The sequence below is a fragment of the Anaerotruncus sp. G3(2012) genome, from assembly GCF_000403395.2.
Classification (GTDB): domain Bacteria; phylum Bacillota; class Clostridia; order Oscillospirales; family Ruminococcaceae; genus Anaerotruncus.
Window position 1 is genome coordinate 55,714 of sequence record NZ_KE159675.1, and the last position, 46,627, is coordinate 102,340.

The 46,627-nt window shown below is 54.2% G+C and carries 38 protein-coding genes and 1 pseudogene; 27 read left to right on the forward strand and 12 right to left on the reverse strand.

Annotated elements, in window-relative coordinates:
• Nucleotides 1-152: transposase (locus tag C814_RS24960; RefSeq protein ID WP_016316345.1), on the reverse strand; the 152-nt coding region annotated here is incomplete at its 3' end.
• Between the two features lie 64 nt (nt 153-216).
• Between C814_RS24960 and C814_RS15660 the strand changes: the two genes are divergently transcribed.
• The 11 genes from C814_RS15660 (at nt 217) to C814_RS15710 (ending at nt 13,536) form a co-directional block, all read left to right on the forward strand.
• Nucleotides 217-1,503, forward strand: coding sequence for a DUF6311 domain-containing protein (locus C814_RS15660; RefSeq protein ID WP_016316346.1), 1,287 nt, complete (start codon nt 217-219; stop codon nt 1,501-1,503).
• Nucleotides 1,504-2,451 (forward strand): glycosyltransferase family 2 protein, encoded by a 948-nt coding sequence (locus C814_RS15665; RefSeq protein ID WP_016316347.1) that lies wholly within the window; start codon nt 1,504-1,506, stop codon nt 2,449-2,451. It abuts the gene before it with no gap.
• Nucleotides 2,448-2,861, forward strand: a complete 414-nt coding sequence (locus tag C814_RS15670; protein ID WP_016316348.1) for a GtrA family protein — start codon at nt 2,448-2,450, stop codon at nt 2,859-2,861. Before C814_RS15665 ends, C814_RS15670 begins: the two co-directional genes overlap by 4 nt.
• 285 nt (nt 2,862-3,146) lie before the next feature.
• Nucleotides 3,147-4,703, forward strand: coding sequence for an MBOAT family O-acyltransferase (locus C814_RS15675; RefSeq protein ID WP_016316349.1), 1,557 nt, complete (start codon nt 3,147-3,149; stop codon nt 4,701-4,703).
• 420 nt (nt 4,704-5,123) lie between these two features.
• Nucleotides 5,124-6,530: an interleukin-like EMT inducer domain-containing protein gene (locus tag C814_RS15680; RefSeq protein ID WP_196809930.1), complete on the forward strand. Its 1,407-nt coding sequence runs from the start codon at nt 5,124-5,126 to the stop codon at nt 6,528-6,530.
• A 23-nt stretch (nt 6,531-6,553) separates the two neighbouring features.
• The gene (locus C814_RS15685) at nt 6,554-8,425 is read left to right on the forward strand and encodes an HAD-IIIC family phosphatase (RefSeq protein ID WP_016316351.1); all 1,872 of its coding nucleotides are present in this window, start codon (nt 6,554-6,556) and stop codon (nt 8,423-8,425) included.
• On the forward strand, nt 8,403-8,648 hold the full coding sequence (locus tag C814_RS15690) for an acyl carrier protein (RefSeq protein ID WP_016316352.1): 246 nt from the start codon (nt 8,403-8,405) through the stop codon (nt 8,646-8,648). The genes C814_RS15685 and C814_RS15690 overlap by 23 nt, the downstream gene beginning before the upstream one ends.
• Entirely contained in the window at nt 8,645-9,067 is a 423-nt protein-coding gene (locus tag C814_RS15695; RefSeq protein ID WP_016316353.1) for a MaoC/PaaZ C-terminal domain-containing protein, read from the forward strand. Before C814_RS15690 ends, C814_RS15695 begins: the two co-directional genes overlap by 4 nt.
• Nucleotides 9,064-9,789, forward strand: a complete 726-nt coding sequence (locus C814_RS15700) for an SDR family NAD(P)-dependent oxidoreductase (protein WP_016316354.1) — start codon at nt 9,064-9,066, stop codon at nt 9,787-9,789. Before C814_RS15695 ends, C814_RS15700 begins: the two co-directional genes overlap by 4 nt.
• A gap of 540 nt (nt 9,790-10,329) precedes the next feature.
• The gene (locus C814_RS15705) at nt 10,330-12,480 is read left to right on the forward strand and encodes a methyl-accepting chemotaxis protein (RefSeq protein WP_016316355.1); all 2,151 of its coding nucleotides are present in this window, start codon (nt 10,330-10,332) and stop codon (nt 12,478-12,480) included.
• A 624-nt stretch (nt 12,481-13,104) separates the two neighbouring features.
• The gene (locus C814_RS15710) at nt 13,105-13,536 is read left to right on the forward strand and encodes a hypothetical protein (RefSeq protein ID WP_016316356.1); all 432 of its coding nucleotides are present in this window, start codon (nt 13,105-13,107) and stop codon (nt 13,534-13,536) included.
• A gap of 67 nt (nt 13,537-13,603) precedes the next feature.
• Here C814_RS15710 and C814_RS15715 read toward each other — a convergent pair whose 3' ends face one another.
• The 5 genes and pseudogenes from C814_RS15715 to ppdK all read right to left on the reverse strand — a co-directional run bounded on the left by C814_RS15715 (nt 13,604) and on the right by ppdK (nt 19,785).
• A complete protein-coding gene (locus tag C814_RS15715; RefSeq protein ID WP_016316357.1) occupies nt 13,604-14,767 on the reverse strand; it encodes a hypothetical protein in 1,164 nt (387 codons plus the stop codon).
• Between the two features lie 283 nt (nt 14,768-15,050).
• Nucleotides 15,051-15,810, reverse strand: a pseudogene (locus C814_RS23040) (IS5 family transposase).
• Between the two features lie 56 nt (nt 15,811-15,866).
• Nucleotides 15,867-16,388 (reverse strand): hypothetical protein, encoded by a 522-nt coding sequence (locus C814_RS15725; RefSeq protein ID WP_155846401.1) that lies wholly within the window; start codon nt 16,386-16,388, stop codon nt 15,867-15,869.
• Nucleotides 16,370-16,705 (reverse strand): hypothetical protein, encoded by a 336-nt coding sequence (locus tag C814_RS15730; protein WP_016316360.1) that lies wholly within the window; start codon nt 16,703-16,705, stop codon nt 16,370-16,372. Before C814_RS15730 ends, C814_RS15725 begins: the two co-directional genes overlap by 19 nt.
• 449 nt (nt 16,706-17,154) lie before the next feature.
• A complete protein-coding gene (gene ppdK / locus C814_RS15735; RefSeq protein ID WP_016316361.1) occupies nt 17,155-19,785 on the reverse strand; it encodes a pyruvate, phosphate dikinase in 2,631 nt (876 codons plus the stop codon).
• Between the two features lie 575 nt (nt 19,786-20,360).
• On the opposite strand from ppdK, the gene C814_RS15740 reads away from it, so the two are divergent.
• From C814_RS15740 to C814_RS0105080, 3 genes are all read left to right on the forward strand, one after another.
• Nucleotides 20,361-21,206 carry a hypothetical protein gene (locus tag C814_RS15740; RefSeq protein WP_016316362.1) on the forward strand — a complete coding sequence of 282 codons (846 nt, stop codon included), beginning with the start codon at nt 20,361-20,363 and terminating at the stop codon, nt 21,204-21,206.
• Nucleotides 21,173-21,355 (forward strand): hypothetical protein, encoded by a 183-nt coding sequence (locus tag C814_RS23755; RefSeq protein ID WP_147407938.1) that lies wholly within the window; start codon nt 21,173-21,175, stop codon nt 21,353-21,355. Before C814_RS15740 ends, C814_RS23755 begins: the two co-directional genes overlap by 34 nt.
• Nucleotides 21,356-21,460: 105 nt before the next feature.
• Complete coding sequence (locus tag C814_RS0105080) at nt 21,461-22,567, forward strand: L-serine ammonia-lyase, iron-sulfur-dependent, subunit alpha (RefSeq protein ID WP_016316364.1); 1,107 nt, start codon at nt 21,461-21,463, stop codon at nt 22,565-22,567.
• Between the two features lie 386 nt (nt 22,568-22,953).
• Here C814_RS0105080 and C814_RS15745 read toward each other — a convergent pair whose 3' ends face one another.
• The 3 genes from C814_RS15745 to C814_RS15755 form a co-directional block, all read right to left on the reverse strand.
• Nucleotides 22,954-24,381 carry an MATE family efflux transporter gene (locus tag C814_RS15745; RefSeq protein WP_016316365.1) on the reverse strand — a complete coding sequence of 476 codons (1,428 nt, stop codon included), beginning with the start codon at nt 24,379-24,381 and terminating at the stop codon, nt 22,954-22,956.
• 164 nt (nt 24,382-24,545) lie between these two features.
• A complete protein-coding gene (locus tag C814_RS15750) occupies nt 24,546-25,400 on the reverse strand; it encodes a sugar phosphate isomerase/epimerase family protein (RefSeq protein WP_016316366.1) in 855 nt (284 codons plus the stop codon).
• Between the two features lie 266 nt (nt 25,401-25,666).
• Nucleotides 25,667-27,220, reverse strand: coding sequence for an amidohydrolase (locus C814_RS15755; protein ID WP_016316367.1), 1,554 nt, complete (start codon nt 27,218-27,220; stop codon nt 25,667-25,669).
• Nucleotides 27,221-27,852: 632 nt separating this feature from the next.
• Between C814_RS15755 and frlD (C814_RS15760) the strand changes: the two genes are divergently transcribed.
• The 13 genes from frlD (C814_RS15760) to C814_RS15820 all read left to right on the forward strand — a co-directional run bounded on the left by frlD (C814_RS15760) (nt 27,853) and on the right by C814_RS15820 (nt 40,908).
• Nucleotides 27,853-28,677, forward strand: coding sequence for a fructoselysine 6-kinase (frlD, locus tag C814_RS15760; RefSeq protein WP_016316368.1), 825 nt, complete (start codon nt 27,853-27,855; stop codon nt 28,675-28,677).
• A 57-nt stretch (nt 28,678-28,734) separates the two neighbouring features.
• Nucleotides 28,735-29,568, forward strand: a complete 834-nt coding sequence (frlC, locus tag C814_RS15765; protein WP_016316369.1) for a fructoselysine 3-epimerase — start codon at nt 28,735-28,737, stop codon at nt 29,566-29,568.
• Nucleotides 29,569-29,720: 152 nt separating this feature from the next.
• A complete protein-coding gene (locus C814_RS15770) occupies nt 29,721-30,572 on the forward strand; it encodes an amidohydrolase family protein (protein WP_016316371.1) in 852 nt (283 codons plus the stop codon).
• Between the two features lie 16 nt (nt 30,573-30,588).
• Nucleotides 30,589-31,017, forward strand: coding sequence for a secondary thiamine-phosphate synthase enzyme YjbQ (locus C814_RS15775; protein WP_016316372.1), 429 nt, complete (start codon nt 30,589-30,591; stop codon nt 31,015-31,017).
• 282 nt (nt 31,018-31,299) lie between these two features.
• A complete protein-coding gene (locus tag C814_RS15780) occupies nt 31,300-32,652 on the forward strand; it encodes an amino acid permease (RefSeq protein WP_016316373.1) in 1,353 nt (450 codons plus the stop codon).
• 285 nt (nt 32,653-32,937) lie between these two features.
• On the forward strand, nt 32,938-33,666 hold the full coding sequence (locus tag C814_RS15785; protein WP_022788462.1) for a GntR family transcriptional regulator: 729 nt from the start codon (nt 32,938-32,940) through the stop codon (nt 33,664-33,666).
• Nucleotides 33,667-33,743: 77 nt separating this feature from the next.
• Nucleotides 33,744-34,538 (forward strand): fructoselysine 6-kinase, encoded by a 795-nt coding sequence (gene frlD, locus C814_RS15790; protein ID WP_016316375.1) that lies wholly within the window; start codon nt 33,744-33,746, stop codon nt 34,536-34,538.
• Between the two features lie 96 nt (nt 34,539-34,634).
• Nucleotides 34,635-35,357, forward strand: coding sequence for a GntR family transcriptional regulator (locus C814_RS15795; RefSeq protein WP_016316376.1), 723 nt, complete (start codon nt 34,635-34,637; stop codon nt 35,355-35,357).
• Between the two features lie 28 nt (nt 35,358-35,385).
• A complete protein-coding gene (locus C814_RS15800) occupies nt 35,386-36,183 on the forward strand; it encodes an alpha/beta hydrolase (RefSeq protein WP_016316377.1) in 798 nt (265 codons plus the stop codon).
• A gap of 33 nt (nt 36,184-36,216) precedes the next feature.
• Nucleotides 36,217-37,368: an SIS domain-containing protein gene (locus C814_RS15805; protein WP_016316378.1), complete on the forward strand. Its 1,152-nt coding sequence runs from the start codon at nt 36,217-36,219 to the stop codon at nt 37,366-37,368.
• 278 nt (nt 37,369-37,646) lie between these two features.
• Entirely contained in the window at nt 37,647-38,477 is an 831-nt protein-coding gene (locus C814_RS15810) for a BtpA family protein (RefSeq protein WP_016316379.1), read from the forward strand.
• A 19-nt stretch (nt 38,478-38,496) separates the two neighbouring features.
• Nucleotides 38,497-39,282 (forward strand): Cof-type HAD-IIB family hydrolase, encoded by a 786-nt coding sequence (locus C814_RS22420; protein WP_016316380.1) that lies wholly within the window; start codon nt 38,497-38,499, stop codon nt 39,280-39,282.
• Nucleotides 39,283-39,357: 75 nt separating this feature from the next.
• Entirely contained in the window at nt 39,358-40,908 is a 1,551-nt protein-coding gene (locus C814_RS15820; protein WP_016316381.1) for an FGGY-family carbohydrate kinase, read from the forward strand.
• A 78-nt stretch (nt 40,909-40,986) separates the two neighbouring features.
• On the opposite strand, the gene C814_RS15825 is transcribed toward C814_RS15820, so the two are convergent.
• The 3 genes from C814_RS15825 to C814_RS15835 form a co-directional block, all read right to left on the reverse strand.
• The gene (locus C814_RS15825; RefSeq protein WP_016316382.1) at nt 40,987-41,664 is read right to left on the reverse strand and encodes a HEAT repeat domain-containing protein; all 678 of its coding nucleotides are present in this window, start codon (nt 41,662-41,664) and stop codon (nt 40,987-40,989) included.
• 1 nt (nt 41,665) lies between these two features.
• Complete coding sequence (locus C814_RS15830; RefSeq protein ID WP_016316383.1) at nt 41,666-42,784, reverse strand: DUF362 domain-containing protein; 1,119 nt, start codon at nt 42,782-42,784, stop codon at nt 41,666-41,668.
• Between the two features lie 773 nt (nt 42,785-43,557).
• Nucleotides 43,558-45,681: a hypothetical protein gene (locus C814_RS15835; RefSeq protein WP_016316384.1), complete on the reverse strand. Its 2,124-nt coding sequence runs from the start codon at nt 45,679-45,681 to the stop codon at nt 43,558-43,560.
• Nucleotides 45,682-46,627 lie beyond the last annotated feature (946 nt).

Consider the following 46,627-nt stretch of genomic DNA (forward strand, 5'->3'; position numbering starts at 1 on the left):
TTGCACCCCGAATCTACCAAATACAGCACAGCATCCGTCAATTCCCTCTTGCTCCACGTGCAGTTGCGCATCTCGGCATATAGTGGGGCGATCTCCTCCCACTGCTCATCTGTCAAGTCGCTAGGGTACGACTCCCGTCCTTTTTCTTCCATATCTCTATTTTACCACGTTCTTTTCTCCTTGTGAATACAGGTTCTTAATAGCTTCTTTAATCCAATGGGATGGTCAATCTTTTTAAAAGATTTAAAAACTTATACAACGGGACAATATGAAGGATTTGCGTATTTAGGCTTAGGAGTTCTGTTTCTGCTTTTTGTAACGCTGCTCCATGCAGTCAGTGAGATTCATTTCTCATCTGTCAAGCTCAATAAAGAGATGGCAGCTGGGCAGATTGAAAAGATCGCGTACACTTTAATTGTACTACTGTCTTTGATGGCGGCGGTTTCCCCGACGATTTCTTTTGGAGAGCATCTGTTGGCCAAGGTTCCGATTCCCGCTGCAATAGAAAAAATTTGGAGTATTTTCAGAGCTTCGGGCAGATTGGTCTGGCCTGCGGTATATTTTCTTGTCCTGTTTGCAATCTGTGGGGATCGGGTTTTTGTGGACCGATGCAGTACGCTGCCTGCCAACCAGCCTGAGAAACTGGGGAGACGGATTGATTTGAAACTATTGATACTGGCGTTCTGCATTTTATTACAGGTGATAGATCTGAGCGACAGGTTCAAAAGTATCCATAACCGTTTTGCAACAGAGGTCCAATATCAAAGCATGCTGAGCGACCCCTTTTGGGAAGAGGCGATGAAAGAAGAGAAGATAGAACATTTTATTTTTACCAAGCCCGGGGATCAAGCGCTTCTCTACTCGATCACGGAACTGGCGTCGAATCATCAGATAGACATTGGAGATTTTTATTTTGCCAGGGGCATAAAAAATGGAACGATCCAAGAGACTTTAAACGAAGCATGGAGCAATCCAAGGGATGATAATCTGTATCTGTTCACACAGAAAGAGGAACGATTGCGGGCCGCGCGTTTTAAAGGGAATCTGTATCATGCGGATGATATTTTTATAGGGTATACTGGTGAATTAAACGCTCAAAAAATGACAGAACAGGAGGTCCGTGATCTTCTGTTTATAGATGTTACCTTTCAGGATAAGAAGTATATGAAAGGTGATGGCGAGGACAAGGACGGAATCCGATATCTGGAACCAGGAGGGCTTTCTTATGGCCCTTATGTAGCTGCACCAAAAGGCATCTACAAGGTAACTGTCCTTGGAAAAGGGCTGCAAAGCGCAAATGTCTTTTGCCATTACAATAATGGCTCCACACCAATAGATATCTATAATCTGAAGCAAAGTAATGAGAGAATAGAGTTTGAATTGAATGCAGTGGAAGATATCCCAAACCTGGAGGTATTGATTCAAAACAGGTCAGATTCGCAGATACAGATTGAGAATATCTGGATTACAGTCTGGGATGACGATAGGCGGGAGGTGGAATAATTGAACACAGTATCTCTTGTAGTGCCCTGCTATAATGAAGAAAAAGCGCTCCCGTTTTTTTACAAAGAGATTTGTAAAATAGCAGATCAAATGCAGGATTCTCAATTTGAGCTGATCTTTGTTGATGACGGCTCAAGAGATCGGACATTGGAAATCTGCAAAGAGTTAAAGCTTTTGGATGGGCGGGTGCATTATCTTTCTTTTTCAAGAAATTTTGGAAAGGAAGCAGCACTTTATGCAGGATTAAAAGCTGCGGCAGGGGACTATATCGCGGTAATGGATGCTGACCTGCAGGATCCGCCGGAGCTGCTGAAGGACATGCTCTTTATCCTGCAAAATGACAATCAGATAGATTGTGTAGCAACCCGCCGCACCACCCGAAAAGGGGAACCGCCCATTCGCTCCTTTTTTGCGAAAAGTTTCTATAAACTCATCAATAAAATCTCAAAGGCAGAGATTATGGATGGGGCGCGTGATTTCCGGATGATGACCCGCCAGGTAGTGGATGCGGTTTTGTCTATGGGGGAGTATAACCGGTTTTCCAAAGGAATTTTTGGTTGGATCGGGTTCCGCACAAAATGGTTGGATTATGTGAATGTGGAACGGGTGGCAGGTGAAACCAAATGGTCCTTTTGGAAACTGTTTCTGTATGCGATTGATGGTATCATAGCCTTTTCGACAATGCCTTTGGTAATAGCGTCTCTATCTGGTATCTTATTTTGTATAACGGCTATCCTGATGGCAGTTTATTTTGCGGTAAAGACAGTTTTATATGGGGACCCTGTGGCAGGTTTTCCAACCTTAATTTGCCTAATTTTGCTGATTGGGGGAATCCAGCTTTTCTGTATCGGTATTTTGGGCCAATACTTATCGAAAACTTACTTGGAAGCAAAGAAAAGACCGATCTATATTGTAAAAGAAACCGATAGAATGGAAGGTCAGAATTGAAAAGATTACGCTCTCTGTTTGACATAAGATTTTGGAAATTTCTTCTGGTAGGAATCGTTAATACAATCGTGGGCATGGCGATTATGTTTGGACTATATAACTTAGCAGGTATGGGCTATTGGTTCTCCTCAGCGGCCAATTACGTGGTAGGAAGCATAGTGAGTTTCTTTCTCAACAAATATTTCACCTTCCAGAATAAAGGGTGGTCCTGGAATCAGGTATGGAAATTTGCTGTAAGCGTAGGAGCCTGCTATATCATTGCCTATGGAATAGCCAAGCCGTTGACGATCTGTCTCTTAGTTGGACAAAGCATCAAAATGCAGGAAAATACAGCCATGCTGGTAGGAATGTGCCTATATACGGGACTCAATTATTTAGGGCAGAGGTTCTTTGCTTTCCGCCAAGGGTAGGCAGAGCTCGCATCCAAAAATGCAAGAGACATCCTTGGATGAGCATTGACAGGAAGAATCGAATCAATAATGACAAAAAAGTTCGAACTTTTTTGTCTCTCCTTAACTAGGAGAGACAAAAAAGTTCGAACTTTTTTGTCTCTCCTTAACTAGGAGAGACAAAGGAACTTGATTGCGAACGATTCCTCTCCACACCAGAAATTTTTGTAGATTATACCCGGTCAGATATATCCCTAACAAGGGGCAACCTTTTGTTTAATAGCTTGTGAGAGGGGATCGTTCTTTATGAGTATTGTATCTTTACATTTCTTTATATTTACGGGAGTTATCCTTACACTTTATTGGATTTGTGTTCCAAAGTGGCGTTGGATTGTTCTTTTTATAGCGACAAGCTATTTCCTGTTTCTGAATACATACCGTAACATTGCAGCTTGCGCCATCTTTGTAATGGATGTGCTTACCGTCTGGCTGGCAGCACTGTGTTTAAAGAAAAATCTGCAAGAACAGACAAAAAAGAGGATACTATTTTTCACATTGTTTTTTGTTGTGGCAGTGTTAATCCTATATAAAGAGCTCTCCTTTTTTATTAACAATATCAATAGCATAGGGAGGATTGCAGGTATTGACTATGGTTTAAGACTTCCGAAATGGGTAGCCCCCTTTGGAATCAGTTATTTTACCCTCATTCTGATCGGTTATCTATTGGATGTTTATTGGGGGACAATCGAGACGCCGCAGAAAAATCCGTTGAAAATGATCCTGTTTGCAGGATATTTTCCCCAGCTCACTTCTGGCCCATTTTCACGTTACAACGATATTGCAGGAAGCCTGTTCGGGAATGCCAGCTGGAATCTGAAGCGGGTCCAATTTGGTATCCAGCGCTTTTTGTGGGGGTTGTTCAAAAAGTTGGTGATAGCGGAACGTCTAGCGGTAGCTGTTTCAACAATTTATGATTCGAAACCGCTGCCGCTGCAGGAGGATACCTATGTCGGACTCATGGTGGTAATCGGTGCATTTGTTTATGTCGCACAGCTCTACACTGATTTTAGTGGTTGCATGGATATTGTGATTGGGATTTCAGAAATGTTTGGGATACCGCTTGCAGAAAACTTTTGTCGTCCCTTCAGTTCGACAAGTCTCTCTGAAATCTGGCGGCGTTGGCATATGACACTAGGCTTTTGGCTGAAAGATTATGTCCTTTATCCGGTTTTGAAATCAGGCTGGATGAACCGTGTGCGCAAGTTCTGCAAAAAGAAGTGGGGAAAATCCGCTTCAAGGGACATCCCCACTTATATCGGCATGTTTATTACATGGTTCTGCGTCGGATTTTGGCATGGCGGGTCTTGGAAGTATATTTTCAGCAGCGGCCTGTTCTTTTTCGTTATGATCGTTGGAGGGTTACTGCTTCAACCGGTTTTCCATAAACTAATTACTCTGTTGAAGATCAATACAGACACATGGTCCTGGGTATTTTTTCAGCGGATGCGCTCATTTTGCCTGTTCTCCATTTCGGTTTCGTTTGGCAGACGGGCAGACCTCCTCGATGGGTTGCGGGCATGGAAGACAGTGTTCACCAACTGGAATCCATGGGTATTGTTTGACGATACCATCTTTCGCTTGGGTCTGGATCGGAAAGATTTTGACGTTTGTGTAGTGGGCCTGATTGTAGTATTGATCGTTTCTATGCTGCAAAATAGATATGGAAGCGTCCGGGAGCTGGTTGCCAGACAAAATCTACTATTCCGATGGGCAGCCTATTTGGTGCTGTTCTTTTCAGTGCTGATTCTGGGCTGTTACGGACCGGGCTATAATCCGGCAGATTTCATTTATGGAGGCTTTTAAAGGATGTGGGTGAAACGCAACACGTTTTTACAGGGAATCAAAGTGGTGGCATTTTTGGTGGTGTTGGTTATTTTGTGGGATATTGTGAATGCAATATTTGTAAACGGACCCGATAGTCACAAATATTTGTTCAAAAATTTTTATGAAGCACCTGCCGACGAGGTCGATGTTGTTTACATGGGAGCAAGTTCAACATGCTGGAATTGGAATCCGGTGGTAGCATACCACGAAAATGGAGTGGCATCACAGATGATGGGGTCTGAGCGGCTTGCTCCTGATGCGTTGCCCTATTTGATTAAAGAGGCCAGACAGAAAGATCCAAAACTATATATCGTAGATGCACAGCGGCTGGTAGGTACCTCAAATGACTTTATAGGGGCACAAGGAGCGATTACAAATCTGAGGATTTCCAAAAACAAAATGGATGCTATGAAGGATATTCTTGAGGAATATACAGATGAGGAGAAACTTTGGGGGTACTTCCCGATTGCTTATTTCCATAACAGATGGAAAAGTTTGGGGTATAAAGATTTCAAACCTGCGGATTATGATTTTCTGGGCTATTCGATGCGTGCAGTCGCGGGGACTGCCCTGCCGCAAGGGAAAGAACAGCTGGATGCTGAACCGAGAACATTGAATGGCTGGCAGCTGGAAAATCTTAACAAGGTATTGCGCGTTTGCAGTCAGCTGGACGGTCAAGTACTTTTTGTGATAGCGCCTAACAATGATGGAAATGCAGGGTATTACAGATACATACAGGATGTGGTTACGAAAGCAGGATTTGATTATATCAATGCAACGGGCTATTTAGAAGAAATGGGAATCGAGATTGGAGATATGAGAGATATTTCTCATCTCACTATGTACGGCGCAGAAAAATACACGACCTGGCTCAGTGGGGTGGTAGCAGAGAAGTACAACCTGCCCGACCGTCGGGAACAGGCGAACTACAAATCCGCAGCACTCTACGAGTCGGAATACGAGGATTATCTTGAAAACAAGGTCAATCATGGCGTCATGCTGGGGAAGTATCTGGAGAGCATCACCGAGACCCGGTATTCGGTCCTGATTGCGGCGCGGGATGAGGCATCAGCGGGTCTGAACAATGAAATTGTAGAACGGCTGCGCAAGCTGGGGTTACGGACAACCCCCGCGGGAGGCTATCGCAGTGCCTATCTCGGGGTGGTGGATCATGGAAACCTGCTGTTGGAGCAGGTGGGCGAACCGGAGGGCACAGAACCCTTGCAGGCGTCCGGGGCACTCGCAGACGGGACACCTTTTATCCTGCAAAGCGGTGGAAATCAGTCTAGCAACCATGCTTCCATCATCGTAGATGGCGTTGAATATGCGGTCAACTCGCGCGGCCTGAACATCGTGGTATACGATAATTTTGCGCACAAGGTAATTGACAGCGTTGCATTCGATACCTTTGACCAATCACTCGCGGCAACGCGCGGGATTCCCAACCTGCCTGAGCTGAAGATTTCCGCTGAGGAGGTTTCTGCGCCCAAGGTGACCGGGACAAGCCGCGTAGAGGGGATTGAGATCCCGAATGGGCAGAAGGCGAGGGTTCGGTTCGATGACGTACAGCACGGGAAAACCCTATACCTCTCCCTGGACGCAAACGACATCTATAACATCCTGCTTTGCAGGGGCGAGCGCGTATATGCGCTCTATACGGTTTGGCAGGAGCCGGAGCAAAACAATCTCCGTTCGACCCAGATTGAACTTTCGGATGGAGATGCGGCGGCTGGTTTTGACAGCCTGATGATCGTCCCCGTCAAGGGCGACGGAAAATACAGCGTTGGACATATTATCGTTTTATAAATTGAAAGGCAGGGAAAATTTCTATGCAGGAAAAATTCACCCCTCCATTTTCGGGAGAGCTGCTTTCCAAGCGGAAGAAGCTTCGAAGGGAGCTGCTTGAAAGCGGCGCAGATTTTATTGACAAACGCATCGCAATCCTTGGAGGATCGACGACCCACGACATCAAGGACGCACTGGAGCTGTTTCTGCTTCATCACGGCATCCGCTGCACCTTTTACGAGAGCGAGTATGCGCAGTACTGGCAGGACGCCATGTTCCCCAACCCGGAGCTGGAAGCGTTCCGTCCGGACATCATCTATATACATACCTCCAACCGGAATATCTCCCGGTATCCGCTCCTTTCGGAGTGTGCGGAGGAGGTGGACGCACTTCTGGAAGCAGAATTTGCTAAATTTTCCGGCATGTGGGACCGTCTGCGCCAGGTTTACGCCTGCCCGGTGATCCAGAACAATTTTGAATATCCGTTTTGGAGGCTGCTCGGGAACCGGGACGCGGCCGATTTTCACGGGCGGGTCCACTTCCTGACCCGTCTGAACCTCCGCTTTGCACAGTATTCGCAGGAGAACGACAGCTTTTTCATCAACGACGTCAACTACCTTTCCGCCAGCTACGGCCTGGAACAGTGGAGCGATCCGTTCTACTGGCACATGTATAAATATGCGCTTGCCCTGCCCGCGATCCCTTATCTGGCGCACAGCGTAGCCAATATCATCAAGTCCCTTTACGGGAAAAACAAGAAGGCATTCGCCCTCGATCTGGACAATACCCTCTGGGGCGGGATCGTCGGGGACGACGGTGCGGAAAATTTGCAGGTTGGGCAGGAAACCTCGATGGGCCAGGTCTACAGCGAATTTCAGGAGTATATCAAGGCGCATAAACAGCTGGGCGTCATCCTGAATGTGGTGAGCAAGAACGAGACTGAAAATGCGATGGCCGGTCTGAACCGCCCGGACATGACCCTCAAGCCGGATGACTTCATCATGATTAAGGCGAACTGGGAGCCAAAATCACAGAATATCATCGACATTGCACATACCCTTTCACTGTTGCCCGAGAGCTTTGTATTCGTAGACGACAACCCTGCTGAACGGGAGATCGTCCGGCAGCAGATTCCGAACGCGGCTGTCCCTGAGATCGGGGAACAGCCGGAACGCTACATCCGGGCGATCGATCGGATGGGATATTTCGAGGTGACGCAGCTTTCCGGTGACGACGCTGCCCGCAACGAGATGTATCAGCAGAACGCCGCCCGGTCACGGGCAGAGGTGTCGTTCGCCGATTACGGGGAATATCTCCAGTCGCTCGGGATGCAGGCCGAAATACAGGCATTTGCTCCCATGTATCTTTCCCGGATCGCCCAGCTTACCAATAAGTCCAACCAGTTCAACCTGACTACCCGGCGGTTCACACAGGCCGAGATCGAAGCGGTCGCGCAGGATGACCGGTACATCACCTTGTACGGAAAACTGGTGGACCGGTTCGGTGACAATGGGGTGGTATCGGTTGCGATCGGGGAAATCCTCCAGAAGCCGGAGGGCAGTCTCTGCGATATCACCCTCTGGCTGATGAGCTGCCGGGTACTCAAACGGGATATGGAATTCGCCATGATGGACGAGCTGGTCCGGCAGTGCCAGACACGCGGAATCTCTCGGATCGTGGGGCACTACTATCCAACGGCAAAGAATGCAATGGTAAAGGATTTTTATACAGCGGAGGGATTTACACTGGACTGTGAGGATGAACAGGGGAACCGGTCCTATCATCTGGACATCCCCTCAGACTATCCGCCAAAAAACCGGTATATTGCGGTCAATCATGCGGGAGAAGCATGTGGATCGGTCACATCAATACTTTCTAAGGAGGAAACAATAAATGACAAGAGAGATCGTGTATGAGAGAATCAACAAGGTATTCCGGGACGTCTTTGACGATGAAAGCATCCTGGTGGAGGATCAGACCACCGCTGACGACATCGAGGACTGGGACAGTCTGGAACACATCAATCTTATTGTTGCATTTGAAGAGGAGTTTGGTATGAAGTTCGCGATGAACGAAGTGACGGGTATGGCGAATGTGGGAGAAGCGGTAGATATCATCCTTGCGAGGGCGACCAAGTGAATACGTTTACCTATGATGAAATTACGGTTGGACAGAAAATTACCTTTCAGGCGGGGATCACACCGGAACATATGGAGATGTTCCGCGCGATTACCGGGGACCAGAATCCCCTGCATACCGATCCCGCATTTGCTCGCGGCAAAGGCCAGCCCGGCCGGGTAGTCTACGGAATGCTCACCGCGGCCTTCCTTTCCACGGTCGCGGGAGTCTACCTTCCGGGGGAACGCAGCCTGATCCACGAGGTAAACGTAAAATTTGTAAAGCCGTTGCTGTTATATAACAGCGGTGACCTCAGCATTACTGCTGAGGTCACCGAAAAACATGATCTGTTCCGCCAGCTCACACTGAAAGTCTCGGTTGTGGATGCGAAGGGCATAAAAGTACTACGTGCAGTGATGAAGGTAGGTGTTTCAGAATGAGCAGGATTTTATGCGTTTCAGGCGCGTCCAGTGATGTGGGATGTTGCCTAATCCGGGCAGTGGCGGAAAATTACGACAGGATCGTGTGCCACTACAACAGAAGCATGGAACCGATGAGGGAATTACAGGAGCAGTTCGGGGAGAAGATCGTCCCTATCCAAGCGGATTTCTCAGACGAGACTTCTACCGTACGGTTTGCGCGGACAGTCGTAGAAAGCGGCCTTGCACCGCAGCATTTTGTGCATTTGGCAGCATCTTCTTTTGTTAATGTAAAATTCGGAAAAACTGACTGGAAATCGTTTGAACGGGAGATTGGGATTGATTTCCGTTCGGCAGTGATTTTATCACAGACATTTGCGCCGCTGATGGTAAAACAGAAATACGGAAAGATCATCTATATGCTTTCCTCCATGATCGTACAAAAACCAGAAAAGCCGTTTTCTACCGCCTATACCTGCACCAAGCATGCCCTGTTTGGATTGATGAAAAGCTTGGCTGCCGAGTACGCCGGCAAGCACGTGACGGTAAATGCCGTATCCCCTTCGGTGATTGACACCAAGTTCCTCCGGATTCCCGGTCTGGTCAAGCAGATGAACATTGAGTCCAGCCCGATCAAGCGCCTGCTGACACCTGAGGACGTAGTCCCAACCTTTGCGTTCCTGCTCTCCCCCGGTGCTGATACGATTACCGGACAGAATATCCCTGTCACAGCAGGAAATTGACAAGCCATATGCCATATTCCGTCTGGGCTTGGTTTGCTGCCAGGAGGTATTGGGGAAGAGCCTCTAAACCTTTCCAATACGAACAGGATTTGTTGGCTTGGATTCGGACATATATCAGATCAGCTTGTAATAAGGCCAGCGCCCAATTTATGGGTACTGGCTTTTATTATCTTATTTCTCAGTGGATTCTCAACTCAAACATTCGGTTTTTCGGCAAATTGGGCATAAATATTTCCTTTTCATAAAATTGAAAAAGGAAAAGTTGATAGAGTCCGGTATATTAGATGTTACATAATCAGTAGTATTGATGTGGCTGGAAAAGCGGAGGTAAAATCAACTTAATAGGTGAAGTAACAACTATAAGATTTTTTGAAAATGAATTGACAATCGGAGAAGGAATTTTTATACTAGATAAGATTGGGCGCTGGATTGGATAAAATCATAAAAAATAGAATTGCAGGAACCATGATATTGGGCGCTGTAAGATTGTGTATTTTATTTCAACTCCCAGTCCGACTATTAGATAAAGGAGTAAGTTTGATGGCCAGTAAACCAAACACAAAAGAAAGAAGACATAAGCAGCAAAGCATTACCAGAAAAATTATCATAAAAATGGCGATTCTGATCGTTGTTTTGTTCGGACTCAGCGTCATCATAGCAGCCCTTTTATCCAGCCGATCTTTGAAGAAGGTCACAAACGAAAAATTAGTCCTGACAGCGTACGAGAATGCCTATACGCTTTCCAACAATATCGAGAGCTCTTATTCACAAACCCTTGGTTTTGCCGGGTCTCTGCGGAATATTTCGGCGTTGCCGCCAGCGTTCCAACGGCAGGCAATCGATAACGCGTTAGTGGGTATTTTGCAGCAAAACGACAAATTTACAACAGCATTTGCCTATTTCGAGCAAAATACAATCGCTGACGCCCAAGGAAAAACCTATCAGGAAACCGGCAGGGATATCGCCTATGAAGCTGTGGTCTACCCTGACGAAGCAAAAACAGGCTTTGTGTTTGAAAAGCATGAGGATGCCTTTGATAACTTTGACAAGGAATATTACCGCGAAATAAAATCCTCTGGCAAGCCTTATGTCATGGAGCCTTATGTTTATGAATTGCAAGGCAAGCCGATTATGATGATTAGCGTAATTGCGCCCGTCTATGATGTTTCAGGGAATTTTTTAGGGGTGGCCGGTTGTGATGTCGCTCTGGATGACCTGCAATCTCAAAACTTTACCAATGCCGGCTATTCTTCGACCCACATGGTTTGCATGTCAGAGGATAATACCATATTAGTGGATACTTTACAAACAAGTACTGTTGGCCAATTGGCAAAGGATTGCGGTTATGAACAAATCGCTCCTATTGCAGACGAGATTAGAAGCATGAAAGCGGGCATGTCGGGGAAAGGCGATAAGAGCGTTTATTTGTTAAACGCAGAGCTTGACAATTTTGTTACAGGAAACCAGGGCTATTCTGTTATTGTTCCTGTTGATCTGGAAAGCGGCAATTTGTGGAGTCTGTATTTTTCTATTGATCAGAACGAATTTTATGCGCAGATTATAAAAGACACAGCGCTTTTAACAGTGGCTGTGTGCATTTTAGGAATTTTGTTGCTGTCCATTATGTATTACAGCATTAAAAAACCATTGAAACCGATTGCCAATATAATGGCTGGAGCAGAAAAGCTCGAATCAGGTAATCTGCAAATCCATGTTCAGGTAGATTCTGATGATGAATTGGGCCGCTTGGCTGAAAGTTTTAATGCCACAAGCATTACTTTGAATAACTATATCAACGATATTTCCAAGCAGCTTTCAGAAATGGCTGACAATAATATGGCTATCAGTATCACGGAAGAATACATAGGGGATTTTAGCCCTATTAAAACGTCGATCGAAAGGATTGCCCATTCGTTAAATCACACCCTTTATAGCATCATCGAAGCGGCAAACCAAGTGACTTCCAATTCTGACACAGTTTCCTCCGGGGCGCAAACTTTATCCCAAGGTTCGTCAGAACAAGCGGAAGCGATTGAGGAACTGGCAGCCTCTATTGAACGCCTTTCTAATGATGTGATTAGCAATGCCCAGGAGGCGGAAGAGGCCAACACAACCGTTGCCCGGGTCAGCCAATGGATTGAAACCAGTAATCAGGAAATGCAAAAGATGGTTTCGGCTATGAACGATATTCGGAACACTTCAACAGAGATCGTAAAGATTATTAAAGCCATTGAGGATATCGCTTTCCAGACCAATATTTTGGCTCTGAATGCTTCAGTAGAAGCCGCGAGGGCTGGGGCGGCAGGTAAAGGTTTTGCCGTTGTAGCTGAGGAAGTGCGCAATTTAGCTGCCAAAAGTTCAGAGGCTGCCAAAGATACCGCTGCATTGATTGAATCCTCCATTGAAGCAGTGAAAAAAGGAAGAAGCATTGCGGATGAAACAGCACAATCTCTGGTGAATGTTGTTGAAGGGGCAAAAGATGTTGCTGTTTTTGTGGAACGTATCAGTACGGCCTCGAAGAACCAAAAAGATACATTGGAACAGTTGACGATAGGCGTTAATCAGATTTCCGGCATCATTCAGGAAAATTCCGCAATGGCTGAAGAGAGTGCGGCTGCTAGCGTTAAACTATTCCAACAAGCAAATACATTGCGTCAATTGGTGGATGTTTTTGAATTAAAAAAAGTATAAGGATTCTTTATTTGCACAGAAAGCCACAGGCTTTCTGTGCTTTTTTACTTCCCCAAACGGTTCTTTTGAGGAAAATGAAAATGTTTAACCCCCTATTTACAAAGGTTTCAAGCCCATTATAATTTCCCCCAAAACCCAATCTGGGAATATCACCATGTCGTAGGGCAAAGTAATTTATTTTGCTTGGGGCAAACTGGTTTATCCCGTAATACTGTCACCCCGAAGTCCCTACTACATGGTGATACTGCGCAAAATGTTCCTAAATCCTCGTATTAAGCAGGGAAAGGATAGGCCGAAGGACAAAAAAGTGACCCCGCATCGTGAGATGCAAGGTCACTTTTTTCTATGTCGGAGGATGGTGTTTAGTACCCTGATTAGGATAAATTACAATGCCCTTGTATTGCTATTTGGCCCCTTATTTATTGACGACATTATCTAAAGGGGATTTATTTTATTCTGTTTTTGATGCGACTCTGGAATATACATTTTTATTTTCTCCCCAAAAAGTTTACAAACGGCTGCTTCTTTTCTTTATACCCTATGTAAGGCGAAACAAATAGAAATCCGCCGCGGAGGAAATCTCTATGGTTCCTTTACAAATTATAAAACGAAAGAAGGAGCATAATGGCTTATGTAACATGGGTTACCCCTGCAACATGGGATGGAAAATATCCGCTTCCCGATCTTCCTGCCGGGAAGATATGGACGGGCCCTTATCAAAATTCCGAAGGAACAGGATATAGCTGTATTGGTTTTGCTCGCATGGTGTTGGATGCGACTTATGGGAGGGGATCCTCCCTCTCAAAAGTCTCTTTCTCAGAGGTATCTCCTCAGGATGCATTCAAAAATATAAAAAAAGGCGCTCGTGTCACATTTTCTCGTGGCGGCGATCAGCAGCATGGCTTAATCGTTGCTTCAAAGTCGTCTAGTGGTATTAAAGCTTACGACTGCAATGTGAAGGATGATAACACGATCAGCTATTACGACTTGAGTTGGGCGCGTATGAAAGAAAAATACACAGGCATTATTGGCGGCTATAATCCTTCTGCCAGATAAACTATAAAAAACGGGATCTCGATATGGTCATACAACTGTATCGAGATCCTGTTTTTGAAAAAGGTGTCTATCCAACAATGTGCTCCCTCAGAGAATAAGAGTGGAATCGATACAGAGAGTCTCCTAACATCTCGATTTGTAAACTGCCAAACGGAACCAGAACGCCGTCCTTGGTGACAATGTGGTCGTTCGAAAGGGGCGTTATCTGGTTCATTTCATAAAGAACTCCTACCTCAATCAAAAGAAGCTGTTCTTCCTGTTTTGCAGAAAGTGCGACTCCGCTGCACAAGCTACCAAACCCACCTATTAATTGGTAAGTGTTCGTTTTTGGATCGTACTGTTGCGAATTGCGCAGAAATGCCTCGTCAATATCAAAATATTTTTGAAGCGCTGCTTCTACCTGCTCTGCTTGCGGATGGTCGAATCCAGGAAGATAGCATTGTTCAAAATCTTGTGGGAGATTCAGTAGGTTATTTGCCGCACAGAAATTCACCAGATCGTCTGGGGAAAGCTCACGTGCAGAGCTCCAACTTTTAGAATAGAGATTTGCGCCACGAAAGAGAGGTTGAACCAACCGAGACATAGCCTCAAGGTCATTAGGATCAAATGAGGGTGGTTGCTGTTCGGAAGCTGGCAGGAGATAACTGCTGGTCAGCAGCCACTTTCCCTGTTCCCGGATTAAAACAAGGGTTTGGAGTCCGTTATCCATTCCCAAAAAGCAAGTCTGCAATCTGGCCGTAATCTGTTCGGGAGTGACTTCGATCAGCTCAATGGTTTCGGCCAGCCATTTGATTGGAGGAAAAGCTGCTCCTGCTCCATTGGGATTGATATAGATTTTTCCATTAATTTCCTTGCAAAGCATTTCTCGCTGTTTCATTCCTTGGTACAAGCAATCGGCTGTCGAATGTTCAAATGTGTCGAGAAAATAGCGATGGATGTCCTCCATTGATTGAAATTGTCTGGGGTCGACATCTCCGTATAGAGACGAAGCTTCATAATCAATCGGAAGCATGCCATCAATCTTCATATTGGAGCGGTCTGGCTCAAAATTCATTTGATAGAGTTGATCGCATAAAATAGCCTTTTCCAATGCCTGCCTGACAATTTCAACCGCCTCTTCTTCGGTTGCCATGCTGATGGGATTCTGTACTGGCGGTACAATATCTGGTATATAGTTACAAGAGGCCAGCAACAATACAATACCAATTAACACCATCCATTTCTTACACATTGTTTTTCCTCCTTCCCCTGTAAAACAGGATTGTAGGTCATTACGGGGCGAACGAAACAGGAATTCTTCCCTGGATTAGTAGCTTTCTGAAAAGGAACTGGCTGCTCATTTCACGGGCGTCCATTAAGGCCAATATAGTGCTCATTAAAATGAAAGGAATAATTCCTTTCATTTGCTGATTTATATCTGGTTGTAAATCCTACTCATTATAACGCTTAAAGGTTTATAATGAAACTTTTTTAGAGAGTGTCTAGGGCTTGTTTGAAAAATAGTGAAGGCTGAGCTAAATCAACAAAATAGCGATAGCGGCAATGTAAACGAAAGCGAGAAAAGACGCATCCAATTTGTCATATCTGGTGGCGATCCTGCGGAACCATTTGAGCTTTTGGAAGAAACACTCAACCAAATGGCGCTCTTTATACAGCCACCAGTCTACCGGCCATGGCTCAGAAACATTGCTCTGCGGCGGAATCACATAGCTGGCTCCTTGTTCCGAGATGTAAGCTCGGATCGTCTTTGCCTCATAAGCGCGGTCTGCTAATACATTGCTGCCGCTGATTTTTACCTTTTCCAGCAGTTCAACAGCGTGGACTGAATCATGGTCATTCCCTGCAGACAGCATGAATTCAACCGGATTCCCCAGTCCATCCACAATAGCGTGCAGCTTTGTGTTCAACCCACCTCTGGTCCGCCCAACTGCCTTATCCGCCGTTTTTTCCCCCTCCGTTGGCACTCTCGTGAACCTTGATGCAGGTAGAGTCCAGGCTCAGGTTTTCCATATCCGCATCTGCGGTCAATGCGCGAAATATGGTTTCCAATGTACCATCGTCCCGCCATTTGGCAAATCGGGCATACACAGACTGCCAGGGGCCATACGCCTCCGGCAATTCGCGCCACTGTGCTCCGCTGCGGACGATCCAAAGCATCCCATTGAGCATATTTCGATCATCTTTCCGAGGTCGGCCTCGTTTCCCCGTCCTCCCTGCTGGAAGCAACTTCTTCACGCGTTCCCATTGTGCTTTTGTCAATTCATATCGCTTCATGGCTCTATTTTCGCACTTTTATTTGGTTTGTGCAATATTTATTTTTCAAACAAGCCCTAGACTGTCCTGAGAGATTGTTTCTTCGTAGTATAGAAGAACTTGTTCAACGCCCACCGCATATTCTTCTCGTCCTGGGTTAGATCCCGTTTATCCTCTCTACGCCTGGAAGCAAGGACAGTCACATCCATGTATGCCAGATACAGACAGAGGTAGCTTCTAACGGTTGCCTTTGATACTCCATATTCCTCAGCCGCAGAGCAGATTAACTGGGAACGCATACGGTCATCAGCCACGAAAGATAGGACAGGAGCAATCGTCGTGTACCTCTCGTACATGGTTTTCCTCTGGTCTGCATCAAGATCATCCACACCGACAGGTACAACCCCAGTGACCTCCGACATCTCACTAGTGGTACACTCGGAATAGGACTGCAATTCTGCGGTATTCACCCAAACAGGCATCGTCCTCTTGATGCAGTCGATCACCAGAACCCTATCCACCTGTACTTCCAGTACCCGGATGATACGCTCACCAGACCGGAGCAGATCATACTTCTTCATCAATGACCAACCCCCCAATCAGTAACCCCATGCCTGAGCCAGTAGTCCCTTGAAGCATCCAACAGCTTCACCGTCAGGGGCTTCATCAGGAATTTTCGATAGACACACTCCCGCACCATCAAATCACCGTCTGCCTTGGTGCATACGAAATCAGAGGTGTACTCTCCCACTTCCGGTCCATCCAGCAGGACATTACACTTGATCTCCTTGATCTCGTCTGATGCTTGCAGCAGGTCAGCATAGGCATACTGGATCGCATCATACGTCCGGCACACCTCAGCGCATTTGCCCAGCACCCGCTTTTTACAGCGTCCCTTGAAGTTTTTCTTCCTCATGCTTGCAGCCCTCCCTTGTGGGAACATCCTGCCAATTCCCCAAAAACGTCCCCCAAAAACGAAGTTAGCCTGTTTTTGGGGAATTAACGCTGATGAATTTGGGAAATGTCATCGCTCGAAAGCCCTGATACACAGGCGTTTCAAGCCTGATGCCAAATCCCCAAAAACATCATCCAGGAACATCACCATGTCGTAGGGCATTGTGATTTATTCTGTAAGGGGCAAAGTCGTTTATCCACCCCGGCCCTTGGGCCGGATGCCCCTACTCCATGGTGATATAGTGCAAAATATTCCGAAAATCCTTGTGTTAGGCAGGGAAAGGATAGTCCGGAGGACAAAAATAAGACCCCGCGTCGTCAGACGCAAGGTCTTATTTTTCTATGGCGTAGGCTAAGTGTTATTGCCCTGCACAGGATAAATCACATTGCCCTACGACAGAAATCGAGCCCTTACTTGCTCTCCTTGATGGCAGCCTGCGCAGCAGCCAGCCGGGCAATGGGCACGCGGAAGGGGGAACAGGAGACGTAGTCCAGACCCACCTTGTGGCAGAACTCCACGCTGGAGGGATCGCCGCCGTGCTCACCGCAGATGCCGAGGTGGATATCCTGATTGGCCTCCCGGCCCAGCTGAGCGGCCATAGCCACCAGCTTGCCCACGCCGGTCTGATCCAGCTTGGCGAAGGGATCACTCTCATAGATCTTCCGGTCATAGTAGGCACCCAAGAACTTGCCTGCGTCATCGCGGCTAAAGCCGAAGGTCATCTGAGTCAGATCGTTGGTGCCGAAGGAGAAGAAGTCCGCCTCCTTGGCAATCTGATCAGCGGTGAGGGCGGCACGGGGAATCTCGATCATGGTGCCCACCTTATACTTCATGGAGGAGCCGGCCTCGGCGATGATCTTGTCGGCGGTCTCCACCACCACGCTCTTGACGTACTTCAGCTCTTTCACCTCGCCCACCAGCGGGATCATGATCTCGGGGACGATAGTCCAGTCGGCGTGGCGCTTCTGCACATTCAAAGCGGCCTTGATGACAGCCTTGGTCTGCATGGCGGCAATCTCCGGGTAGGTGACAGCCAGACGGCAGCCGCGGTGGCCCATCATGGGGTTGAACTCGTGGAGGGAGGCGATGATGTTCTTGATGTCCTGCACGCTCTTGCCCATATCCTTGGCCAGCTTCTCGATGTCGGCCTCCTCAGTGGGGACAAACTCATGGAGAGGGGGATCCAAGAAGCGGATGGTGACGGGACAGCCCTCCATAGCCTCATAGATGCCCTCGAAGTCGGACTGCTGCATGGGCTCCAGCTTGCTCAGGGCCTTCTCACGCTGCTCCAAGGTGTCCGCGCAGATCATCTCGCGGATGGCAGGGATGCGGTCCTCATCGAAGAACATATGCTCGGTGCGGCAGAGGCCGATGCCCTGAGCGCCGAACTTCCGGGCTTGGGCGGCATCGTGGGGCGTGTCGGCATTGGTGCGGACCTGGAGACGGCGGTACTTGTCCGCCCAGCCCATGACGCGGCCGAACTCGCCGCCGATGACAGCATCGGTGGTGGGGACGGCGCCGTCGTAAATCTTGCCGGTGGAGCCGTCCAAGGAGATCCAGTCGCCCTCCTTGTAGGTCTTGCCGGCGAGGTCGAACTTCTTGGCCTCCTCGTCCATCTTGATGTCGCCGCAGCCGGAGACGCAGCACTTGCCCATGCCGCGGGCCACAACGGCGGCGTGGGAGGTCATACCGCCGCGGACGGTGAGAATGCCCTGAGCGGCCTTCATGCCCTCGATATCCTCTGGAGAGGTCTCCAAACGGACCAGAACCACCTTCTCACCGCGCTCGGCCCACTCCTTGGCGTCCTCGGCAGAGAAGACGATCTTGCCGCTGGCGGCACCGGGGGAGGCGCCCAGAGCGGAGCCGATGAGCTGGGCCTGCTTGATGGCGGTAGCGTCAAACTGGGGATGGAGCAGGGTATCTAAAGAGCGGGGCTCGATCATGGCCACAGCCTGCTTCTCGTCGATCATGCCCTCGTCCACCAGGTCGCAGGCGATCTTCAGCGCGGCGGCGGGGGTGCGCTTGCCGTTGCGGGTCTGGAGCATGTAGAGCTTGCCGGCCTCCACGGTGAACTCCATGTCCTGCATGTCGCGGTAGTGATCCTCCAAGGTCTTGCAGACGCCCTCAAACTGGGCGAACGCCTCAGGGAACTTGTCGGCCATCTCGCTGATGGGCATGGGGGTCCGGACGCCGGCCACCACGTCCTCGCCCTGGGCGTTGGTCAAAAACTCGCCGAAGAGCTTCTTCTCGCCGGTGGCGGGGTTACGGGTGAAGGCCACACCGGTACCGCAGTCGTCGCCCATGTTGCCGAAGGCCATGGACTGCACGTTGACGGCGGTACCCCAGGAGTAAGGGATGTCGTTGTCACGGCGATACACGTTGGCACGGGGGTTGTCCCAAGAGCGGAATACGGCCTTGATGGCGCCCATCAGCTGCTCCTTGGGATCGGTGGGGAAGTCCTGGCCGATCTTGGCCTTGTACTCCGCCTTGAACTGACCCGCCAGCTCCTTGAGATCGTCAGCGGTGAGCTCCACATCCTGTGTGACGCCCTTCTTCTCCTTCATCTGGTCGATGAGCTGCTCAAAGTATTTCTTGCCCACCTCCATGACCACGTCTGAGTACATCTGGATGAAGCGGCGATAGCAGTCCCAAGCCCAGCGGGGGTTGCCGGACTTCCGGGCCATGACCTCCACCACGTCCTCATTGAGGCCGAGGTTCAAAATGGTGTCCATCATGCCGGGCATGGAGGCCCGGGCACCGGAGCGGACGCTGACCAGCAGGGGGTTCTCCTTGTCGCCAAACTTCTTGCCGGTGATCTCCTCCATCTTGGTGACATAGGTCATGATCTCCGCCTGAATGTCATCATTGATCTTCTGGCCGTCCTCGTAGTACTGGGTGCAGGCCTCGGTGGTGATGGTGAAGCCCTGGGGCACGGGCAGGCCGATATTGGTCATCTCCGCCAGATTGGCACCCTTGCCGCCCAAGAGTTCACGCATGTTGGCGTTGCCCTCACTGAACAGATACACGTACTTTTTGCTCACGCTGTCTTCCTCCTGTAAAGTATTTGAATCGTATCGTCTTTCCGCGAAGCATCCCATCAGATGATAGGGGGCAATGTGGCATTTCGGGGTGAAAACAAACGCCGTCGGCGTTGTCCCCGCAAGGGGTGCGCTGTCCTCGCTGCCGGGCGGCGGCCCGACTGTCTCGTCCGCCCCGGTCAGCCTCCGTTTTCGCTCCCGAAAAGCGGACCTGTCGGTGAGCAAAAATGGGGGCTGGCGAGGCCGCAGAACACAGGCGGGCTGACGCCCGCCACGTCTGAGCACGAAGTCCAGCGCCCATTCGAACCGCCGACAGGCACCTCGCTCCTTATCATCTGATGGTACATTAGGTTTTTATTATAGCGGATTTTTCCTGATAGCGCAAGCTAAGAAGAGAAGAATTTTTGCATTTTTTTCCTTGTCTGCGGGGGAGAAAAGCAGGCATCTGCCGATTGAAAAATTCTTCCCCGGTATTGGTTGCAATTCCGGGGCAAACTGTGGTACAATAAAAATAATTTTGGTTCTTTTGCAGCCAAGACCCGCCCGATGGCGGAATCTGCGGACAGAGAGGGCGGAGCATGGAGACAAACCTACCCACAGAGCTGCTGGAGGCCCTGCGGCGGGACGCCGGGGGCAGCGCCCTGATCCTCACCGGCGGCGGCAATCTGACGGCGGCGGCCCAAGCCGCGGCGGCGGCTATGGAGTGCGAAAACCACGCCCAAGCCCCCTGCGGACACTGCGGACACTGCCGCAAGGTTCTTGCCGGCATCCACCCGGACGTGGTGACGGCAGCGGATTCTGAGCACAAGATGATCTCTGTGGAGGTTCTCCGCACCCTCCGCGCCGACGCCTATATCCTGCCCAACGAGGGGCGGCGGAAGATCTTTATCTTTCCCGACTGCGCTCTCTTGGATCAAGGCGCCCAGAATGTGCTCCTAAAAGTGGTGGAGGAGGGGCCGGAGCACGCGGCCTTCCTCTTCTGCGCCAAGAGCGCCGGGGTGCTGCTGCCCACCCTACGCTCCCGCTGCGCCCAGTGGCGCGTAGGCGGTGACGCAGAGGCGGTTGCGGCGGAGGACCCCCGGACCGGGGAGCTGTGCCGCCTGTTGGCCGGCCGGGACCACCTTGGCCTTGCCGCTTTCTTCACCGCTTTAGAGACCGCCCGGTGCTCCCGGGAGGACCTGCAGACTATTTTGGAACAGACTTGGCAGCGGGTGGCTCAAGCCCTGCTTTTGGCCTCCGGCTGCGCCGCCGAGCCGGCGGGTGAGGAGGTTCAAGCCCTCTCCCAAGGCCTCAGCCGTCCCGCCCTCAGCGCCGCGGCGGACCTCTTGAGGGAGCAGGCCCGGCAGCTGCGCTTCAACCTGAATGTGGGCCACACCGCCGGGGCCATGAGGTGGACACGGTCATCGCCGCCGGCAAGCTCCTGATGGAGCACCGCCGCCCCCTGACCTTCGACTTGGACGAGGTTTTAGACAGCGTCCAGCAGGAAGCCGAGGCCCTCGCAGAGCGCGCCACCCCCCGCTTCCAGGAGACCAACAGCATCATAGCGGAATACATGCGCAGCGATCAGTTATAACCGTTTTGCCGCCGATTTTCGCCGCATATTTAGCACATTTGGATTGTCCCGCCGCGCGGGACGCCGCAGCTCCTAATTCCACACTCAACGAAAGGGGGTTTGCCCATGCAAACCACACTCCCCGCCGGCGATGGCATCCGATGGCCGGAGGGCCGGCAGATCGCCGTCCTCCTGACCTTCGACTTTGACGCGGACCGCCCCCAGAGCGCCTACTTCCGCCAAGAGGACCTCCCCTTCGCCGACCGCTCCCGGGGTCTCTACGGCCCGGACGAGGGCCTGCCCCGCATTCTGAGCATGCTATCGCGCCAGAACGTCCCCGCCACCTTCTTCGTCCCCGGCCAGCCCCCGGCGGAGGAGGAAGACGTCTATATTGAGCACTCCTTCGCCGAAATCGCCGACTTCTGCAAGTGGCGCTATATCCAGTCCCTCAGCGACTATGTGGAACTCAGCGAGGGTCCGGAGATCTGGGACTTCCTCCTCCGGATCTGGCAGACCATGAAGCGGAGCATCGAGGAGGGCCTCGCCGCCTCCGGCCCCCTCCCCGGCGGGCTCAACGTCCAGCGGAAGGCCAAGTACCTCTACGAGCAGACCCCAGAGGAGGACATCCCCGCCCTGCGGGAGTTCCAGCAGATCGCCGCCTTTGCCTACGCGGTAGCGGAGCAGAACGCGGGCCACGGCACCATCGTCACCGCCCCCACCTGCGGGGCCTGCGGCGTGGTCCCCGCGGTGCTGCGCTACGCGCAGGTGACACGGAATTTCACCGACCAGCAGATCTGCCGGGGCCTTGCCGCCGCCGGGATCATCGGGAACCTCACCAAGACCAACGCCTCCATCTCCGGGGCGGAGTGCGGCTGTCAGGCGGAGATCGGCACCGCCTGCTCCATGGCCGCCGCCGCCTTGGCAGAGCTCTACGGCCAGAATTTGGACCAAGTGGAGTACGCGGCAGAGGTGGCCATGGAACACCACCTGGGCCTCACCTGCGACCCGGTCTGCGGTCTGGTGCAGATCCCCTGCATCGAGCGCAACGCCGTGGCGGCCATGCGGGCCATGAATGCCTGCAACCTCAGCTATTTTCTCACCGGCTCCCGGAACATCAGCTACGATATGGTCTGTAAGGCCATGAAGGAGACCGGCCTCAGCCTCAACCGCCGCTTCCGGGAGACCAGCGAGGGCGGCCTGGCCCGCCTCTACGACCGCCGCCGGCGCCGTTGACCCCAGCCCCCCGCGCCCCCTCCGCAAGGGGAAAACAAATTGATTACTATCAATATAACCACGCTCCCGCTTTTCCCCTCCGCACATCCAAACAGGGCATTCCATAATTTTCCATTTTTTACACCTGCGTCACAACGCGGCTGCAAGTGCCAAGCTCAGCCCCAGAAATTCCAGATGCTTCCATCTTCCAAGAGGGCCGCCCGCCGAGAAAGGGGCCTGTTTTGGACCCCTGCGGAGGCCTATGGCGGGCGGCGAGTTGCACAAACCGATGCAATTCAAGGGCACAAAAAGGCGGTTTTTCTTTCGAAAAACCGCCTTTTTCATTGAAATTTTCACGTTATTTTTTCCGCATTTCCCTCGATTTTGTCTCCAGCGCCCCCTAAAAGCTACCCTATCAGCTCTTGGTCCATATACAGCTCCCGCTTCCAGCTCCTGCCCCGATAGCGGATCAGCATGGCCAAAAAACGGCCCATATTGTCCGCCACCATGCACCACCAAACCGCCGTGAGGCCCAGCTGAAACACCACCACACACAGGTAGGTAAACACGATCCGCACGCCCCACATGGTGCACATATTGATCACGAAGGGCGCCTTGGTGTCCCCCACGCCGTTAAAAACCCCCTCCAAAATGATCAAAACGGCAAAAAACGGCTCAGAAATGGCTACAATCCGCAGCACATCCGCCCCGAGGAGGATCACCTCCTGATCCGGGGTAAAGAGCCCCATAAACATCCGGGGGAACAGGAAGAGGAACACGCTCATCGTGCCCATCAGGAACACCGCGATGGCCATAATGGCCTCGGAGTACTGGCCCAGCTTCTCCTCATCCTTGGCGCCGATGGAGTAACCGGCCAGAGTAGCCGCCGCCGCCTGCATCCCAAACCCCGGCACATAAAACGCCTGCTCCGCCGTCATAGCAATGGTATGGGTCGCAATGGCCAAAGTGGAGAGATTGTGCGTAATAAGGCCGGTAAACACCACATGACCCAGCTCATTGAACACCCGCTGTGCCGTAATCGGCCCGCTGATGGCGAGACACCGGCGCATAATCGGCGGATCCACCTGGAGCTTTGCCCCCCGGAGACCCAGCTCCGGGCTTTGCAGAGCCGCCAGAAACATCAGCGTACCGCCCACCACATAGGCGGCGGCGGTGGCGATGGCCGCACCGGTGACCCCCCAGCCCGCCCCCCAGACGGGGATGGCCAAGGTCCCTATCCGCAGCGTCCAAGGCCGGTTGATGAGGAGGAAGTTCAGGAGAACGTTGATCACATTCATTAAAATATTGATCCGCATAGGGGTCTTGCTGTCCCCGGTGGCCCGGAGCACCGCCGCAAAGATGATGCTGGAGGCCACAAAGAGCGTAGGGGCGCAGACAATGGCGAAATAGGTCCCCGCGGCGGGGCGGATGGCCTCCTCCGCCCCCAGCCAGCCGGGGAGGAAGGGGGCCACCGCCAAGGTCAGCACCGTCAAAAGCGTCCCGGAGATCAAGGTCAGCAGCACCGACTGACTGGTCACCCGCTTCACCCGCCCGGTGTCCTTGGCCCCCAAGGCCTGGGACACGCAGGCCAGCACCCCCATGGCCAAGGCCCACAGAGGCGAGCGCACCAGCCAAAGGGTGGTGGAGCTGAGGCCCACCGCCGCCGAGGCGCTGTAGCCGATCCGCCCCACTTGGGCGGTGTCAGCATACTGCACGATGGTCTGGAGGGCCTGCTCTGTCACAGTGGGCCAAGCCAAGGTGAAGATGGTGGTCATCAGCTCCCTGTCCCTGAGGCTCTGCAAGATAGTAGGTTTTTTCCTGCTGGTGTTTGTCATAGGGCCCTCCGGGGGTAAATTCATGATATGGGAAAGGTGCGGATACGCCGCTTTTTTCACACAAAGTGCCGCCCCGCAGCTGAGGGCGCAAAGACTTCTTCAATCCATGCCGAGCCGCATCAGCCGCCTTTTCCCGCCGCAGTGCCTCCACGGGGGACGCGCCCTTACCGCTCCGGCAAAAATTCCCTCAAATACTCCGCCGACCGCTGGACAGAGGTATGGGGGTCCTCCCAATAGAGGGAGTCGTTGATCTCCAAATCAATACAATTCTGATAGTGGTACTTCTCCAAGGTGCGGACCCAGCCCTCCAACTTCTCCCGGCCGTAGTCCCCGTCCCCCAGGATCAAGTGGTGGCTGTCGGAGTAGTGGACCCACTGGAGCTTGTCGCCCAGGTCCTTACAGAAGTCCTCCAGCGTGTCCCCGGCCACCTCCATGGCCACCAGGTCCACACAGCAGCAGAGGGCGGGGGAGTCCACCTCACGGAGCATCCGCTTGATATCCGCCAAATTCAGCACCAGATTGCTCTCATAGGGCTGAAGCTGCTCCAAAACCAGCTGAATTCCCCACTTCTCCGCCACATCACAGAGGCGGCGGTAACTGTCGGCGGTGCGCTTCCAGCCCTCCTCCCGGGGGAGATCCCGGGGATGGCAGCCGGTGTTGAGGAACACCCGATTGGTCCCAAAGGCCAAGGCATCCTCCATGGCGTACTTCATATAGTCCACCGTCCGGTCCCGAAGGGCGGAATCGAGGGCGGAGTAGCTCATCGGATAACCCAAGGTCTCAGGGGTATAGATCACCACCTGCATCCCCTGATCAGCCATACAGGAGCGAAGCTCCCGAATCTTAGCCGCCGCCGCGCCGGAGGTGGCGTAATCCAGACGGCAGTAGTGGGGCGCGCCGCCCCACATGTCGATATTCTTCAGGCCGCACTTGGCCATGGAGTTCAGGTAGAAGGGAAAGGTATGCTGTACAAAGGATACGCTCATAACGGCAATATCCTGCATGGTGAGGTTGGACATGGCGGGTTCTCCTTTCTTGCATGGCTTGGCGGAAAAGCCAAGTCAGGAGGCTGTTTGGGATGAGTTTGGAGTGAAGGTGTCCGGCCTGCGCCGGACGATTAAAATTTGATGGCTATGGATGGCGCTCAAACTCTCTGCGTCTATGAAACATATAAATCCCCTAAATCCGCCGCCGCAAGGCGGCGCCGCAGCTCCTCACTCCCAACTAAAATATCGGGCCCGGATGGACGTATTCTCCCTCCGGGCCCGGTTCGTTTGGCGGGCGGTCAGAGTACGCTGTAAACTTCCTTCCCCCCTAAGAGGGTCAGGTCTACCTTCAAAGCGCGGGCGTCCTGGACGGGGACGGTGAAGAGATTGCCGGAGAGGACCGCGATGTCCGCCTTCTTGCCAGGCTCTAAGGTGCCAAGGTCCGCCTCACAGCCCAAGTTGTAGGCGCCGCCGCGGGTCCAAGCGGCGAGAAGCTCCTCCACGGTGAGCATGTTCTGGGGGTTGAAAGGCTCGCCGCCTTCAGGGAAGTAGCCGCCTACCGCGCAGTAGACAGACTCGGGAATGTCGTCAATCAGCATGGGCAGGTCCGTGCCGCAGGAGAGGGTCACGCCGCTGTCCGCCATCTTCCGGCGGTTCCAGTAGTACCGGCCCCGGTCCATGCCGATCTTCTCCTCGATCATGCTGAGCTTGCCGGCCCGGTCGGCAATGGACTGGATCTGGGGGTACACCTCGGCGATGACGCCCATCCGGCCCATCCGCTCCAAGTCGGCGGGGTCGCTGAACTCCAAGTCCGTGATGCTGTGGCGGTTTACCATGCGGCCGTTTTCGTCCCGCTTACAGGTCTCGTAGATGTCAAGGACCTTGCCGATGGCGGCGTCGCCCTGGGCATGGAGGGAGAAGCGGAAGCCCTCGGCGTCGGCGGCGCGGGCATCGTCTCCCAAAAGCTGCCAGTTGATATCTTGGGCACAGGTGGTATCCGCACAGAGGTAGGGCTTCTTTAAGTCGCCGCAGAGCTGGCTGATGGAACCGTCGGTCATCTGGTTGTAGCCGGAGAAGCGGACAAACTCACCTTGGAACTTCTCCCGCATGGCTCTGCCGTAGCTGAGATTCATAGGCTCGCCCACAGGCTGGCTCATGAAGTGGACCCGGAGGCTCAGCTCGCCGGCCTTCTCCAAGTCGGCCAAAACGTCGGTAAAGCCGCAGAAGGTGTCAAAGCCCATCTCCTTGACGGAGGTGACGCCGCGGCTGTTCATCATCTGCATGTACTTGCGGAACTCCGGCTCACTGAAGGAGCGGTCACCGATGATCTCCGGCAGCAGGCGGACGTAGCTCTCCGGCCAGCAGGTCTCCGGGGTGAATTGGTATGCCTTTTGGGCCGCTTGGTTCATCCAGCAGGTCTCCCGCCCCTCGGCAAAGAGGACCACCGGACGATCGCCGAAGGCCTCGTCCAAGAGGGCGGTGCCCTCGGGGTGGATGACCTCCGCATTCCAGCCGTGGCCCAGAACGGGGTGGCCGGCACGGGTCCGCTTCTCCTGCTCCTTGGCCAAGGCCACCAGATCCGTACAACTCTTGGCGGCGGCAAGGTCCGCCCCCACGAAGCCCACGGAGTAACCGGTGAAGAAGCAATGGACATCAGAGAAGCCCGGGGACACGGTGCGGTCCCCCAAGTCGTAGACCTTGGTGGCGTCACCCTTGTACTCGGCGGGGCACTCTCCCTTGCCTACGGCGGTGATTTTGCCCTCCGCAATGGTCACATAGCCGGCGAAGGGGGCCTCCCCAGCGGCTGTAAAGATGCAGTTAGACTGCAGTACAAGCTCGGCAATAGTTGACATAGGTATGTTACACTCCTTATCCGGCGGCGCCGTGGCGGCGCCGCGCTGATGGGGGGCAAGAGCCCCCGCGGAAGCTGTGTAGACAGCTTCTGAAAATTTCCGGGGAAGGAGAACCACAGAGGCAGACCACCGGTCCTGCTGCACATCAGAGCCGGAAATCTATTGCTACAACTATAGCACGCCCCCTTTTTTCCCGCAAGGGTCACAGGGGCTTTTCAGCTGAACGGCTAAGTTTTGGTCTGTTTTTTTATCTAAACTGTTGAAACAGGTCTGGTTTTTTGCCTGCCCCCTATACCAAAGGACTCCATTTTTCTTTTTTGAAGGCGGACAGAAATTGGTCTGGCTGTTAATCAACTAACATACAAATTAAATCAGATATTTGTGGAAGGACCACACTGTTTGCAGGGGTTTCGGCAATTTATTCGGCAGAGAGCACAAAAAACAGCCCCTGAATTGGTATAGTAATAATTTATTCAACTGTACCAATGTAGGAAAATTCGCTAAAAGAGTCCCCGGTTTTTCGTCTGATTTTCAGCTTGACGGAAGGTCACTAAATTCCGTATACTTCAAAATGTGGTTTGAAAAGTCTCGCCACTTGTCTATACCAGACGGAGGAGTGTAAGTAAAGCGATATGAGAGCAGCAATGATCGGCGACAACTGCATTGACTTCTATGTCACCATTGACGGACAGGAGGTCAACCGGCGCTATCCCACAGGGAACTGTGTGGACACCGGGGCAAATCTTCAGAAACTGGGGGTCTCCACAGCCATCATCAGCACCACCGGCAGCGACGAGGCCGGGGAGTGGATGGTCCGCAGTCTGAAGGATGAAGGCATGGACATCAGCCATCTGAAGGTGGGCGACGGCCCCACGGCCATCACCTATATGTCCATGAACGGCAATGACCGCGTCCACGGGGACTACATCGAGGGCGTCATGGAGCACATCGTCTTTGACGAGGAGGACATCGCCTTTGCCGCCAGCCATGCGCTGGTCCACACCGCCCTCTGGGGTATGGCGGAGAACACGCTGCCCAAGATCAAGGAGAAAAACCCCGGCGTGCTGGTGAGCTTCGACTACGCCGACCGTCTGGACCACCCCTTGGTGGAGAGCACCCTGCCCTTTGTGGACTACGGGTTCTACTCCTACCACAAGGAGCGGGACGCCTTTATTGAGAGCTTCCTCAAGGACAAGGTGGACCGGGGGATGAAGGTGGCCGTGGCTACCTTCGGCGACAAAGGGAGCCTTGCCTATGACGGGAAGGAGTTCATCACCTGCGGCATCTGCCCGGCGGAGCGCGTGGTCAACACCGTGGGCGCCGGCGACAGCTTTATCTCCGGCTTCCTCTACGGCGTGCTGAACGGGCTTAGCGTCAAGGCCTCCATGGAGAAGGGCGCCGAGGTGGCCGCGCAGGTGGTACAGGTCTTTGAGCCTTGGGTGATCGAGGAGAAGTAATGGCTGGTCCTTGGGACCGGTTTTTGAAGGAGAATTTTTGAAAAGGAGAGATGATCCATGAAGCTTGGTATGTTTACCTCCGGCTATCAGCGCAACCCCTTGGAGCACTGCTTCGCTGACGCCAAGGAGTACGGCTATGACTACATTGAGCTGTGGGGGGGACGTCCCCACGCCTATGCCCCGGATCTGAAGGCCGGGGATATCAACGAGGTCAAGCGCCTCATCGACAAGTATGAGATGCCCGTTATCGGCTATACCCCGGAGCACAACGGCTATCCCTACAACTACATGATCGGTTCCGAGTCCCAGAGAGAGGATGCGGTGAACTACTTAAAGCTGTCGCTGGACATGGCCAAGGAGATGGGGGCGGAGTTCGTTCTCACCAGCCCCGCCAACGGCGGATATCTGGCCACCTATGAGGAGCTGTGGACCCGGCTTGAAAAGACCATCCGGGAGCTGGGCGACCACGCGGCCAAGGTGGGCGTGAAGCTGACGGTGGAGGCGCTGACTCCCTACGAGTCCAACTTCTTCACCAGGGCCAACGACTTGGTGGAGCTGTTCCGCCGGGTTGACAACCCCTACGTGGTGGGCATGTGCGACGTGGTGCCCCCCTTCGTCCAGCACGAGAGCATCATGGCCTACTTCGACAAGATGGGCGACAAGATGGACCATATGCACATCATCGACGGCGAGCAGGGCACCGACAGCCACATCATCCCCGGCGAGGGCGCCATGCCCCTCCAAGAGATGATGTACGAGCTCAAGCGCATCGGCTACAGCCGCACCGCCACCTTGGAGCTGGTCACCGGCTACATCAATGAGCCCCGGTTTTACGCCAAGCGCGCCATCGACAACACCCGCGCGATGATGGCGGCGGTAGACTTTCAGTAATGAGGAATCAGGAATTTTTGAGAGTGGAGAATAAAGAGGGAAAAACAGAGCGTCTGGAGGCCGCGCAGCGGCTCAATTCCAAATCTGCCACCGCAGGCGGGCACCTCCACGCCTGATTCCTAATTCCTAAGTTTGAAAAAGTGAGGGGAACTATGTTCATCGACATTCATGTTCATCCTGCCTTCTACGAGCCCATCAATGCCGACGAGAATCGGGAGGAGCTGCGGCATCAGGAGCTGGACATTCATAAGAATGGGACCGCGCCGCTGGAGCACATCTTTAATCAGATGCGCTGCGCCGGTCTTGATAAGCTGTGTTTGCTGCCGGAGGACTACACCTCCACCGTGGGCTGTGCGTTGGTGAGCAACGAGGAGATCCGCACGCTGGTGAATCTGGCGCCGGATCGGTTTATTGGCTTTGCCAGTGCGGACCCCTTTGATCCGGAGGCGCCGGATCGGCTGGAGGAGGCCTTTACGCGGCTGAAGCTGAAGGGCCTGAAGCTCCATCCCGGGCGGCAGCACTTTATGCCCGGCGAGGAGCGGCTGGAGGCCATCTATCAGGTCTGCGAGCGGTATGACAAGCCCATCCTGTTCCATGCCGGCCTCTCCTGGGAGCCGGATACCTTTACCCGATACTGTCAGCCCACCGCCTTTGAGGAGGTGGCCGAAAAGCATCCCAGGCTCCGTATCTGTTTGGGCCACTTTGCTTGGCCTTGGGTGCGGGAAGCGGCTATGCTGATGGTGAAGTATCCCAATGTCTACGCCGACACCGGCGCGCTGTACTTCGACAACGCCTATGAGTTCTACACCCAGACCTTTACCAAGGACATCCCCGTGACTTGGATCGACCGGAGCCTCCGGCACCAAGTGATGTTCGGGTCCAACAATCCCCGGTTCGAGCAGATCCGCATGGCTGATGCCATCACAAAAATCGGCCTCCGGGACAGCACGCTGGAGCTGGTGAAGGGGCTTAACGCCGTGGAGTTCCTCGGCGGGCTGGACTGAGGGGAGGGCGAACAAGATGCAGTATGTCAAGACCATCCACATTCTGACTAAGGTCTATAACGAGTTTGATGTGATCACACCGCAGGTGGAGGCCATTGTGGCGGAGAGCGGCGTGAAAAACGGCATGGTGACAGTGCTGACCAAGCACACCACCACCGGCGTCACGGTGAATGAGGCTCTGGAGTGTCTGGAGAGCGACATTGCCGTGGCCCTGAGTCTCTTCGCCCCGGAGGACCGGCCCTACAGCCACGCCCGGATGCTCCGGGACTACGGCTCCACCGCCGGCAATCCCACTGGGCATCTGAAGGCTCTGGTGACCGGCAGCCACTGCCACTTTTTGATCCAGGACGGCAAAATCAACCGGGGCGGCGCGCAGGACGTATACTTCTGCGAATACGATGGCCCCGCCTCCCGCAACATCTTGGTGATTGTGGAGGGGGAGTAGGGGCAATTCGGAATGAGGAATTTTTGAGAGCGGAGAGTTTGGAGGCCGCACAGCGGACCAATTCCAAATCTGCCGCCTGCGGCAGCACCTCCATCCCTAATTCCTCACTCCTCACTCAAAGCAGTATTATAACGGCGGCCTTTCGCCGGGATAATAGTCCTGTCGGTAACGGCAGGGGAAGCACAGAGGTATTTCCCAGCAAAGCGGCACTGTGTGTGTCAAAGAGAGAGGACAGAGCGGCCTGCACAGCCGGTCTGCCGCAAATGTGAAAGGAGCAAAGCTATGTCTAACGAGAAAACCCCTGCGACTAACCAAGAGTTAGGGCGCAAACTGGGACTCGGCGCGGTCATCGCCTTGGGCGTGGGCACCACCGTGGGTTCCGGTATCTTCTCCTCGCTGTCCGAGGTGGCCAATGCCGCCGGCAGCTGCCTGTTTCTGGTGCTGGCCTTCGTCATCGGCGGTCTGCTTCAGATCCCCGCCAACTTCTGCTATGCAGAGCTGGCCTCCGCCTTCCCCGAGGACGGCGGACAGTACGTCTATTTCCGTGAAGCCGGTTCCCGCCCCCTGGCCTTCCTCTGCGGCTGGATCAGCTTCTGGGCCACTGACCCTCCGTCCATCTCCATCATGGCGCTGGCCGTGGCCAACTACTTAGGCGTCTTCCTGCATGCCAGCCCCTTCGTGCTTCGGTGCATCGCCGTGGCGGCTGTCATCTTCTTCATGTTCATGCACCTGCGCTCTGTGGAGGGCGGCGGCGCCTTCCAGACCATCATCACCGCCTTTAAGATCCTGCCCTTCGTGCTGATCATCGGCGTGGGTCTGTTCTTCATCAACGGTGAGATCTTTATGTCCTCCACGCCTCTGGCCGGCGCCAGCGTGGGCGGCTTCGCGGCTCTGGTGGCCGGCGTCTCCGCCACCACTTGGTCCTATGACGGCATGGCCGCCGCCTGCTACATGTCCGGCGAAATCAAGGAGCCCGAGAAGAACATGCCCCGCGGTCTGGTCCTCACCGCTGTTGTGGTGCTGGCTCTCTACGCAGGTCTGACCATCGTGGCCTCCGGCCTTCTGACCATCGACGAGCTGGCCGCCTCCGACGCGCCCATCGCCCTGATGGCCTCCAAGATCCCCGTCATCGGCGGCGCCGCCCAGACCGTGGTGGCTATCATGGCCATCATCGTGGTTATCGGCTCCCTCTCCAGCTGCATTATGTACCAGCCCCGTATCGAGTACGCCATGGCCAAGGACAATCTGTTCTTCAAGGCCTTCGGTCAGGTCCATCCCAAGTACCAAACCCCGGCGTTCTCCATCGTGGTGCAGTGCGCCGTGGCCATCGTGCTGATCTTCGCCACCAGTCTGGCGGATCTGCTGGGCTACTTCACCTTGGTGGCTCTGGTGAAGAACTTCCTCACCTTCGGCACCATCTTCGTTCTGCGCAAGAAGGCCCACTATAAGCCCACCTACCACATTCCCGGCGGCTTGGTCATGCCCTGCATCGCCATGTTCATGACGGCCACCCTGATCTGGGGGCAGTTCATCTACGCCCCCATCGCCGGCCTTGTCTGCGCCCTGCTGGCCTTAGGCACCGGCCTGCCCGCCTTCTACTTCTGGGATCGGAAGAACAAGCAGGCCAACGGCTGATTCCCTCCCACACAGCAGGATCGCTAAACCGACCGGGGCTGCTGGCCGCGCCAACGCAGCCAGCAGCCCCGCCCACTTTTTATCGCATTGGAATGAGGAATCAGGAATGAATGGATGTATCCAACAAAGCCGGATGATTTGGATCTTGCCGGCAGAAGGAGGAGCCTGCCTTCTCCCCTGAAACACAGGCACCCCGTCCCTTCCCTATACTTCCCATTCCAAAAGTTCAAATCCGTCGCCAGAGGCGGCACCACAATTCATAATTCCACCAAGGGGGTGAGGCGTATGGAGCAGCAGAAGCAGATTCGGCCGCGGGATGAGGCGGTGGAAAAGATTGAGTGCTATATCCGGCGGCATAAGCTGTCACCGCAGGATAAACTGCCCGCGGAGCGGGAGATGTGCGAGATGTGGAACCTGAACCGGACCACGCTGCGCAGCGCCATCAAGCGCCTTACCGCCGAGGGAAAGCTCTACAGTCTGAAGGGCTCTGGGACCTATGTGGCCCCGCCGAGGCTGGAGCGGCACCTCCAAGATGCCAAGTCCACCACCGAGTCGGTACGGGGGGCGGGGCATCTGCTCAGAAATGTGGTGCTGGATGTGCAGGTGATCGAGTGCAACAAATACCTCTCCAAGAAGATGGAGATACCCTTGGGTCACAAGGTGTTCTATCTCCGGCGGCTGCGGATTATGGACGGGGCTCCCTACATGGTGGAGTGCAGCTACATCAACTATGAATTCTGCCGCGGCATCGAGGAGTACGACTTTACCGATGAGTCGCTCTATCGGGTGCTGGGGTACTACGGCGTCTATCCCGACCACGGGCAGGAGTCCGTGGGCATCACCTACGCCACCGAGGACGAGGCCAAGTATTTGGATGTGGCGGAGGGGGACTACCTCTTCTATCTCAGCGGCACCACCCGGGACGCAGAGGACCGCTTGGTGGAATACTGCAAATCGGTGGTCCGGGCGGACAAGGTCCGCTTCTCCACGGTGCTGCGCCGGTACAGCCAATAGGACTGCGCGGCAGCGGCACCGGCCAAAATAGCGGGGCGGCGGCGGGGACCGCGTCCCGGTGAAAGGAGCTATTCACGATGAAACTTGCAGCAGTGGGCAGCAACTGCATCGACTTTTACAGCAACATAGAGGACGGCAAGGCCTACCCCGGCGGCGGGCCGGTGAACATGGCCGTCTATACCGTCCGTCTGGGGGGCCAGTCCTCCTATACCGGCCCCGTGGGCGACGACGAGTTCGGCACGATCATGCGCAAGGCCATCGCCGCCAAGGGCGTGGACATCTCCCACCTTCACACCGAGAGCGGCAAGACCGCTGTCTCCCAAGTGGAGCTCTTAGACGGCGAGCGCGTCTTTGGCGACTATGACGAGGGCGTACTGGCGGACTACCGCCTCACCGAGGCGGATATGGACTTCATCTGTACCCACGACGTGGTGGTCTGCGACCTGTGGGGCAAGGTGGAGGGCCAGTTCCCCGAGCTCCAGCGGCGGGGGATCAAGACCGCCTTCGACTGCGCCGACCGTCCCGAGGACGAGGCCAGCCAAGTGGCCATGCCCCACAGCGACTACCTGTTCTTCTCCAGCGAGGCGGGGGACACGGTGGCCCTGCGGGACCAGATGAAGGGCTACCACAGCCGCGGTCCCAAGCTGGTTATCGCCATGTTAGGCGAGCACGGCAGCCTCTGCTATGACGGCAAGGAATTCCACAAGTTCGGCATTGTCCCCTGCGACAAGGTGGTGGACACCATGGGCGCTGGCGACAGCTACATCGCCGGCTTCCTGCTGGGCATCACCGATGGCCTCACCATTGATCAGGCCATGGAGAAGGGCGCCGCCAATGCCACCGAGACACTGAAATACTTCGGCGCTTGGTAAGCCCCCGCTCCCCGGACAGTTTATCACACCATTCCCAACAGCTTGAGAAGGGGAAAATTCCTCATCCCTAATTTGCACAAAAAAAGGGGGAAAGCCATGGCCGGTATGAGCTATCAGGCGCCGCTGTACCTGCAGATGCGGGAGCTGGTGCGCAGCAAGATCGAAGAGGGGGAGTACCCGCCTCTCACGGCCCTCCCCTCGGAGTGCGAGCTGGCGGAGAGCTACGGCATCACCCGTCAGACCGTGCGCAACGCCATTGATATTTTAGTGCAGGAGGGCCTCCTCCGGCGGGTGCCGGGGAAGGGGGTTTACGTCCTCTGCCGGAAGATGGAGCGGGACTTAGACGAGCTTCAGGGATTTACGCAGACCATGCTGGACAAGCGGCTCAAGCCATCCATCAAGGTGGTCAGCCGCGCCATGCGTCCGGCGGGGGAGAACTACAGCCTGATGTTCGGCATCCAGCCGGAGGACGACATCTACTACATCAAGCGCCTGTGCTATGCCAACAGCGAGCCCATCTCCTTGGAGGAGATCTACATCCCCCGGTACTTGGTGCCCAAGATCGAGGGAATTGACCTGTCCATCTTCTCCGTGTATGAGGTCTATGACTTCTACAACATCCGCTTGGAGCGGGCCAGACAGACGCTGGATCTGGTACAGCTGGACCTCAGTGACGCGCGGATGCTGGAGATTGAGCCGGAGACGCCGGTAATGCTCTTTGAGGCCACCACCTACGATGACCAGGGCCGTGTGGTGGAGTTCAACCGGAACTATGCCCGGGGGGACAAGTGCAATTTCAGCGTCCACTTTAAGAAGTAGCGGTCCGGCGGAAAAAGGGAGGATTTTTATGGGTCTGTTTCGCGGCGATTTTTACTCCGACAGTCTGAAGATGACCACCGGCGTCCAAGTGATCTTTCCCGAGAATTCCAACGACGTGACCCCGGTGATCTCCGGCACGCCGCGGGTGCTCTATCTGCTCCACGGTCTCTCCGGAAGCTGTGTGGAGTGGACGCGGTTCTCCAAGATCGAGTATTACGCCAAGAAGTACAACTTTATCATCATTATGCCCGAGGTCCAGCGCAGCTTCTATTGTGACAAGCCCGAGGGGGCAAAATACTTTACCTATGTCTCAGAGGAGCTGCCCGCCATCTGCGGCACTTGGTTCCGCCTGAACCAGAGCCGGGAGAACACCTTTGTCGCCGGAGACAGCATGGGGGGCTACGGAGCCGTGAAGGCGGCTCTCCGCTGCCCGGAACGCTTCGGCGGCGCGGCGGCTCTCTCCGGTGTACTGGATTACCCCGGATTTCTCCGGATGATCCTTCGTGGGGAGTGGCCGGACTTCCTTCCGGAGGAGGTTCGCGCCCTCCATCCCAGCGGTGTCTGCGGAGAGGAGGACGACGTGATCGCGCTGGTACGGGGGCAGGCAGGGAACTTGGACCGTCCCCGGCTGATCCAGCTCTGCGGCACCGAGGACTTCCTCTACGGGGCCAATCAGACCTTCCGTCAGGCGGCGGAGGCGGCGGGTTACGGCCACACCTATATCGAGGGCCCCGGCGACCACGAGTGGCCCTACTGGGACAAGGCGGTGCAACTGGCCTTTCAGTTCTTCTGCGGTCTGGACATGGCGACAACGCCCATTTACTGAGCAGAACAGAGGATTTCCGCAGGAGCGCACAGTGTGCCCCCCCTGCAGGAGCAGGGAAAATTTTTTAAGCTGATAAAAGAGCGTACCATTCCCAAAATTTTCAAAAAGGAGTGTTTTGTTATGAGCTTTGAGGCAAAGGCGTGGAAGGAAACGGAGGGCCCCTTCCTGAAGGACTTCAACGAGAAAGAGGCTATTGACAGCGTCAACGGCGCTCTGGCTCTGCGTCCCCAGATTGAGAAGGTTATCGACCAGATCTGGGACAACGGCTTTGACGGCATCTACTTCATCGGCATCGGCGGCACCTACGCCTCCAGCATGCAGGTAGAGGTCTACATGCGGGGCAGGTCCAAGCTGCCCGTGTTCGTGGAGAACGCCGCAGAGTTCCTCACCACCGGCAACAAGCGCTTCACCGACAAGAGCGTGGTAATCTACTCCTCTGTCTCCGGCAACACCAAGGAGATGGTGCAGCTGGTGGACCGGGTCCATGAGATCGGCGCCAAGGTCTTTGCTTTTATCGACACGCCGGGTACCACCCTCACCGCCCCCGACAAGCAGGACTACCTGATCATGTATCCCAAGAATGAGCAGCTGAAGTTCTACATGGTGGCCAACTACCTGATGTACAAGAACGGGGAGTTTCCCCAGTACGAGGCGTACAACAAGGAGATGGAGGCCCATTTGGCGCAGGTGCTGGTGGATGTGGAGAAGGAGGCTGACGCCTGGGCCTATGAGTATGCCAAAAACAAGGTGGCTTTCTTAGCCGATCATCCCGATCTGCCCCACTACTTCATCGGCTCCGGCAACCAGTACGGCGCCACCTACTCCTATGCCATGTGCTACTGGGAGGAGCAGATGTGGATTCGCACCAAGTCCATCAGCTGCCAGGAGTTCTTCCACGGCATGCAGGAGATCATCGTGGCAGACACCCCGGTGACGCTGTTCATGGGCGAGGACGAGCAGCGCCCCTTGGCCGAGCGCGTGGCCAGGTTCCTGCCCAAGGTCTGCGCCAACTACACCGTCATCGACACCAAGGAACTGGAGCTGAAGGGCATCAGCGAGGAAAACCGTGGCTCCATCTCCCATCTGGTGATGCACGGCGTCAACAACCGGGTGGACGCCTACATGGAGCTCTTCCTCCGCCACCCCCTGTCCATCCGCCGCTACTACCGCCAGTTCGACTATTGATCCTCTCCCACCTCCGGCTGCCGCAGCGACACAGATCGCTGCGGCAGCGGCGCGGTTTGAATGAGGAATTAGGAGTTAGGAATGAAGGTGTCCAGCGGAGCCGGACGATTTTATTGTGCTTACGGCGCAAGAGTTCTGGTGCTCCTATGACAGATAGGCACTTCTGTGCTCTGCACAAAAACTAAATCGCCGCCAAGGGCGGCTGCTCAGCTCCTGTCTCAAATAATTCCTAACTCCTAATTCCTCATTCCTCATTGAAAGAAAGGAGTTTTACTGCAATGCTCTGGACCGAAGAAATGTTTAAGGTCAAAAAGCCCATTATCGCCATGCTCCACTTAGACCCCCTGCCCGGTGATCCGCGCTACCGCTACGGTGACTGTATGGAGACCGTGGCGGCCCACGCCCGGGAGGACCTGCGGGCGCTGCAGGAGGGCGGTGTGGACGGCGTTCTCTTCTCCAATGAGTTCAGTCTGCCCTATCAGCGGCACATGAGCTTCGTCACCCCCGCCGCCATGGCCCGTGTGATCGGGGAGCTGAAAAGCGAACTCGCCGTGCCCTACGGCGTGGACTGTATCTCCGACGGCGCAGCCACGCTGGAGCTGGCGGCGGCGGTGGATGCCAAGTTCGTCCGGGGTACCTTCTGCGGCGTCTATGTAGGGGACGGCGGACTCTATGACAACGACTTCTCCGCCCTCCTCCGCCGGAAGGCCGCCCTGCACCTCGACGAGCTTAAAATGCTCTACTTCATCAACCCCGAGTCCGACCGGAATCTGGACACCCGGCCGCTGGCGGACATTGCCAGCTCCACCATCTTCAAGGCCCATCCGGATGGCCTGTGCATCAGCGCCAGCGCCGCCGGTCAGGACGTGGATGAGGAACTGATGGCCGCGGTGAAGAAGAAGAACCCGGAGGTGGTGGTGCTCTGCAACACCGGCTGCCGGCCGGACACCATTGCGCATAAGCTCTCCGTCAGTGACGCCGCCGTGGTGGGCACCACCTTTAAGGAGGACGGCAAACTGGAGAATGAGAAGCTTCAGAACGTCCGGGTGAAGGCGGACCGGGTGAAGGCGTTTATGGAGGTCGTGTACAAAGTCAGAGCGGCGCTGTAAGCGCCCGAAAGGAGGCGCCATGCTGCCCTATCTTTTGGCCTTGGATTTGGACTATACCGCCTGTGACCGGACGCGGCACCTGAGCCAGCGGACCCGACAGGCCCTTACCGCCGCCCGGGCCGCCGGGCACACCATCTGCTTTGCCACCGGCCGGCGGGACATCGACATGTACCCCTTCTGGGGGGAGAGCACCTATGCCGACTACCTGCTGCTCAACAACGGCGGCAAGCTGCTGCGCGCCGCGGACCGGAAAGTTCTCTTTAACCAGTGCATCGACCCCGCAGCCTCCAAGGTGCTGATCGAGCACTGTCTCGCCCACGGCTACCAGCTCCATGTGGTCAGCGGGGAGCGCTGGGTCGTCAACCGCTGGAGTGAGGGGCTTACCGAGTACGTGGAGCACTTGGGCATCGCCCCGGTGCTCTACACCAAGCTGGAGGAGACCCCTTGGGAGCAGGTGGAGGGGTTTATGGCCACCGAGGACCTTGGCCCTGTGTGCGCGGCGGTAGAGGCCCTTCGCCTGCCCATGAACTGCACCCCCGCCGAGGACCAATGTGTGGACCTCATGGCCCTGGGAATCAGCAAGTGGGGCGGGCTAAAGCGCCTCTCGGAGCGGCTGGGAGTCCCCCGGGAGCGGATCATCGCCGCCGGGGATTACAACAACGACATTGAGATGATCCAGAACGCCGGTATCGGTGTGGCCGTGGCCAACGCCCTGCCGGAGGTGAAAGCCGCCGCTGACTATGTGACCCAGCGGGACAATGACCACGACGCGGTGGTTGAAATTGTGGAGAAATTTCTGCTGTAATAGAGCTCTTGGACTCCCCGTCAGGGCGTTTGAGAGCCGCGCAGATGGAACGATGACAAAAAGAGGAGAGACACCATGGGAAACGCTTACTTTATGGGTATCGACACCGGTACCAACTCCAGCAAGGGCGTGCTGATGGACGAGAGCGGCAAGGTCGTCGCCCTCCACGCCACCACCCACGCCATGACCAACCCCAAGCCCAATCACTATGAGCACGACGCGGAGAAGGACTGGTGGGGGGATTTTTGCACCATCAGCAAGGCCCTCATTGAGAAGTCCGGGGTGGACCCCAAGGACATCAAGGCTGTGGGCGCCAGCGCCCTGGGGGCGGACTGCCTGCCTGTGGACAAGGACTGCAACCCTCTGCGCAAGGCCATCCTCTACGGCATCGACGCCCGGGCCACCGACGAGATGGCCCAGCTCACGGAGATGTACGGCGAGGAGCAGATCTTGGCTTGGTATGGCCGGCCTCTCTGCTCCAGCGATGTGATGCCCAAAATTTTATGGATCAAAAATAAGGAGCCGGAGGTCTACGCCAAGGCCCACAAGTTCCTCACCGGCTCCAGCTATATCACCGCCAAGCTCACCGGGGAGTATGTAGTGGACCGCTTCTTGGGTCTCGCCAGCTTCAACCCCCTGTATGATCCCAAGACTTGGCAGCCGGTGCCCAAGTACTGCGAGCCCATCTGCCGCCCCGACCAGCTGGCCACGGTGAAGGAAGCGGCGGACATCGCCGGGACTGTCACCGCCAAGGCCGCCGCGGAGACCGGTCTTGCCGAGGGCACGCCGGTGATCACCGGCACCGACGACTCCGGGGCAGAGGCTATCAGCTCCGGCGTGGTAAAGCCGGGACAGATGATGCTGCAGCTTGGCTCCTCCGTGTACATGATCCTTGGCACAGAGACCTTGGTGGATGACGAGCGTCTTTGGCGGGAGGAGTTCATTGTCCCCGGCCTCTGCGACATCTCCGCCGGCACCAACGCCGCCGGCAGCCTCACCAAGTGGTATCGGGACAACATCTTCCCTGAGGCCCTGGCCTTGGAGCAGGAGGGCGGTCCCGATGCCTACCAGACCATGATGGAGGGCGTGGAGGCCGTCCCCGCCGGCAGCGAGGGGCTTGTTACCCTGCCCTACTTCGCCGGGGAGCGGACGCCGGTGAACGATCCCAAGGCCCGGGGCGTGGTTTTTGGCCTGACCCTATCCCACACCCGTGCCCACCTGTACCGCAGCGCCCTGGAGTCTGTGGGCTACTCCATCGCCCAGCAGATCGCCCTGATGGAGAGCCACCCGGAGGTACATCTGGATCGGATTATCGCCGTAGGCGGCGGCACCCAAAACCCGGTATGGATGCAGATTATTGCCGACATTTTAGGCAAACCAGTGGACACCCCGCTGGAAACGGTGGGGGCCTGCTTCGGTGACGCCATGATGGCGGCGCTGGCGGTAAAGCATCCGGGATTTGAGAGCTATGCCAGTTTGACCAGCTTTATTAAGCCTGGCCGGACCTATGAGCCGGATATGGAGAAGCATAAGGTATATGAGACCTATCAGAAGGTTTACCGTGCTTTGTATGAGAGTACCAAGTCTCTGGCCCATACGCTTAGTGACGCGGCGGTAAAAGAATAGTGCCGCGTCTGCCGATGTGTGCAAAACCAAAGCAGGAGCCAGTCCTTTTGGACTGGCTCCTGCTGTATTGTGCGCTTGTCAGCGGGAGGGTTCCCACGGGTCCGGTTCTCCGGCGGCACGGGCGCGGATGCGCTCGATGGCAATTTCTGCGCTGAGCTTTACATCCCGACTGCGGCTGCGGAGGCGCGGCTCTATCAGCGGGATATCCTCCGGTGTGCCGATCCTCCCTAACGAGGCCTGGGCGTAGATGATCTCCTGCCGGTACGTCTTCTCATCCTCTTGGCGGAGATACCAGCGCAGGGCCTCCCGGCTCTCCTCCGCAGAGCAGGCCCCCAGGGCCCGGATGGCGCTGTAGCGGACAGTCCACTGCTCGTGGCGGACGCACTGAAGGATGGGGGCAATGTCCATCTCCGCCGGGATGGGCAGGTCACGGAGGAGGTCCAACAGGGGATAGAGGGCATACTTGTTCTTCTCCATCGTGAGGCGGCCGATCAAATAGGCACAGCCCTCCTCGGTGAAGTGGTTTTTCAAAATTTTCCCGTAGACAAAATAGGCGTCACAGCGGATCTGCCGCTCCTTGGGCTTCGGGTGGGTGGCGATGATCGCCTCCAAGAGGGGGAGGAGGGATAGGTCATCGAGGGTTTCCGCCTCCCGGCAGGCCTTCCAGCTCACACTGTCCCGGCTGTCCGCCGTCTGCTCCACAGTCCCCATTCGGGCAATCAGGTCCTGCAAATAGTCAGTGGTGCTGTCGGTCATCCTATTTTACCTCGATCAGGGTGTACGCCTGCTGGCCAATGCCGATCTTCTCGGCGTGCTCCACGCAGCTTTTCCAGTTGGTCTCCGGGTGCTGGGCGCCGAAGTGGTCCTCATGGCAGTGGCCCTCCCCCTGCGCCTCGTAGAGGGCGCTGCCGATGTACACGGGCATGGCGTTCACCGCATCGGCGCAGGCCACGTCGATGGCCACCGGGTCGAAGGAGGCAAACATGCCAACATTCGGCACCATGGGCACATCGTTCTCCCCGTGGCAGTCACAGTAGGGGGAGACATCCATCACCAAGTTGATGTGGAAGCCGGGCCGGCCATGGACCACCGCCTTGGCGTACTCGGCGATCTTACAGTTGAGAATGTCGTTGGCCTCGTCCTCGGCAGGCTGGATGGCGTCCACGGGGCACAGTCCGATACAACGGCCGCAGCCCACGCACTTGGCGTGGTCGATGGAGATCTTCCCGTCGGTCATGGCGGGGGCATCGTGGGCACAGATCCGCTGGCAGGCGCCGCAGCCGATGCAGAGGTCCCGATTGGTAAAGGGCTTGCCGGCGCTGTGCATCTCCATCTTTCCCGCCCGGGAGCCGCAGCCCATGCCTAAGTTCTTCAGCGCACCACCGAAGCCTGTGCACTCGTGGCCCTTGAAGTGGTTCAGGGAGATGACAATGTCCGCGTCCATCACGGCCCGGCCGATCTTGGCCTCCTTCACATACGCGCCGCCCTCCACCGGGACGTAGGCCTCGTCGGTGCCCTTGAGGCCGTCGGCAATGAGCAGGTGGCAGCCGGTGGTGGTGGGGGAGTAGCCGTTGACATAGGCGCTCTCCAAGTGGTCCAAGGCGTTCTTCCGGCCCCCCACATAGAGGGTGTTGCAGTCGGTGAGGAAGGGCTTGCCGCCTCGGGCGCGGATGAAATCCGCCACCACCTTGGCGTAGTTGGGCCGCAGGTAGGACAGGTTCCCCGGCTCACCGAAATGGATCTTGATGGCCACGTACTTGTTGGTGAAGTCGATCTTGCCCATGCCGGCCCTGTCCAAAAGGCGCTCCAGCTTATTCAGCAGACTGTCGCCAGGGCGGGCCCGGAGGGTGGTGTAGTAGACATTGGAGGGTGTCATAGGATTTGGGTTCCTTTCTTTTAAACTGATGGAAACAGGATATCATAGATTGCCGGGAACTGCAATATATGACTTTGATAGGGATATCCTCTGAGAAAAAAGAGCCCCGCCGCTATAAACGGCGGGGCCTCTATTGATCTTAGCGTATTACCGAAATTGTCGTAGGGCAATGTGATTTATTCTGTAAGGGGCAAAGTCGTTTATCCACCCCGGCCCTTGGGCCGGATGCCCCTACTCCATGGTGATATAGTGCAAAATATTCCGAAAATCCTTGTGTTAGGCAGGGAAAGGATAGTCCGGAGGACAAAAATAAGACCCCGCGTCGTCAGACGCAAGGTCTTATTTTTCTATGGCGTAGGCTAAGTGTTATTGCCCTGCACAGGATAAATCACATTGCCCTACGACATAGTATCCTTGACCTTGCTTCCCTATTATAGCTGACATTGCTCTACATTGCAAGCCTAAATCGTCTCGATAAGGCAATTCGTGCATTGCAATTTTTTTAGTGTTCATCAATGTCTGTCGTCCTGTTACGGAGGAACCCATCAGTCAAGCTGGGTGATGGCCATGTCCTGCTGCTGGAGTAGGTGGTAACCCTGCATTCTTTGAAAATGTCATCAAACGTGTGGCGAATGGGACTTTACGAAGTGCCGAGGGGCGATATATGCTAAGGTAGGCAAAATAGAGATAAATAGTTTAAAGTACGATTTTTGATCACAAAAATAGAAGGAAGTCGTCAGAAACCAGGGAATTTCCTGGATGCGCAAACACGCTCAGACAAATACAATGCGCCGACTTATCACAGTGCGGCCAGCCTCCTCAATCAAATCACGGAGAGCCTCCGCATAGGCGTTTTCATCCACTTTCGCCGGTATCAGGAGAGGACGGCTATAGTCAAGGAAAGCTTGGAATTGCCGTCTAAAGCTGAAGGCTGTCATGCCGCTACTGGCTTTCAGAAATGCGCCGTGATACAAGAGCGTTCTGACCAACTCATTTTTGTACTGCTCCTTGCGTAACTCCATTTCCACCGCTTCCAGAAACTCTTGGTTTCCATTGTCTCTGAACGTACCGCCTTCCAAGATGAGTGTCTCAAAAACCAACGTGTGGAGGAACTGTGGACTGAGGAGATTTTTGATGTTCGCAGGGAACGTGATCTTAATATTCTTGCAGTTGTAATAGTAGTCCTCGTTAATATTCGACGTGTAATTGCTATCCATATAGCTGTCGCCGTACTGAAGCCTCCGTCCCATGGCATGGTAGGAGTTTCCATGGGGAGTAATCCCATCGTTTTCCCCCAGGTTTTGAGTACCGGGGATTAAAACAGCCTTTTGAGTCTCGGCGCTGCTCAAATGTATGTGTAGAGTCGTCTGGAGCTGTGTGGTGTCCACACTGAGCACCTGCTCCTCATCGGGGATAGTCATGAACGCAATCTTCTTGGCGTTCTGATCAAGATTTTTCGCAAGGTTGGAAAAGATGCTCTGGCAGGCACTCAAAAGGCTGTAGGATTGAGAGATTCCTTTCCGCACTTCGAAAGAGAGGGTTCCGTTCAGAGCTTTGAGGAAACAGGCAACCGAATAGATATTTAGGCGTTTGCCGTTCTTCTTTTGGATGGTAAGCAAATCCCCGTCCAACCCTTCGATTTGAGCTTGGATTTTACTGTATACCTCTTGCAGTGTGAGTTCAGCGGTATCTCCGACTGACAGTCCTGTTAGGGCATCGAAATTATCCTGATTTTTGACAAGGGTATCTATAAAGAGGTCTAGCTTGTTATGGATCAGAAAGATAGGCGTGTCCTTCTGGTAGTCTTGCAAAATACGGTGGTAGAGTTCATGAGATTTTTTCTCGTTTTGATCGCTCCAGAGTGGGGCAATTACCAGAATCGCATCGGGAGTGTTTTTATAGACAAGATCTGAGCAATACTCAATGTTCTGCTCCTCCTCGCGGTCAGCATGGAATACTCCCTGGGTATCCCGCAGTCCAAAAACCAAGTTGTTCTGCGGGTCGCTGAAAACCTTCTCTGAGACAGGATTTTGCCGGAGCAGATCCGCGATAGCGGCGGCCATGGGGACATAAATGACGATCTCGCTACACAGAACCTCCAAGGAAAGTGTCTCCCTCCGCAAATTGTTAGCAGTGAACATCTGTCTGCAAAAGTCCTCGTCTGGGTTCTGGAGATCCAGGTCGCGGTAGTAATATCCATCCGCAGAACAACAATCGGGAGAAAAGATGTTAAAGAAACGCTGAGAAAGGCTGTCGTTGACGTTGTTGTAGATGTTCTGGAGACTGTCCTTCTGATCCTGGTGACACTGATCGAACCAATCCCGAACGACAGTTTTGATCAGACTCAGAAGGGAAATACTGGTTTTTCCGGGCTTCTGTTCCTGGGACAGATTTTTTGCGGTGTTATAGAGTTTGGCATTTTCATCCCACAGGTGAGAACTTCGATACCATCCCGTCACGTTACGGATGAACTCCTCGTGGCCTTCATCCAACAAAAGGGAGAAAACCGCTTTGAGGTTATTCTTCTTTCCCAATTCCTTTTCCAAGGCTTCCCGCATTGCCACAATGGCCTTCTTCTCATCGGGATCGGTACTCCTACCCTTCTGGATTACAGCTGCTGTTGCAGAGGTAAGAATCTCCTGAAAGGCACTATATGGGATGGCGTTGCTGTTGTGCTTGACGGCGACTGTCATCTTGCTGCACTGGTTCTTGTCGGTAGTATAGACGAGCAGATGATCTACGATAGTGGAGTTCGTTTCACCCACGCATCGTTCCAAGATATCCCTGGCAGTAGGGGCGGCGAGATTTGCGGCAAACTTTGTCTTACCGCAGCCTGTTCCTGCAATCAGCTTCAGTTCCCGGACGTGAGGGGCTAAGTGTTTAGGCAGTGTTAACATTCAAAGACCTCCTGATAAATAGATCAAGAAAAACCACGCCTATCCCAAAGAATAGACGTGGAAAACATTACAGTCCGTGTATAAAACGCCTGCTCCAAAGTCCATCAGTTGGAATAGTTCTGCGACGGTCAGCCGCATACTTAAAAAATAGATGGTCTTTACTTGTCACCCTTTTTATACCACATCTGCATAGTGGTGTCAAACCTTTTTTCCCAAAATTTTCATTCCAACACCTCATAGGCTATCTGTGCCACAACACCCCAAAATCTCCAATTTAATGTAAGTATACCAAGCTTAAATACTGCGGGACATCTGAAATATTCTGTGGAAAAATTATCCGCATTCAGCTTTCTTGCCTTATGACTGGCAGACAATTTAAAAACAGGAAAAGAGGAAATATTGTGTTTTTTCTGCGTTTTGTAGCACTCTCCTTGAGAATCTCTTGTGCCAATACAGGATATCAGGAAGTGTGGATAAAAGAGGGGAGAAACGCAATGATTTATGGATTTATACAATGTTATATCTCAAGCTAAATTGTCTCAACAAGGCAGTCAAGGATAGCTTCAATCTTATGTTGCTTCTCCAAGTCCAGTCCTCCCAACTTCTCCGCCAGAGGTGTCCATCGAATCGGAGTGTCCGCCGCAATGTAAGCAGCCAGGATAGAATCAGCTCCGGTTCCAAGGGCATTGCATATGTCAATCAAGGTAGGCAGAGCAGGCATCAGTAGCCCACGTTCAATCTGATTTTGTCAATATGAGTTGACACAATTCACGCAAGGAATATAGGATCTAAGCAGCAGCCGCAGTGAGGGACAGATAGAAGCGCTCTCTCTTGACAGCGGGTGGAAGGCCGCCGTTGGCGGAGCAGATACGGCGGTTGTTCCAGTAGCTCATAAAGTAACGCCAAATAAGAGATCTGAGTTCCTCCACGGTCAGCTGTTCAGTGT

Bases quoted from the DNA above. Each gene is read 5' to 3' on its own strand.
- C814_RS15660 (WP_016316346.1), top strand. From the start codon at position 217: ATGGGATGGTCAATCTTTTTAAAAGATTTAAAAACTTATACAACGGGA.
- C814_RS15675 (WP_016316349.1), top strand. From the start codon at position 3,147: ATGAGTATTGTATCTTTACATTTCTTTATATTTACGGGAGTTATCCTT.
- C814_RS15680 (WP_196809930.1), top strand. From the start codon at position 5,124: ATGGATGCTATGAAGGATATTCTTGAGGAATATACAGATGAGGAGAAA.
- C814_RS15685 (WP_016316351.1), top strand. From the start codon at position 6,554: ATGCAGGAAAAATTCACCCCTCCATTTTCGGGAGAGCTGCTTTCCAAG.
- C814_RS15690 (WP_016316352.1), top strand. From the start codon at position 8,403: ATGACAAGAGAGATCGTGTATGAGAGAATCAACAAGGTATTCCGGGAC.
- C814_RS15700 (WP_016316354.1), top strand. From the start codon at position 9,064: ATGAGCAGGATTTTATGCGTTTCAGGCGCGTCCAGTGATGTGGGATGT.
- C814_RS15705 (WP_016316355.1), top strand. From the start codon at position 10,330: ATGGCCAGTAAACCAAACACAAAAGAAAGAAGACATAAGCAGCAAAGC.
- C814_RS15710 (WP_016316356.1), top strand. From the start codon at position 13,105: ATGGCTTATGTAACATGGGTTACCCCTGCAACATGGGATGGAAAATAT.
- C814_RS15715 (WP_016316357.1), bottom strand. From the start codon at position 14,767: ATGTGTAAGAAATGGATGGTGTTAATTGGTATTGTATTGTTGCTGGCC.
- C814_RS15730 (WP_016316360.1), bottom strand. From the start codon at position 16,705: ATGAGGAAGAAAAACTTCAAGGGACGCTGTAAAAAGCGGGTGCTGGGC.
- C814_RS15740 (WP_016316362.1), top strand. From the start codon at position 20,361: ATGGAGACAAACCTACCCACAGAGCTGCTGGAGGCCCTGCGGCGGGAC.
- C814_RS0105080 (WP_016316364.1), top strand. From the start codon at position 21,461: ATGCAAACCACACTCCCCGCCGGCGATGGCATCCGATGGCCGGAGGGC.
- C814_RS15745 (WP_016316365.1), bottom strand. From the start codon at position 24,381: ATGACAAACACCAGCAGGAAAAAACCTACTATCTTGCAGAGCCTCAGG.
- C814_RS15750 (WP_016316366.1), bottom strand. From the start codon at position 25,400: ATGTCCAACCTCACCATGCAGGATATTGCCGTTATGAGCGTATCCTTT.
- C814_RS15755 (WP_016316367.1), bottom strand. From the start codon at position 27,220: ATGTCAACTATTGCCGAGCTTGTACTGCAGTCTAACTGCATCTTTACA.
- frlD (WP_016316368.1), top strand. From the start codon at position 27,853: ATGAGAGCAGCAATGATCGGCGACAACTGCATTGACTTCTATGTCACC.
- frlC (WP_016316369.1), top strand. From the start codon at position 28,735: ATGAAGCTTGGTATGTTTACCTCCGGCTATCAGCGCAACCCCTTGGAG.
- C814_RS15770 (WP_016316371.1), top strand. From the start codon at position 29,721: ATGTTCATCGACATTCATGTTCATCCTGCCTTCTACGAGCCCATCAAT.
- C814_RS15775 (WP_016316372.1), top strand. From the start codon at position 30,589: ATGCAGTATGTCAAGACCATCCACATTCTGACTAAGGTCTATAACGAG.
- C814_RS15780 (WP_016316373.1), top strand. From the start codon at position 31,300: ATGTCTAACGAGAAAACCCCTGCGACTAACCAAGAGTTAGGGCGCAAA.
- C814_RS15785 (WP_022788462.1), top strand. From the start codon at position 32,938: ATGGAGCAGCAGAAGCAGATTCGGCCGCGGGATGAGGCGGTGGAAAAG.
- frlD (WP_016316375.1), top strand. From the start codon at position 33,744: ATGAAACTTGCAGCAGTGGGCAGCAACTGCATCGACTTTTACAGCAAC.
- C814_RS15795 (WP_016316376.1), top strand. From the start codon at position 34,635: ATGGCCGGTATGAGCTATCAGGCGCCGCTGTACCTGCAGATGCGGGAG.
- C814_RS15800 (WP_016316377.1), top strand. From the start codon at position 35,386: ATGGGTCTGTTTCGCGGCGATTTTTACTCCGACAGTCTGAAGATGACC.
- C814_RS15810 (WP_016316379.1), top strand. From the start codon at position 37,647: ATGCTCTGGACCGAAGAAATGTTTAAGGTCAAAAAGCCCATTATCGCC.
- C814_RS22420 (WP_016316380.1), top strand. From the start codon at position 38,497: ATGCTGCCCTATCTTTTGGCCTTGGATTTGGACTATACCGCCTGTGAC.
- C814_RS15820 (WP_016316381.1), top strand. From the start codon at position 39,358: ATGGGAAACGCTTACTTTATGGGTATCGACACCGGTACCAACTCCAGC.
- C814_RS15825 (WP_016316382.1), bottom strand. From the start codon at position 41,664: ATGACCGACAGCACCACTGACTATTTGCAGGACCTGATTGCCCGAATG.
- C814_RS15830 (WP_016316383.1), bottom strand. From the start codon at position 42,784: ATGACACCCTCCAATGTCTACTACACCACCCTCCGGGCCCGCCCTGGC.
- C814_RS15835 (WP_016316384.1), bottom strand. From the start codon at position 45,681: ATGTTAACACTGCCTAAACACTTAGCCCCTCACGTCCGGGAACTGAAG.